General features: G+C 73.5%; 55 protein-coding genes and 1 pseudogene (1 of these 56 running past the window's edge). 30 read left to right on the top strand and 26 right to left on the bottom strand.

What is annotated here, in order from left to right:
* The 5 genes from IEZ17_RS23360 to IEZ17_RS23340 all read left to right on the top strand — a co-directional run.
* A protein-coding gene (locus IEZ17_RS23360; protein WP_189303286.1) for an SDR family NAD(P)-dependent oxidoreductase crosses the window boundary here: on the top strand, window positions 1-341 show its 3' end. The gene continues 421 nt to the left of window position 1, outside the view; the window shows 341 of its 762 coding nt (coding positions 422-762); its start codon lies off the left edge, out of view; the stop codon is at window positions 339-341.
* Window positions 320-1408 (top strand): threonine aldolase family protein, encoded by a 1089-nt coding sequence (locus IEZ17_RS23355; protein ID WP_189303223.1) that lies wholly within the window; start codon window positions 320-322, stop codon window positions 1406-1408. Before IEZ17_RS23360 ends, IEZ17_RS23355 begins: the two co-directional genes overlap by 22 nt.
* A gap of 100 nt (window positions 1409-1508) precedes the next feature.
* The gene (locus IEZ17_RS23350; protein WP_189303221.1) at window positions 1509-2402 is read left to right on the top strand and encodes a DUF2268 domain-containing putative Zn-dependent protease; all 894 of its coding nucleotides are present in this window, start codon (window positions 1509-1511) and stop codon (window positions 2400-2402) included.
* A 76-nt stretch (window positions 2403-2478) separates the two neighbouring features.
* Complete coding sequence (locus IEZ17_RS23345) at window positions 2479-3057, top strand: transglutaminase-like domain-containing protein (RefSeq protein WP_189303219.1); 579 nt, start codon at window positions 2479-2481, stop codon at window positions 3055-3057.
* A gap of 11 nt (window positions 3058-3068) precedes the next feature.
* Complete coding sequence (locus tag IEZ17_RS23340; RefSeq protein ID WP_189303217.1) at window positions 3069-3767, top strand: B3/B4 domain-containing protein; 699 nt, start codon at window positions 3069-3071, stop codon at window positions 3765-3767.
* Between the two features lie 58 nt (window positions 3768-3825).
* Here IEZ17_RS23340 and IEZ17_RS23335 read toward each other — a convergent pair whose 3' ends face one another.
* Window positions 3826-4542: a lysophospholipid acyltransferase family protein gene (locus tag IEZ17_RS23335; protein ID WP_189303215.1), complete on the bottom strand. Its 717-nt coding sequence runs from the start codon at window positions 4540-4542 to the stop codon at window positions 3826-3828.
* 159 nt (window positions 4543-4701) lie between these two features.
* Window positions 4702-5118, bottom strand: coding sequence for a DUF4395 domain-containing protein (locus tag IEZ17_RS23330; RefSeq protein WP_189303213.1), 417 nt, complete (start codon window positions 5116-5118; stop codon window positions 4702-4704).
* Window positions 5119-5254: 136 nt separating this feature from the next.
* Here IEZ17_RS23330 and IEZ17_RS23325 point away from each other — a divergent pair, with 136 nt between their 5' ends.
* The 4 genes from IEZ17_RS23325 to IEZ17_RS23310 all read left to right on the top strand — a co-directional run bounded on the left by IEZ17_RS23325 (window position 5255) and on the right by IEZ17_RS23310 (window position 8435).
* The gene (locus IEZ17_RS23325; RefSeq protein ID WP_189303211.1) at window positions 5255-5674 is read left to right on the top strand and encodes a TlpA family protein disulfide reductase; all 420 of its coding nucleotides are present in this window, start codon (window positions 5255-5257) and stop codon (window positions 5672-5674) included.
* 225 nt (window positions 5675-5899) lie between these two features.
* Complete coding sequence (locus IEZ17_RS23320) at window positions 5900-6406, top strand: flavin reductase family protein (protein ID WP_189303284.1); 507 nt, start codon at window positions 5900-5902, stop codon at window positions 6404-6406.
* 211 nt (window positions 6407-6617) lie between these two features.
* On the top strand, window positions 6618-7406 hold the full coding sequence (locus tag IEZ17_RS23315; RefSeq protein WP_189303209.1) for an electron transfer flavoprotein subunit beta/FixA family protein: 789 nt from the start codon (window positions 6618-6620) through the stop codon (window positions 7404-7406).
* A gap of 66 nt (window positions 7407-7472) precedes the next feature.
* Window positions 7473-8435 (top strand): electron transfer flavoprotein subunit alpha/FixB family protein, encoded by a 963-nt coding sequence (locus IEZ17_RS23310; protein ID WP_189303207.1) that lies wholly within the window; start codon window positions 7473-7475, stop codon window positions 8433-8435.
* Between the two features lie 86 nt (window positions 8436-8521).
* On the opposite strand, the gene IEZ17_RS23305 is transcribed toward IEZ17_RS23310, so the two are convergent.
* Entirely contained in the window at window positions 8522-8836 is a 315-nt protein-coding gene (locus IEZ17_RS23305) for a putative quinol monooxygenase (RefSeq protein ID WP_189303205.1), read from the bottom strand.
* A gap of 133 nt (window positions 8837-8969) precedes the next feature.
* A complete protein-coding gene (locus IEZ17_RS23300) occupies window positions 8970-9488 on the bottom strand; it encodes a DinB family protein (protein ID WP_189303203.1) in 519 nt (172 codons plus the stop codon).
* Between the two features lie 206 nt (window positions 9489-9694).
* Between IEZ17_RS23300 and IEZ17_RS23295 the strand changes: the two genes are divergently transcribed.
* Window positions 9695-10978, top strand: coding sequence for a DUF6986 family protein (locus IEZ17_RS23295; RefSeq protein ID WP_189303201.1), 1284 nt, complete (start codon window positions 9695-9697; stop codon window positions 10976-10978).
* Between the two features lie 144 nt (window positions 10979-11122).
* Here IEZ17_RS23295 and IEZ17_RS23290 read toward each other — a convergent pair whose 3' ends face one another.
* Window positions 11123-12163, bottom strand: coding sequence for a LacI family DNA-binding transcriptional regulator (locus tag IEZ17_RS23290; protein WP_189303199.1), 1041 nt, complete (start codon window positions 12161-12163; stop codon window positions 11123-11125).
* A gap of 176 nt (window positions 12164-12339) precedes the next feature.
* Here IEZ17_RS23290 and IEZ17_RS23285 point away from each other — a divergent pair, with 176 nt between their 5' ends.
* The 3 genes from IEZ17_RS23285 to IEZ17_RS23275 all read left to right on the top strand — a co-directional run bounded on the left by IEZ17_RS23285 (window position 12340) and on the right by IEZ17_RS23275 (window position 16866).
* On the top strand, window positions 12340-13296 hold the full coding sequence (locus tag IEZ17_RS23285) for an ROK family protein (protein WP_189303197.1): 957 nt from the start codon (window positions 12340-12342) through the stop codon (window positions 13294-13296).
* A gap of 107 nt (window positions 13297-13403) precedes the next feature.
* Entirely contained in the window at window positions 13404-15527 is a 2124-nt protein-coding gene (locus tag IEZ17_RS23280) for a serine/threonine-protein kinase (protein ID WP_373299903.1), read from the top strand.
* Window positions 15528-15831: 304 nt separating this feature from the next.
* The gene (locus IEZ17_RS23275; protein WP_189303195.1) at window positions 15832-16866 is read left to right on the top strand and encodes an NUDIX hydrolase; all 1035 of its coding nucleotides are present in this window, start codon (window positions 15832-15834) and stop codon (window positions 16864-16866) included.
* Window positions 16867-17509: 643 nt separating this feature from the next.
* Here IEZ17_RS23275 and IEZ17_RS23270 read toward each other — a convergent pair.
* On the bottom strand, window positions 17510-18871 hold the full coding sequence (locus tag IEZ17_RS23270) for a dipeptidase (protein ID WP_189303193.1): 1362 nt from the start codon (window positions 18869-18871) through the stop codon (window positions 17510-17512).
* 178 nt (window positions 18872-19049) lie between these two features.
* Here IEZ17_RS23270 and IEZ17_RS23265 point away from each other — a divergent pair, with 178 nt between their 5' ends.
* A complete protein-coding gene (locus IEZ17_RS23265) occupies window positions 19050-20333 on the top strand; it encodes a geranylgeranyl reductase family protein (RefSeq protein ID WP_189303191.1) in 1284 nt (427 codons plus the stop codon).
* A 230-nt stretch (window positions 20334-20563) separates the two neighbouring features.
* Here IEZ17_RS23265 and IEZ17_RS23260 read toward each other — a convergent pair whose 3' ends face one another.
* On the bottom strand, window positions 20564-21004 hold the full coding sequence (locus tag IEZ17_RS23260; protein WP_189303189.1) for a nitroreductase family deazaflavin-dependent oxidoreductase: 441 nt from the start codon (window positions 21002-21004) through the stop codon (window positions 20564-20566).
* A gap of 197 nt (window positions 21005-21201) precedes the next feature.
* Between IEZ17_RS23260 and IEZ17_RS23255 the strand changes: the two genes are divergently transcribed.
* Window positions 21202-21927 (top strand): TetR/AcrR family transcriptional regulator, encoded by a 726-nt coding sequence (locus tag IEZ17_RS23255; protein ID WP_189303187.1) that lies wholly within the window; start codon window positions 21202-21204, stop codon window positions 21925-21927.
* Between the two features lie 41 nt (window positions 21928-21968).
* On the opposite strand, the gene IEZ17_RS23250 is transcribed toward IEZ17_RS23255, so the two are convergent.
* Entirely contained in the window at window positions 21969-22859 is an 891-nt protein-coding gene (locus IEZ17_RS23250; RefSeq protein WP_189303185.1) for a class I SAM-dependent methyltransferase, read from the bottom strand.
* Window positions 22860-22969: 110 nt separating this feature from the next.
* Between IEZ17_RS23250 and IEZ17_RS23245 the strand changes: the two genes are divergently transcribed.
* From IEZ17_RS23245 to IEZ17_RS23235, 3 genes are all read left to right on the top strand, one after another.
* Window positions 22970-23602, top strand: a complete 633-nt coding sequence (locus IEZ17_RS23245; protein ID WP_189303183.1) for a TetR/AcrR family transcriptional regulator — start codon at window positions 22970-22972, stop codon at window positions 23600-23602.
* Between the two features lie 113 nt (window positions 23603-23715).
* A complete protein-coding gene (locus IEZ17_RS23240; protein WP_189303182.1) occupies window positions 23716-25008 on the top strand; it encodes a sensor histidine kinase in 1293 nt (430 codons plus the stop codon).
* The gene (locus IEZ17_RS23235; protein ID WP_189303180.1) at window positions 25005-25670 is read left to right on the top strand and encodes a response regulator; all 666 of its coding nucleotides are present in this window, start codon (window positions 25005-25007) and stop codon (window positions 25668-25670) included. Before IEZ17_RS23240 ends, IEZ17_RS23235 begins: the two co-directional genes overlap by 4 nt.
* Window positions 25671-25724: 54 nt before the next feature.
* Here the strand turns inward: IEZ17_RS23235 and IEZ17_RS23230 are convergent, their stop codons facing one another.
* Window positions 25725-26483, bottom strand: coding sequence for a maleylpyruvate isomerase family mycothiol-dependent enzyme (locus IEZ17_RS23230; protein WP_189303178.1), 759 nt, complete (start codon window positions 26481-26483; stop codon window positions 25725-25727).
* A gap of 269 nt (window positions 26484-26752) precedes the next feature.
* On the bottom strand, window positions 26753-28021 hold the full coding sequence (locus IEZ17_RS23225; protein ID WP_229852546.1) for an MFS transporter: 1269 nt from the start codon (window positions 28019-28021) through the stop codon (window positions 26753-26755).
* Between the two features lie 17 nt (window positions 28022-28038).
* Here IEZ17_RS23225 and IEZ17_RS23220 point away from each other — a divergent pair, with 17 nt between their 5' ends.
* Complete coding sequence (locus tag IEZ17_RS23220; RefSeq protein ID WP_189303176.1) at window positions 28039-29256, top strand: ROK family protein; 1218 nt, start codon at window positions 28039-28041, stop codon at window positions 29254-29256.
* Window positions 29257-29701: 445 nt separating this feature from the next.
* On the opposite strand, the gene IEZ17_RS23215 is transcribed toward IEZ17_RS23220, so the two are convergent.
* Genes IEZ17_RS23215 through IEZ17_RS23205 form a run of 3 tightly spaced genes read right to left on the bottom strand, consistent with a single transcriptional unit; the run spans window position 29702 to window position 32005 of the window.
* Complete coding sequence (locus tag IEZ17_RS23215; RefSeq protein WP_189303174.1) at window positions 29702-30685, bottom strand: phosphotriesterase family protein; 984 nt, start codon at window positions 30683-30685, stop codon at window positions 29702-29704.
* A complete protein-coding gene (locus tag IEZ17_RS23210) occupies window positions 30682-31305 on the bottom strand; it encodes a DUF4865 family protein (protein WP_189303173.1) in 624 nt (207 codons plus the stop codon). The genes IEZ17_RS23215 and IEZ17_RS23210 overlap by 4 nt, the downstream gene beginning before the upstream one ends.
* 40 nt (window positions 31306-31345) lie before the next feature.
* Entirely contained in the window at window positions 31346-32005 is a 660-nt protein-coding gene (locus IEZ17_RS23205) for a TetR/AcrR family transcriptional regulator (protein ID WP_189303172.1), read from the bottom strand.
* Window positions 32006-32264: 259 nt separating this feature from the next.
* Here IEZ17_RS23205 and IEZ17_RS23200 point away from each other — a divergent pair, with 259 nt between their 5' ends.
* Window positions 32265-32582, top strand: a complete 318-nt coding sequence (locus tag IEZ17_RS23200) for an SHOCT domain-containing protein (RefSeq protein ID WP_189303171.1) — start codon at window positions 32265-32267, stop codon at window positions 32580-32582.
* A gap of 69 nt (window positions 32583-32651) precedes the next feature.
* On the opposite strand, the gene IEZ17_RS23195 is transcribed toward IEZ17_RS23200, so the two are convergent.
* Both IEZ17_RS23195 and IEZ17_RS23190 read right to left on the bottom strand, forming a co-directional pair.
* Entirely contained in the window at window positions 32652-33152 is a 501-nt protein-coding gene (locus tag IEZ17_RS23195; RefSeq protein WP_189303170.1) for an ATP-binding protein, read from the bottom strand.
* 175 nt (window positions 33153-33327) lie between these two features.
* Window positions 33328-33615: a hypothetical protein gene (locus IEZ17_RS23190; RefSeq protein WP_189303169.1), complete on the bottom strand. Its 288-nt coding sequence runs from the start codon at window positions 33613-33615 to the stop codon at window positions 33328-33330.
* 246 nt (window positions 33616-33861) lie between these two features.
* Here IEZ17_RS23190 and IEZ17_RS23185 point away from each other — a divergent pair, with 246 nt between their 5' ends.
* Entirely contained in the window at window positions 33862-35031 is a 1170-nt protein-coding gene (locus IEZ17_RS23185; RefSeq protein WP_189303168.1) for a PLP-dependent cysteine synthase family protein, read from the top strand.
* Between the two features lie 45 nt (window positions 35032-35076).
* On the opposite strand, the gene IEZ17_RS23180 is transcribed toward IEZ17_RS23185, so the two are convergent.
* Both IEZ17_RS23180 and IEZ17_RS23175 read right to left on the bottom strand, forming a co-directional pair.
* A complete protein-coding gene (locus IEZ17_RS23180; RefSeq protein WP_189303167.1) occupies window positions 35077-35550 on the bottom strand; it encodes an SRPBCC family protein in 474 nt (157 codons plus the stop codon).
* Between the two features lie 62 nt (window positions 35551-35612).
* Window positions 35613-36458 (bottom strand): DeoR/GlpR family DNA-binding transcription regulator, encoded by an 846-nt coding sequence (locus IEZ17_RS23175; protein WP_189303166.1) that lies wholly within the window; start codon window positions 36456-36458, stop codon window positions 35613-35615.
* Between the two features lie 272 nt (window positions 36459-36730).
* Here IEZ17_RS23175 and IEZ17_RS23170 point away from each other — a divergent pair, with 272 nt between their 5' ends.
* Complete coding sequence (locus IEZ17_RS23170) at window positions 36731-39136, top strand: hypothetical protein (RefSeq protein ID WP_373299902.1); 2406 nt, start codon at window positions 36731-36733, stop codon at window positions 39134-39136.
* Here the strand turns inward: IEZ17_RS23170 and IEZ17_RS23165 are convergent.
* The 6 genes from IEZ17_RS23165 to IEZ17_RS23140 form a co-directional block, all read right to left on the bottom strand.
* Window positions 39106-41535 (bottom strand): right-handed parallel beta-helix repeat-containing protein, encoded by a 2430-nt coding sequence (locus IEZ17_RS23165; RefSeq protein ID WP_189303165.1) that lies wholly within the window; start codon window positions 41533-41535, stop codon window positions 39106-39108. The genes IEZ17_RS23170 and IEZ17_RS23165 overlap by 31 nt on opposite strands.
* A 167-nt stretch (window positions 41536-41702) precedes the next feature.
* Window positions 41703-42305 carry an Rv1733c family protein gene (locus tag IEZ17_RS23160; protein WP_229852545.1) on the bottom strand — a complete coding sequence of 201 codons (603 nt, stop codon included), beginning with the start codon at window positions 42303-42305 and terminating at the stop codon, window positions 41703-41705.
* Window positions 42306-42571: 266 nt separating this feature from the next.
* Window positions 42572-43024 (bottom strand): ATP-binding protein, encoded by a 453-nt coding sequence (locus tag IEZ17_RS23155; protein ID WP_189303164.1) that lies wholly within the window; start codon window positions 43022-43024, stop codon window positions 42572-42574.
* On the bottom strand, window positions 43018-43836 hold the full coding sequence (locus IEZ17_RS23150) for an MEDS domain-containing protein (RefSeq protein ID WP_229852544.1): 819 nt from the start codon (window positions 43834-43836) through the stop codon (window positions 43018-43020). Before IEZ17_RS23150 ends, IEZ17_RS23155 begins: the two co-directional genes overlap by 7 nt.
* A gap of 223 nt (window positions 43837-44059) precedes the next feature.
* Window positions 44060-44884, bottom strand: coding sequence for an MOSC domain-containing protein (locus tag IEZ17_RS23145; RefSeq protein WP_189303161.1), 825 nt, complete (start codon window positions 44882-44884; stop codon window positions 44060-44062).
* A 64-nt stretch (window positions 44885-44948) separates the two neighbouring features.
* Entirely contained in the window at window positions 44949-45398 is a 450-nt protein-coding gene (locus tag IEZ17_RS23140; RefSeq protein ID WP_189303159.1) for a DUF6643 family protein, read from the bottom strand.
* Window positions 45399-45645: 247 nt separating this feature from the next.
* Between IEZ17_RS23140 and IEZ17_RS23135 the strand changes: the two genes are divergently transcribed.
* Window positions 45646-46989, top strand: a complete 1344-nt coding sequence (locus IEZ17_RS23135; protein ID WP_189303157.1) for a TerD family protein — start codon at window positions 45646-45648, stop codon at window positions 46987-46989.
* A 24-nt stretch (window positions 46990-47013) separates the two neighbouring features.
* Here IEZ17_RS23135 and IEZ17_RS23130 read toward each other — a convergent pair whose 3' ends face one another.
* Complete coding sequence (locus IEZ17_RS23130) at window positions 47014-48162, bottom strand: glycosyltransferase (RefSeq protein ID WP_189303274.1); 1149 nt, start codon at window positions 48160-48162, stop codon at window positions 47014-47016.
* Between the two features lie 124 nt (window positions 48163-48286).
* Here IEZ17_RS23130 and IEZ17_RS23125 point away from each other — a divergent pair, with 124 nt between their 5' ends.
* From IEZ17_RS23125 to IEZ17_RS23115, 3 genes are all read left to right on the top strand, one after another.
* Window positions 48287-49105 (top strand): glutamate racemase, encoded by an 819-nt coding sequence (locus tag IEZ17_RS23125; protein WP_189303155.1) that lies wholly within the window; start codon window positions 48287-48289, stop codon window positions 49103-49105.
* Window positions 49106-49162: 57 nt separating this feature from the next.
* Window positions 49163-49774 (top strand): hypothetical protein, encoded by a 612-nt coding sequence (locus tag IEZ17_RS23120; RefSeq protein ID WP_189303153.1) that lies wholly within the window; start codon window positions 49163-49165, stop codon window positions 49772-49774.
* Between the two features lie 121 nt (window positions 49775-49895).
* Window positions 49896-50387 carry an NUDIX hydrolase gene (locus IEZ17_RS23115; RefSeq protein WP_189303151.1) on the top strand — a complete coding sequence of 164 codons (492 nt, stop codon included), beginning with the start codon at window positions 49896-49898 and terminating at the stop codon, window positions 50385-50387.
* 42 nt (window positions 50388-50429) lie between these two features.
* On the opposite strand, the gene IEZ17_RS23110 is transcribed toward IEZ17_RS23115, so the two are convergent.
* Window positions 50430-50984, bottom strand: coding sequence for a hypothetical protein (locus IEZ17_RS23110; protein ID WP_189303149.1), 555 nt, complete (start codon window positions 50982-50984; stop codon window positions 50430-50432).
* A gap of 158 nt (window positions 50985-51142) precedes the next feature.
* On the opposite strand from IEZ17_RS23110, the pseudogene IEZ17_RS44530 reads away from it, so the two are divergent.
* The 3 genes and pseudogenes from IEZ17_RS44530 to IEZ17_RS23105 form a co-directional block, all read left to right on the top strand.
* Window positions 51143-51355: pseudogene (locus tag IEZ17_RS44530) on the top strand (hypothetical protein); the annotation flags it as partial.
* Between the two features lie 173 nt (window positions 51356-51528).
* The gene (locus IEZ17_RS43905) at window positions 51529-51660 is read left to right on the top strand and encodes a hypothetical protein (RefSeq protein WP_268249839.1); all 132 of its coding nucleotides are present in this window, start codon (window positions 51529-51531) and stop codon (window positions 51658-51660) included.
* Window positions 51661-51837: 177 nt separating this feature from the next.
* On the top strand, window positions 51838-53043 hold the full coding sequence (locus IEZ17_RS23105; RefSeq protein WP_229852552.1) for a 4-hydroxybenzoate 3-monooxygenase: 1206 nt from the start codon (window positions 51838-51840) through the stop codon (window positions 53041-53043).
* A gap of 153 nt (window positions 53044-53196) precedes the next feature.
* Here the strand turns inward: IEZ17_RS23105 and IEZ17_RS23100 are convergent, their stop codons facing one another.
* Complete coding sequence (locus tag IEZ17_RS23100) at window positions 53197-53631, bottom strand: CBS domain-containing protein (RefSeq protein WP_189303144.1); 435 nt, start codon at window positions 53629-53631, stop codon at window positions 53197-53199.
* 264 nt (window positions 53632-53895) lie between these two features.
* Between IEZ17_RS23100 and IEZ17_RS23095 the strand changes: the two genes are divergently transcribed.
* Window positions 53896-55011, top strand: coding sequence for a baeRF3 domain-containing protein (locus IEZ17_RS23095; RefSeq protein ID WP_189303143.1), 1116 nt, complete (start codon window positions 53896-53898; stop codon window positions 55009-55011).
* Window positions 55012-55037 lie beyond the last annotated feature (26 nt).

Below are 55037 nucleotides of genomic sequence, written 5' to 3'. Positions count from 1 at the left end.
GCAGCGGCAACGGCCGCTTCCTGCTGACCAGTGCGGCCGGCGCCGGCAAGCCCACCGGGGGCAATGCCGCCTATGCCGCGGCCAAGGCCGCCGCCGAGGCATGGACGCTCGCCATGGCGGACGGTTTCCGCAAGTCAGGGGGTGAGCAGGGGCCACGCGCCGCGGCTGCCATCCTGATCGTGAAGGCGCTCGTCAACGACCAGATGCGCGCCGAGCGACCGAACGCCAAGTTCGCGGGCTTCACCGACGTCAAGGAGCTGGCCGAGGCCATCGCCGGAGTCTGGAGCCGGCCCGCCCAGGAAGTGAATGGACAGCGTCTGTGGCTGACCCCCAAGCCGTGACCGGAGCGAAGACCGACGCCCGGCAGCACCACGACCCCCAGATACGCGGCTTCGCCAGCGACAACTACTCCGGGGCGCATCCGGAGATCCTCGCCGCGCTCGCCCTCGCCAACGGCGGCCACCAGATCGCCTACGGCGAGGACGACTACACGGCACACCTCCAGCGCGTCGTCCGCAGCCACTTCGGGCAGCGCGCGGAGGCCTTCCCGGTCTTCAACGGCACCGGCGCCAACGTCGTCGCGCTCCAGGCGGTCACCGACCGCTGGGGCGCGGTGATCGCCGCCGACACGGCCCACATCCACGTGGACGAATGCGGCGCCCCGGAACGCGTCGGCGGCCTCAAGCTCCTCACCGTCCCCACCCCCGACGGCAAGCTCACCCCCGACCTCATCGACCGCGAGGCCCGCGGCTGGGACGACGAGCACCGCGCCATGCCGCAGGTCGTCTCGATCACCCAGAGCACCGAACTCGGCACGGTCTACACCCCCGAAGAGATCCGGGCGATCTGCGACCACGCCCATGAACGGGGCATGCTCGTCCACCTCGACGGCTCCCGCATCACCAACGCCGCCGCCTTCCTCGACGTCCCGATGCGCGCCTTCACCAACGCCGTCGGCGTCGACATCCTCTCGTACGGAGGCACCAAGAACGGCGCCGTCTTCGGCGAGGCGGTCATCGTCCTCAACCCCGACGCGGTCCGGGCGATGAAGCACCTCCGCAAGCTGTCGATGCAGCTCGCGTCCAAGATGCGCTTCGTCTCCGTCCAGCTGGAGGCGCTCCTCGCCAAGGACCTCTGGCTCCGCAACGCCCGCCACGCCAACACCATGGCCCAGCGGCTGGCCACCGGAGTCCGCGAGATCCCCGGCGTGGAGATCCTCCACCCCGTCCAGTCCAACGCGGTCTTCGCCCGCCTCCCGCACGACGTCAGCGAACGTCTCCAGAAGCGCTACCGCTTCTACTTCTGGGACGAACGGGCCGGCGACGTCCGCTGGATGTGCTCGTTCGACACCACGGAGGACGACGTCGACGGCTTCCTGGCGGCGCTGCGGGAGGAGATGGGGCGGTAGCGGCCGACGGCGGGGAGCCGGACCTGCCCGGCTTCCCGCCGCCCGCGACGGCCGGCTGCGCTTGACCCTCCGGTAACCGGAGGCCCTACGGTCCCGGGACATGAAGATTGTTGTGCACGACACCGCGACCGCCATGCTCGACCTCCTCCGCCGTCCCCTGGAGGAGCGGCCCGAGGCCCTGCGCGACATGCTCGACCCCCTGCACGGCGTGATGTCCAAGGTGATGGGTGATCTGGACCTGGTCCAGGGGCACCAGAGCCTGGGCAGCGGCTTCCGGCTCGACCGTGACGATCCCCGCTACCTGACTGCCCTGCACCAGATGCAGGAGGCGGGCGTGTGGAACCGGATCGAGGACTCTCTCGCCACGGCGTGGGAGCGGATCAGCAGCACGGCGCCCGCCGTCGAGCACGCCGAGACCGTCCACGTCGTCCTGGTGCTCGGCAACCCCGACGACGACCACCTGATGGTCCGCAGCGCCGGATACTTCGGCTGGGGCGGCATCCCGGGCGCGATCCAACTGGTGATGTGGCCCACCGACATGGCCCTGGAGAAGATCGGCCACGCCGCCGCGCACGAGCTCCACCACAACGTGCGCTACGCGAACGTGACCTGGAACCCGATGACCGTCACGCTCGGTGAATGGGTCGTCGCCGAGGGGCTGGCCGAGGCGTTCGTCCGGGAACTGGCCGGTGAGCAGGCCATGGGCCCGTGGTCGCGCGCGCTGACCGGTGCCGATCTGGACAGCGCCTACGAAAAGATCACCGGCGACATCGACCTGGCCGGGATGCACCACCTGACCGGGTACATCCTCGGCGACACCAGCGCGGAGCGCATGGGGCAACCGACCGTGGGACTACCGCACTTCGCCGGATACGGGGTGGGGCTGCGCATCGTCGACGCCCACCTGGCGGCAACCGGTCTGACCGCCGCACAGAGCGTCGCCCTGCCGCCGCGCGAGATCCTCGCCAATGCAGGCGTACCGACCACCGCGTAACCGCGAGGTATGCGTGAAGATACGCCATATCGAATGAATATTGACCTTCGGGTATGGTCTGGCTACGCTCCGCCTCATGGAGCTGATCCAGAACGCCCCTGAAATTTCTGCCTACTTGGCGGAATCCGAGGCCATCGACCACGGGCATCCGCTCGTCCGGGCGACCGCGGCGGAGCTGTCCGCCGCGGTCGCTGATGCATATGCATACGCCAAGGCGGCCTTTGAGTTCGTCCGTGATCGCATTCCGCACTCCGCCGACACCAGCGATCCGCGGGTGACCTGGCGGGCCTCCGATGTGCTGGAGAAGCGGACCGGGATCTGCTGCGCCAAGGCGCATGCGCTGGTCGCGCTGCTGCGTGCGGAGGGGATTCCGGCGGCGCTGTGCTATCAGAAGTTCGAGGTCGTCCACGGTCTCGTGGCGGTCCGGCTGCCGGGGGCGGAGCGCTGGGTGCGGCAGGATCCGCGGGGAGGTGAGCCGGGTGCCGCCGCGGAGTTCCGGACGGATCGGGAGCAGATCGCGTTTCCGGTGCGACCGGAGTGCAATGAAGTGGACTATCCGGTGCTGTTTGCTGAACCGCACCCTGCCGTGCTCCAATGCCTCCGGGAGGCCGTCGACCGGCCCCACCTCTGGAAGCTGCTCCCTACCGAACTCTGAGGTACGGCCCCATGCCCCGCCCCCTGTACGTGTCCGACGAGGTCCGCGCCCTCGCTCCCGGCTTCGCCTACCTCACGGTGGAAGCGCACGGCCTGACCAACGGGCCGAGCGACGACATCAGTTCGGGACTCCTGGAGGAGGCCGGCCGCCGGCTCGCCGAGCGGCTCGGCACTCGCGCGCCGCAGGACGATCCGCACATCGCCGCCTGGCGCGCCGCGTACAGCGCCTTCGGCTGCAAGCCCTCCCGCACCCGCAACTCCGCTGAGGCGCTGGCCAGGCGCGCCCTCGCGGACGGCGGGCTGCCGCGCATCAACCGCCTGGTCGACATCTACAACGCGATCAGCGTCGCCCATCTCATCCCGGTGGGCGGCGAGGACCTGGACCGCATCCAGGGCGGCATGCGGCTCGTACGGGCCACGGGGGAGGAGCCGTTCGCGATCGCGGCGGGCGGCGCCGAGACCGTCGAGCACCCGGATGCCGGCGAGGTGGTGTGGTGCGACGACGAGGGCGTCACCTGCCGGCGCTGGAACTGGCGGCAGGGGGTGCGGACCCGCCTCACCGAGGAGTCGGTGAATGCGCTGTTCCTGCTGGAGCGGATGGCGCCGATGACGCTCGACGAGCTGACGGCCGCGGGCGCCGAGCTCGCCGAGGCGTTGCAGAAGGCGTGCCCGGAGGCCCGTATCGAGGTCGGGGACATCCGGCCCCGGTGATCCGGGGCGGCCCCGGCCGGCCGTCGGAGGCTGCCGGGGGCGTCCCGGAGCGCTCCCGTCAGGCGAGGCTTCCGGGGGCCGCCGGCGCCGTGCCGCCCAGGTGGGCCGGGACCCACCAGGTGTCCTCGGGGCCCTTGGGGCGTACCGGGTAGGCGCGCTGGGCCGCCTCCAGCAGGTCCTGGACGCGGGACCGCAGCCGGTCGGTGATCTTCTCCGCCTGGTCGGCCGGGTCCGCCTCGACCGGCTCGCCGACCCGGATCGTTATCGGGATGTGGTTGCGCCCCAGATCGCGCTTGTGGCCCTTGGTCCACAGTCGCTGGGTGCCCCACAGTGCCATCGGAAGCAGCGGAACACCGGCTTCCTGGGCCAGCCGGGCCGCGCCCGACTTGAAGTTCTTCAGGGTGAAGGACTCGGAGATCGTCGCCTCGGGGAAGACTCCGATGATCTCGCCCGAACGCAGCGCGCTCAGCGCGTGCTTGTAGGCGTGCATGCCCTGCGCCCGGTCGACCGGGATGTGCTTCATCGCGCGCATCAGCGGTCCCGACACCTTGTGCCGGAAGACCGCCTCCTTCGCCATGAACCGCACCAGCCGCTTGGCCGGCCGCGCGGCGTAACCGCAGAAGACGAAGTCCAGATACCCGATGTGATTGCTCACCAGCACCGCCCCGCCGCGCCGCGGAATGTTCTCCGTGCCCGCGATGTCGAACTTCAGGTCGAGCGCCTTGAAGAGCGTGCGGGCGGCGCCGATGACGGGCGGATAGACGAGCTCTGCCATGTCCGGGGGACCCCTTTTCTGTGCCTGGGGAGGGTTCTCCCGGCGGAAACCTACGCAGCCGTAACTATGCGGCTCCGGGAGATCGTGCCCGATGTCTGCCCAGGCGGCCAGCGGCTGGGCCCTTGCGGGCGGGAGATTCTCGTCACGTGGGGGCGCGCCTCAGCCGGCCGCCCTCCGCAGGAGAAGGTACACCTCGCACCCCAGGCAGTACCCGAACACCGCGTTGAGGAAGGCCGCCGCGAGGGCGCAGGCGGTGGCCGCCGGTCCCAGCCACTGCGGCCCCAGGACATAGCCGGCCAGCCCGACAATGGCGAAAAACAGCCCAACGGTCTGGGCGAATCGGGGCGGAGCGGCATCCTCGAATGCGCCCGGCGGGGACAGCCGCGGCTGTACCGCCACCCTGAACAGCCAGCCGTACGGCGACCGCTGGACCCCGGCCGCCGCGCCGACGGCGAACACCACCGCCTGGAAGGCCAGCAGCCACCCGCTCCCGCTGATGAGCACCGCGGCCAACACGGCGCTCGTCAGCACCGCCCCGAACCGCGGACCCCGTACGTCGACCCTGCCGCCCGCCATGACCGTCTCCTTCCCGGAACGCGCCGCGCCGGTCCGCACTCTGTGCGGTGCGCGGCGTCCGCGGAACAGCTTCCCCCGGAACGGCGCCGGTAGGGCCCCGGGAATCTTTGCGGTCTCGTGAATGCTGCATCCTGAGATGACGGGACTCATGGTGTGCATCGCGGTGCTCGCGGCGGCGAGCGTCTTCGGCCTGCTGCACCAACGCCGCAACGGGAGGCTGACGGTGCGCAAGCGGGACGACGGGGCGCGGCTGGGTGCCGCCGAGATCGGCGCGGAGCTGGGGGAGCGGGCGACCCTGCTCCAGTTCTCCAGCGCCTTCTGCCAGCCCTGCCGCGCCACCCGGCGCACGCTCGGCGAGGTGGCCGGCATGGTCGACGGGGTGGCCCACGTCGAGATCGACGCGGAGGACCGCCTGGAACTCGTTCGGAGCCTGAACATCCTGCGGACGCCGACGGTGCTGGTGCTCGACGCGCACGGTGCGGTGGTCCGCCGCGCCTCGGGCCAGCCCCGCAAGGCGGACATCATCGCGGCGCTGGGCGCGGCCATCCGTGATTGATCTCCCAGATGCCGGGCGCCACTTGACGCTGCGGGTCACGCATCGTCAGTCTGACGTTATGCGGCCTGGAATCCTTCTTTACGGACGCGCGCATGTCGACCTTCTGCGGACCGCCAGCGCGCGCTGTCCCCGCGTGTGAGCAGCGACGACTCCACCGCTCCCGGCCGCCGTACGGCCGCCGGCGGTCCCGCCTCGGCTCGTAGCCCACAGCAGAAGGACAACTCCATGACGGCCTCGCCCGACCTCGGCACGCCCCGCACCGCCTCCCCCGAACTCCTGCGCTCCGTCTTCCGGCAGCACGCCGCGGGCGTCGCGGTGATCACCGCGCACGGCTCCCGCCCGGTCGGCTTCACCGCCACCTCCCTCACCTCCGTCGCCGCCGAACCGCCGCTGCTCTCCTTTGGCATCGGCACCGGCGCCTCCAGCTGGCCGGCCGTCGCCGAGGCCGAGCACATAGGCGTCCACATACTCGGCGAGCACCAGGAGGAGCTGGCCGCCACCTTCGCCCGCAGCGGCGCGGACCGCTTCGGCCCGGCCACGTCCTGGCGTACGGGACCGGAGGGCGTGCCCCTGCTGGACGGCGTACTGGCCTGGCTGGTGTGCCGGGTCGTGGCGCGGGTGCCGGCCGGCGACCACCGGATCGTGCTCGCCCAGCCGGTCGTCGGCGACCCCGCGGTGCCGGGCCGTCCGCTCCTCTACCACCAGGGCCGCTTCCACGCGCTGCGCGACTGACGGGTTCCCGTCCACCTGCTCCGTCGCCCGGTCGGGGCCGTTGGCAAGGTCACATTTCGACGGCCTTGATTCGGGGCGACAGACTGGATGTACTGGCGAGTAATATGACGGTCGGCGCGGGGAGTCGCATCCGACCGGGAGCCGCCCCAAGAGGCGCCTATGCTGCCAGCACAAGGCAGTTCTGAAGAGACGAGCAGGTAGGAGAGCCGGCGTGAGCTTGAGGATCGTTGTCTGTGTGAAGTACGTGCCCGACGCCACCGGCGACCGGCACTTCGCCGAGGACCTGACCGTCGACCGCGACGACGTTGACGGCCTCCTCTCGGAGCTCGACGAGTACGCCGTCGAGCAGGCCCTCCAGATCAAGGAGGCCAACGACGACGAGGCGGAGATCACGGTCCTGACCGTCGGTCCCGAGGACGCCAACGACGCCCTGCGCAAGGCGCTGTCGATGGGTGCCGACAAGGCCGTCCACGTCGAGGACGACGACCTCCACGGCACCGACGCGCTCGGCACCTCGCTCGTGCTCGCCAAGGCCATCGAGAAGACCGGCTACGACCTCGTCGTCTGCGGTATGGCCTCCACCGACGGCACGATGGGTGTGCTGCCCGCGCTGCTCGCCGAGCGCCTCGGCGTCCCGCAGGTGACCCAGCTCTCCGAGGTCTCCGTCGCCGACGGCAAGGTGACCGGCCGCCGGGACGGCGACACCGCCAGCGAGCAGCTGGAGGCCGCGCTGCCGGCCGTCGTCTCCGTCACCGACCAGTCGGGCGAGGCGCGCTACCCCTCCTTCAAGGGCATCATGGCCGCCAAGAAGAAGCCGGTGGAGTCCCTGGACCTGGAGGACCTGGACATCGAGGCGGACGAGGTCGGCCTGGAGGGCTCCTGGACCAAGGTCGAGGAGGCCGCCGAGCGTCCGGCCCGTACGGCGGGCACGATCGTCGAGGACAAGGGCGACGGCGCCAAGCAGCTCGCCGAGTTCCTGGCCGGCCAGAAGTTCATCTGAGGCCGACGGTTCGCCGGAACCTCCCTTCCTCCCTCCGCCCGCACTTTTCCCGCAGGAGCAATCGCCATGGCTGAAGTCCTTGTCTACGTCGACCACGTGGACGGCGCCGTCCGCAAGCCCACCCTCGAACTGCTCACCCTGGCCCGCCGCATCGGCGAGCCGGTAGCCGTGCACCTCGGTGCCGGCGCGGACACCGCCGCTCCCGTGCTCGCCCAGCACGGCGCGGTCAAGGTCCTGACCGCCGACGCCCCGGAGTTCGCCGAGTACCTGGTCGCCCCCAAGGTCGACGCGCTCCAGGCCGCCTACGACGCGGTCTCCCCGGCCGCCGTCCTCCTCCCGTCCTCCGCCGAGGGCAAGGAGATCGCGGCCCGCCTGGCCGTCCGCATCGGCTCCGGCATCATCACCGACGCCGTCGACCTGGAGGCCGGCGACGAGGGCCCGGTGGCCACGCAGTCCGTCTTCGCGGCGTCGTTCACCACCAAGTCCCGTGTCTCCAAGGGCACTCCGGTCATCACCGTCAAGCCCAACTCCGCCGCTCCGGAGGCCGCGCCGGCCGCCGGTACGGTCGAGCAGCTGGCGGTGACGGTCGCCGAGTCCTCCAAGGGCACCAAGATCGTCTCGCGCACCCCGCGCGAGTCGACCGGCCGCCCGGAGCTGACCGAGGCCGCGATCGTGGTCTCCGGTGGCCGCGGCGTCAACGGCGCCGAGAACTTCCCGGTCATCGAGGCGCTCGCCGACTCGCTCGGTGCGGCCGTCGGCGCCTCGCGCGCCGCGGTGGACGCCGGCTGGTACCCGCACACCAACCAGGTCGGCCAGACCGGTAAGTCGGTCTCGCCGCAGCTGTACATCGCGGCGGGCATCTCCGGCGCGATCCAGCACCGCGCCGGTATGCAGACCTCGAAGACCATCGTCGCCATCAACAAGGACGCCGAGGCGCCGATCTTCGACCTGGTCGACTACGGCGTGGTCGGCGACCTCTTCGACGTCGTCCCGGCGCTCACCGACGAGGTCAAGTCCCGCAAGGGCTGAGCCTGTTCGGCCCGTCGGAGCCCACTCCCGGCGAACGCCCGAAGGCCCCGTACGCGCGGTGCGTACGGGGCCTTCGGGCGTGCCGCTCAGGTGTGCGGCAGCTGTCCCTTGTCCGGAGCGCCGGCCGGCACCGGCTCCAGCACCGCGACATCCGCCGGTCCGGCCAGCGCGTCCGCCATCTCCGCACCCAGCTTGGCCAGCGCCGGGCCGGCCGAATGGGCGTCGAGGGCGGCCTGGTCGGCCCAGTTCTCCACCACGACGACGCGGTCGTCGCCGGCGTGCACCGCGTACAGCAGGCAGCCGGGCTCGGCGTGCACGGCGGCGGTGTGCCGGCGGAACGCCGCGAGGACGTCCTCGCGGCGGCCGGGCTTGGTCCTGAGGGTGGCAACGACGACGGGCACGGGGCCTCCTGGGGTTCGCGGCACGGGAGTGATCCCGCTGATATGTGCGAGCCTATGCACTGCGGATCATGGCCGGAAATCGGCTGCTCGCCCTCGGTCCGTCCGCCGTCCCCGCCCGGCCGGGCCCCTCCCGTCAGGCGCCGGTCGCGCCGTCGATGCCCTGGCGCAGCAGATCGGCGTGCCCGTTGTGCCGTGCGTACTCCTCGATCAGGTGGACGTACACCCAGCGCAGGTTCAGCGTGCGGCCGTTGGAGGTGGTGAAGGTCTCGTCCAGCCCGCGGCCGGCGGCCACCGTGTCGCAGGCGGCGGTCTCGGCGCGGAAGGCGGCGAAGTCGGCCTCGGCGGCGGCCGGGTCGAGGCCGTTGAAGTCGGCGTCCGGGTCGTCCTCGGTGAAGTAGAGGCTGCCGATCCGCTCACCGGCGAAGCACTGCCGGAACCACCAGCGTTCGACCTCCGTCAGATGGCGCACCAGGCCGAGCAGGGTGAGGGTGGAGGGCGGGTTGCTCGCCCGGACGAGCTGCTCGGGAGTGAGGCCGGCGCACTTGGCGAGCAGGGTGTCGCGGTGGAAGTCGAGCCAGCCTTGCAGCATGTCCCGTTCGCCCGCCGCGACCGGGGCGTCGGAGCGTTCGATCTGGGGTGCGGTCCACGTCATGACGGCGATTGTGGCGGTGCCGGCGGGGGCGCGCCACGGAGTTTCGGGCGGGGCGCGGGCCGGTGGCCTGCGTCGCCACGGGCGGGGAGGTGTTGACCTCGCCATGCGACACCGTTAGCTTCGCTATACGGATTGTTGATTCCGTTAAGCGGAAAAGGCGCGGCGCCGGTGGCGGCGTCGGGCGCAAGCACCGGGAGGGTACCGAGATGGGGCAGCAGGAGACCGTGGCGACGAGCCTCGCGGACACCGTACGCGAGGGCATCGGAGCCGCCCTCGCCGCGGTGGACGCCGACCTGGCGCGGCGCTACCCGGGAGACCCCGGCACCCGCCAGCCGGTCCACACGGTCTACGTCCCCGGCGACGTCTTCGCCGCCGACACCCTGCGCTCCTGGGGCGAGGCGGCCCTTGCCGCCCTCGACGAGCACGCCCCCGACGCCGGTGCGCTCGCCGCCGTCCTCGGCATCCCGGACGAACTCGCCGGACCGGTCCACGAGCGGGTCCGCGCGAAGCTGGAACGGGAGCCGGTCGAGGACCTGCGGATCGACTTCGAGGACGGCTACGGCCCCCGCCCGGACGCCGAGGAGGACGCCGCCGCGGCCCGCGCCGCCGCCCTCGTCGCCGCCGCCTATGAGAACGGCACCGCCGCCCCTTATATGGGCATCCGCATGAAGTGCATGGAGGCCGCCGTCCGCGACCGCGGCATCCGCACCCTGGACATCTTCCTCACCGGCCTCATGGAGGCCGGCGGCCTGCCCGACGGCCTCGTCCTCACCCTCCCCAAGGTGACCTACGCCGAGCAGGTCACCGCCATGGTCCGGCTCCTGGAGGAGTTCGAGAAGGCCCGCGGCCTGGAGAGCGGCCGGATCGGCTTCGAGATCCAGATCGAGACCACCCAGTCCATCCTCGGCGCCGACGGCCGCGCCACCGTCGCCCGCATGATCGAGGCCGCCGAGGGCCGCGCCACCTCCCTCCACTACGGCACCTTCGACTACAGCGCCTCCTGCGGCGTCAGCGCCGCCTACCAGGCCAGCGACCACCCCGCCGCCGACCACGCCAAGGCCGTCATGCAGGTCGCCGCCGCCGGCACCGGCGTACGGGTCTCCGACGGCTCCACCAACGTGCTGCCGGTCGGCCCCACCGCCCAGGTCCACGACGCCTGGAGGCTGCACTACGGCCTCACCCGCCGCGCCCTGGCCCGCGCCTACTACCAGGGCTGGGACATGCACCCCGGCCACCTGCCCACCCGCTACGCGGCCGTCTACGCCTTCTACCGCGAGGGCCTGGAGAAGGCCGCCGCCCGTCTCGCCGCGTACGTCGCCAAGGCCGGCGGCGACGTCATGGACGAGCCCGCCACCGCCAAGGCCCTCAGCGGCTACCTGCTCCGCGGCCTCGACTGCGGCGCCGTCGACACCGACGAGGTCGCCCGCCTCACCGGCCTGACCCGCGCCGACCTCGACGCCCTGGCGGGCCGCCCGGCACACACCGCCTGACACCGGACCGCCCGGTCCCCCCGCCCCGGCCCCGTGTGCGGCGCCCCAACAGGGCGCCGCACACGGGGCGTTGGCGCTGCGCGAGGTCGGGCGGACGCGGCGGGACGGACGCCCCGCCGCGTCCGCTCCTCCTGAGCGGGCCCGTCACCCCTCGTACGGTCGGATCTCGCCCGAGCCGCGGGGGATCAGTCGGGTGGGTATCTCCATGCGGCGGGGTGTCTCGTCGACGCCGTCCAGGCGGCGGAAGAGCTGGACGGCCGCCGTACGGCCCATGTGGGCGGCGTCCTGGGCGACGACCGTGATGGCGGGGCGGACGAGATCGGCGAGTTCGAAGTCGTCGAAGCCCACCAGGGCGACCGGGTGCGGGCGTTCGCGCAGCACGCGGACGGCGGTGACGGTGACGCGGTTGTTGCCCGCGAACAGGGCGGTGACCGGTTCCGGGGCGTCCAGCATCGCCGCCGCGGCGGCCCGTACCCGCTCGGGGGCGGTGGAGCCGAGCGAGACCCAGGAGTCGTCAACGGGCAGGCCGGCGGCGGCCATTGCGGTGCGGTAGCCGCGCAGCCGCTCCCTCGCGGTGTGGATGCGCGGCTGGTCGCCGATGAAGCCGATCCGGCGGTGGCCGTGCGCGATGAGGTGGGCGACCGCGTCCCGGGCGCCGCCGAAGTTGTCGGAGAGGACCACATCGGCGTCGATCCGGCCGGCCGGGCGGTCCACGAAGACGGTGGCGACCCCGGCGGCTATCTCCGGCTCCAGGTAACGGTGGTCGTCGCCGGCCGGGATGACGACCAGGCCGTCCACCCGCCGGGCGCACAGCGCGAGCACCAACTCCTGCTCGCGGGCCGGGTCCTCGGCGCTGGAGCCGTTGATCAGAAGGGCTCCGTGGCTGCGTGCGACCTCCTCGACGGCGCGGCTGAGCGGGCCGTAGAAGGGGTCGGCGAGGTCTTCGAGGACCAGGCCGATGCTGGCCGTACGGCCCTTGCGCAGGATCCGGGCGGAGTCGTTGCGCCGGAAGCCGAGGGCCGTGATCGCCTCCTGGACGCGGCGTTCGGTGTCCGGGGTGACGCCGGGTTCGCCGTTGACCACTCTCGACACCGTTTTGAGGCCAACCCCGGCGCGCGCTGCGACATCCTTCATCGTGGGGCGGGTGCCATAGCGATGCGAGGTGCCGCGGGCGGTGTCGGTCACGGTGTGCGGTCCTGTTTCTGTCGGCGCCGGCCGGCGCATCGGGTCGCGGTGGGGGCGCTTCGGCGTGTGGCGTCGAGCATAGCCTCTAGACAACGTTGTCAACTGGGGGAAGACTGGCGTTCTCACGCCGGGCCGGCACCCCCGGCCCCCCGGGCCCACCAGGAGATTCGACACCGATGCAGACGGACCTCAGCGCAGCTTTGGACATTGGCGGCACGAAGATCGCCGGCGCTCTGGTGGACGCAGACGGAAGAATGGTCGTACGGGCCGCCCGGCCGACCCCCGCGGACCAGGACGGGGCCACCGTGATGCGTGCGGTCGCCGCGGTCGTCCGCGAGCTGGCCGCCGGCCCGGACTGGGTGCGGGTGGCCGCCGTCGGCATCGGCAGCGCCGGCCCCGTGGACGCCTCCGCGGGGACCGTCAGCCCGGTCAACATCCCTGGCTGGCGCGGCTTTCCGCTGGTCGCCGGAGTGCGGGAGCTGGTCGGTGGGCGCCCGGTGGCGCTGGTCGGGGACGGGGTCGCGATGACCGCCGCCGAGCATTGGCAGGGTGCTGCGCGCGGCCACGACAACGCGCTGTGCATGGTGGTCTCCACCGGAGTCGGCGGCGGGCTCGTGCTCAACGGGCGGCTGCACCCGGGCCCCACGGGCAACGCCGGGCACATCGGGCACATCAGCGTCGACCTCGACGGCGATCCGTGCCCCTGCGGTGGCCGCGGCTGCGTGGAGCGGATCGCCAGCGGCCCCAACATCGCCCGCCGGGCGCTGGCCAACGGCTGGCGGCCGGGCCCCGACGGGGACGCCAGCGCCGCCGCGGTCGCCGCCGCGGCGCACGCCGGCGACCTCGTCGCCCTGCGCTCCTTCGAGCGGGCCGCCCAGGCGCTGGCCGCCGGGATCGCCGCCACCGCCACCCTCGTCGAGATCGATATCGCGGTGATCGGCGGCGGTGTCGCGGGCGCGGGCGAGGTCCTGTTCGCCCCGCTGCGTACGGCTCTGCGGGAGTACGCCACCCTGTCGTTCGTGTCCCAACTGACCGTCGTACCCGCCCAAATGAGGACGGACGCCGGTGTGGTGGGCGCCGCCGCGGTCGCCGCGCAACAGTCCCGTCTCGATGCGTTCGCGCCTGCCCGATGAGGGCACCACAGGCGCCCGCCCGCCCCGTAGTCTGGTGCCCACCGCGGCAGACGCCGTGACGTGCACGGCGTACGGGCGAAGACACGGCATCGAGGGGATCGGCGACGGTGACATCGGGGGAGCGTGAGCAGCACGGGCCGCAGGAGCCCCATGGGGCGGGCGGCGGAAGCGGTCCCGGGCAGGCGGGCGGTACGCCACCGCCGGCGGCCGGCGGCGGGGGCGCGGGGGCCGGCCCCGGCGTGCCCCGTGCCGCCTCCCGCAGCGGGCCGAAGCGCGGCGCCGACGACGATCTGACCGGCCGGCTGATCGGCGGTCGCTACCGCGTCACCGGCCGGATCGGCCGCGGCGGCATGGGCGTGGTCTGCCGCGCCGACGACCAGGTGCTGGGCCGCGAGGTCGCGCTCAAGGTCCTGCGGGCCTACACGGACGCCTCCGCTCCGGAACTCGCCGACCTGCGCACCCGTATGCAGCGCGAGGCGCGGGCCGCGGCCCGCATCCGGCACGCCGGCGTGGTCACCGTCCACGACGTCATCGACGAGGCGGGCCGCCCGGTCATCGTCATGGAGCTGGTGGACGGGCCGTCCCTCGACGACGCCATCGGCCGGCGCGGCCCCCTGGACCCCCGCGAGATCGCCCGCATCGGCGCCGCCGTGATGGACGCGCTGGACGCCGCCCATCAGGTCGGTGTGCTGCACCGCGACGTCAAGCCCGGCAACGTCCTGCTGGACTCCAGCGGCCGGGTCGTCCTCACCGACTTCGGCATCGCCAGCATCGAGGCCCCCGGCGACGGTGCGACCACGAACATCACCCGCAGCGGCGAACTGGTCGGCTCCCTCGACTACTTGCCGCCCGAGCGCGCCCAGGGCATGGACCCCTCCCCGGCCTCCGACATCTGGTCGCTGGGCATGACGCTGTACGCGGCGGTCGAGGGCGGCGGCGCCCCGTTCCGCCGTACGTCGGTGTACTCGACGCTGACCGCGATCGTCACCGAACCGCTGCCCGAGCCGCGCCGCGCCGGGCCGCTGGCGCCCGTCCTGTACGCCCTGATGGCCAAGAACCCGGCCGACCGCCCGTCCGCCGCCCAGGCGCGGAGCATGCTGGAGGCGGTGGCGGAGGGCCGCGACCCGGGCGTCGCCCCGCCGCCGGCACCGCAGCCCGGCAGCCCCTACGTGCCGACGGCCACCAACATCCGGGCGGCGGTGGCCCCCGATGGCGCGCCGTCCGCACCGTCCGCCGCGCCCGCCGGTGCCGGCAACGCCGGTGCGCCGCCGGCCAGTTGGCTCTCCGGCCCGGGTGGGCAAGGGGCGCCCGGACCGCAGGAGCAGTCCGCCGGCGCCGCGCAGACCCAGGCCCAGGGCCCCTTCCACGACCCTCCCGGCGTGGTGGCCGGCCCCTTCGTCGGCGCCACCGGCCCGCACCCCTATCCGGGCAGCCGCGGCGGCATCTCCCAGGGGGACACCGCAACGTTGCCCGCCCGGCGCAGCCGCCGGGTGCTGCTGGCCGTGGCGGCGGTACTGGCCGTCCTCGCCACCGGCGGGGGAGTGACGTACGCACTGGTCGGCGGCTCCGGCGACACGACCGCGGCCGGCGGACGGCAGTCCGCGGCTCCCGCCACCACGCCGGGCCGGCCCGGCGAGCCGAGCGCGACCACCGGTCAGGGCGAGGTCAACGGGAAGGGCAAAGGGCAGAGCGCCCCACCGCCCGCCCCGGGCAGGCCCGCGGGCGGCGCGTCCTCCCAGCCCTCCAAACCCGCAGGTACGGGCGGGGGTTCGGGCGGCCAGGCCACCGGCGGCGCGGCATCGGGCGGTAGTCAGGGCGATATGGGCGGCCTGCTCAGCGGCGGGACACAGGGCGGCGGAAGCGGCGGTTCCGGCGGAACCGGCGGCTCCGGTGGCGGCACCACCACCGGCGGCGGTGCGGCCACCGGCGGCGGTGGGCCCACCCAGGGGCAGTCGTGCGCGGCCGTCGCAGGAGGCAGGGCCAACTGCGCCGTGTGGCGTACCGCGGCCTCGTACACCGCCTCCTTCCAGCAGGTCGGCCACCTCAACGCGGGCACCAACTACTTCTACTGCCAGGCGAATCTCGGCCGCCGCGAGACATACGGGAAGTGGACGAACGTCTGGTGGGCCAAGACCGATGACGACAGCGGCAATTCCGGTGTCTACGTGAGCGTCGTCTATCTGACGGGCGGGGAGAACGATCAGCCCGTCCCCGGGCTGCGCACCTGCTGATCCCGGCTGTGCCGGGCGTCCCGGAACGCCTCGGCCGACGCTTCCATGGAACATCGTCCTGTATGGCGTACCGTCCTCCCGCCGGCGGGTGCGAGCCCGTGAGCGGGCGGGGGTTTCGGTGCTGGAGGGGCTGGGGAGCGCTTGTTTGCCGGGGCTTCGCGGCGGGGGAGAGCGCGACCGGCTTCCCCCGTGCGGTGTGTTCAGCAGGCGGTGCTCCCGGTCATGCGCGCGGCCCGTGGTCCCGAGCGTTTCCGTGGCAGGGTGTTGCGGGCAACTCACCTGGGTCTAGGGAAGAGGGGAAACCGTGATCGTCTGGCTGAACGGCACGTTCGGTGCGGGCAAGACCACTGCGGCTCATGAACTGCTCGACCTGCTTCCCGGAAGCACGCTCTACGACCCCGAACTCCTCGGCAGCGGACTGCGGTTGATGCTGCCGGCCAAGCGGTTCGAGGAGATCGACGACTACCAGGATCTGCCGTCCTGGCGGCGGATGGTCGTGGACACCGCCGCCGCCCTGCTCACCGAGGTGCCGGGCCCCCTGGTGACGCCGATGACGCTGCTGCGCCAGGAGTACCGCGACGAGATCTTCGGCGCCCTCGCCGCCCGCCGGATCCCCGTACGGCATGTCCTGCTGCATGCGGAGGAAACGATCCTGCGGAAGCGAATAGCGCTCCGGGAGGAGACGCCGGGTGACGCCGAGGGCAATGCGTCCGTGCGGCGCTGGTGCCTGGAGCACCTGGGACCGTACGCGCAGGCGCTGGACTGGCTCAAGACCGACGCCCATGTCGTCGACACCACGGCGCTGACACCCCGGCAGACCGCGGAGCGCGTCGCGGAGGCCGTACGCACCGGGGCCGGGGCCTGCGACATCGTGCAGACACCCGAGCCGACCGCGGAAACCCTCGCCGCCGGGGTGCTGCTCTTCGACGACCGGGACCGGGTACTCCTCGTCGACCCGACGTACAAGCCCGGCTGGGAGTTCCCCGGCGGCATAGTGGAGCCCGGTGAGGCGCCCGCCCACGCCGGTGTACGGGAGGTCGCCGAGGAACTGGGCATCCAACTCCCGCGCGCCCCACGGCTGCTGGTACTGGACTGGGAGGCCCCCAAACCGCCGGGATTCGGCGGACTGCGGCTGCTCTTCGACGGCGGCACGCTGAGCGGCGACCGGATCCGCCAACTTCTGCTGCCCGGCTCGGAACTGCGCGACTGGCGCTTCGTCACCGAGGCCGAGGCCGAGTCGATGCTGCCACCGGTGCGCTGGAACCGCCTCCGCTGGGCACTGCGCGCCCGCGAACAGGGGTGTCCGCTGCATCTGGAGGCCGGTGTTCCCGTGGGGTGACGTTCCGCTGCGCTTGGCTGGGCTTCCCACGTTGTCGGCTGGCCCGCCGTGGGGGTTCTGTCTTTGCGCCTGCGGCTTCGCTGCGCTTTGCCTCGCCCTACGTTTTCGGCTGTCCCGCCGTGGGGGTTTGCCGCCGTTGCGCCTGCGGCCCGTCCGCTGCGCTTTGCGTCGCCGTGCGTGGTTGGCTTTCTCGCCGTTGCGCCTGCGGCGGGTGGGTCCGCTGCGCGGGGCTGTCGGGGTGCGGTGACGGTCCTGCGGGGCAGGGTGTCCGGACTGCTTCGCTTTACGTCCGGACACCCTGCCCCTCCGGCCCGTCCCCTCCCGTTGTGGGTGGGAATAACCAGTAGGGGTGCGCGTGAGTGGGACGGTGCGGGTTCATGTGTGGGAAGAGACCGTTACCGGACCACTTGGCCCAGCCTCCATCCACCGTTTCTTCCCTCCCTCCACGGGAGGGGGCGGGCCGGAGGGGGCGGTGTGCAGGACGTAAAGCGCAGCAGTCCTGCACACCGGCCCCGGAGGACCGTCACCGCACCCGAAAGCCCCGCGCAGCGGACAACACCCCGCGCCGAAGGCGCAAAAGCGAGCAACCCCCACGGCGGGAAAGCCGACAACGTGGGAAGCAGGCAAAGCGCAGCGGAACCGCTCAGCGCCGACTCTCGGCGTATCCGCGCAGGAACAGGGCCTCTGCCAGCGACAGTCGCTCCAGTTCCTCGGGCGAGACGCTCTCGTTGACGGCGTGGATCTGGGCTTCCGGCTCGCTCAGGCCGATGAGCAGGATCTCGCTGTCCGGGTAGAGCCCCGCGAGGGTGTTGCACAGCGGGATGGATCCGCCCAGACCGGACGTCTGCATCTCCTTGCCGTCGTACGCCTCCCGAAGCGCCTCCGCCATGGACGCGTACGCCGGGCTGCTGGTGTCCGCGCGGAACGGCTGGCCCTGGCCGACCTGCTCGACCGCCACCCGGGCGCCCCACGGAGCGGCGCCTTCCAGATGCGCGGCCAGCAGTTCGGTCGCCTCGGCGGCGTCCGTGCCCGGCGGCACCCGCAGGCTCACCAGGGCGCGCGCCCCGGCGTGCACGGACGGGGTGGCGCCCACCACGGGCGGGCAGTCGATGCCGAGCACCGTCACCGCGGGCCGGGCCCAGAGCCGGTCCGCGATACTGCCGGTGCCGATCAGCTCCACGCCGTCCAGCACCTTGGCGTCCTTGCGGAAGTCCTCCTCCGGGTACTGGAGGCCCTCCCAGCCGGCGTCCGCCGGCAGCCCGTGCACCGTCGTCGACCCGTCCTCGGCGCGCAGCGAGTCGAGGATCCGGATCAGTGCGGCGAGCGCGTCCGGGGCCGCGCCGCCGAACTGGCCGGAGTGCAGATTGCCTTCCAGGGTGTCGACCTGGACGCGCACCATGGTCATCCCGCGCAGCGTCGCGGTCACCGTCGGCACTCCGGCCCGGAAGTTGCCGGAGTCGCCGATGATGATCGCGTCGGCGGTCAGCAGCTCCGGGTGTGCTTCCGCGTACCGCTCCAGCCCGCCGGTGCCCTGCTCCTCCGAACCCTCCGCGATCACCTTGACGTTGACCGGTATGCCGCCGTGCTCCTTGAGCGCCCGCAGCGCAGTCAGGTGCATGATCAGGCCGCCCTTGCAGTCGGCGGTGCCGCGCCCGTACCAGCGGCCGTCGCGCTCGGTCAGTTCGAACGGCGGGGAGATCCAGGCGTCCTCGTCCAGCGGCGGCTGCACGTCGTAGTGCGCGTAGAGCAGTACGGTCGGTGCGCCGGCCGGGCCGGGCAGGAAGCCGTAGACGGACTGGGTGCCGTCCGGGGTGTCCAGCACCGCCACGTCCTGGAAGTCCTCGGCCCGCAGCGCGTCCACGATCCAGCGGGCGGCGGCCTCGCTCTCGCTCTTCGGGAACTGCGCGAAGTCCGCTACCGACTTGAAGGCCACCAGCTCCGTGAGTTCGGCCCTGGCGCGGGGTTGCAGCGCGGCGACGGTCTGTGCGAGCGGGCTGTCAGGCATGGAACGCTCCTTGTGGGCGCGGCGTTGTGTACGTGGAGCACGTCCGGCGGGGTGAGCCGGACGGGCCGGACGTACGGGTATGAGTGCCCCCGATCTTCCCACAGGCGGTGCGCCGGAGTGCGGCCCGTAGGATGCGGACGGAAGGCGCAGCCGGCATCGAACGGGAGCAGAAGCACAGGTGAGCAGCGAGCAGGCAGCCGAAGGCAACCAGCAGGTGTGGGATGTCGTGGTGGTGGGCGCGGGGCCCGCGGGAGCCTCGGCCGCCCACGCCGCGGCATGTACGGGACGCCGGGTGCTGCTCCTGGAGAAGGCCGAACTACCCCGCTACAAGACCTGCGGCGGCGGCATCATCGGCCCCTCCCGGGACTCCCTGCCGCCCGGCTTCGAGCTGCCGCTGCTCGACCGCGTGCATGCCGTGACGTTTTCCCTCAACGGCAGGCTGGCCCGCACCCGCCGTTCCAAGAACATGCTCTTCGGGCTCATCAACCGCCCGGAGTTCGACGCCGGGCTGGTCGAGTCCGCCAAGCACGCGGGCGCCCGGGTCCGTACCGGCGTCACCGTCTCCCGGGTCGAGCAGCACGGCACGGACGTCCCCGACCGGCGGACCGTCGCGGTGGTGCTCGCGGACGGCGAGGTGATCCTGGCCCGGGCGGTGATCGGCGCGGACGGCAGTGCGAGCCGGATAGGCGCGCACGTCGGCGTCAAGCTCGACCAGGTCGACCTGGGCCTGGAGGCCGAGATTCCGGTGCCCGAGACGGTCGCCGAGGACTGGGCGGGCCGGGTGCTCATCGACTGGGGCCCGATGCCCGGGAGCTACGGCTGGGTCTTCCCCAAGGGCGACACCCTCACCGTCGGCGTGATCTCCGCCCGCGGCGAGGGCGCGGCCACCAAGCGCTATCTGGAGGACTTCATCGGCCGGCTCGGCCTTGCCGGTTTCGAGCCCCGGATCTCCTCCGGCCACCTGACCCGCTGCCGCGCCGAGGACTCGCCGCTCTCCCGGGGCCGGGTGCTGGTCTGCGGCGACGCGGCCGGTCTGCTGGAGCCCTGGACCCGCGAGGGCATCTCCTTCGCCCTCCGCTCCGGCCGGCTCGCCGGCGAGTGGGCGATACGGATCGCGGAGGCGCACGATGCGGTCGACGCCCGCCGCCAGGCCCTCAACTACGCCTTCGCCATCAAGTCCGGGCTCGGTGTGGAGATGGGCGTGGGGCGGCGGATGCTGAGCCTCTTCGAGCGGCGTCCGGGGATGTTCCACGCCGCGCTGACGGGCTTCCGGCCCGCGTGGCGCGCGTTCGCGAAGATCACGCGGGGTACCACGACGCTGGGCGAACTGGTCCGGACGCATCCGATGGCCGGCCGGGCACTGGATGCGTTCGACCGGAGGGAAGAGAGCAAGGAGCCCAAGGGGGCCAAGGGGGCCGAGTCGGGCCGGGGGGCCGAGGGAGCCAAGGAGCAGGTGGGCTGAGCGGGGCGCTGCCCTTACGGCATCGACGGTGGCGGTGGTGCCCGGCGGGAGCCGGGGGTGCCGCGACCGCGGTCGCGTCCGGTGGGTGAGGGGGCTCGCCCTGCGGTGGCGGCCGTCCCGCGAGGGTGCCCGCTCCGCGTCTGTCCGTGGCCGGTGCTGTGGTCGGTGCCATGGTCGGTGTCCGTCCCGATGTCCCGGGCGGTGACGGGCGGTTGGTGCGGCGCGGTCGCTCAGGCTTCGGTGATCCGGAAGACCGGGTGGAGCGGGGCGATGGTGCGGAACTCCTCGTCGGTCGAGTCGGCGGTGACGCCGCCGAAGAAGGGCTTGACCTCCCAGCCCCAGCGCGCGAGGTAGGCGCGGAGCAGGTCCGTGGTCTCCGCCGGGGGCAGTTCGACAGCGGTGAAGGTGCGGGTGCGGCGGCCGACGCGCAGCTCGCCGCCGCCCGCGGCGCGCATGTTGCGTACCCACGCGGAGTCGCCTTGTGCCGAGACGAGATAGCGGCCGTCCTCGAAGGTCATCGGGTTGACCGGGACGCGTCGCCATTCGCCGGACGTGCGGCCACGGACTGAGAGATCGGCCGCGCCGGCGAGGCTGATGCCCCGGCGGGCGAGCCAGCCGACGAAGCTGTTGAAGCCGGCGGTGAAGCGGCTGGGCTTGAGGTTCTGGGACATGGGTTCCTCCGGTGGCGTCGTGTGGCGTGGCGTTGAGTTGAGTTGAGTCGTGTGGTGTCTCGTTGGGGGTGGGCGGCGTTCTGGTTCGAGAGCGGTGCTCTCTGTTGTGAGCAGTATGGAAGTGATTGGCGCGTCAAAGCAAGAGCGGTGCTCTTGTTTTTGTGCGGCGATCCGGAAAGAGTGGGAGACTGCTGCTCATGACTGTGATTCGAGGTGCCAGAGAGCGGGCCCGTAGCGAGATCACCGAGGCCATCAAGGACGAGGCCCGCCGACAGCTCGCCGCGGAGGGTGCGGCCAAGCTCTCGCTGCGGGCCGTGGCCCGCGAACTCGGCATGGTCTCCTCGGCGCTGTACCGCTACTTCCCCAGCCGCGACGACCTGCTCACCGCGCTGATCGTCGATGCGTACAACGCGGTCGGGGTGGCTGCGGAAGGTGCCAGGGACGCCCTCCGCGGCCCCGACGCGGAGCGCCCCGCCGCCCGGTGGAGCGCGATCTGCGCCGGGGTGCGCGACTGGGCGCTGTCCCATCCGCACGAATACGCGCTGATCTACGGATCGCCCGTCCCCGGCTACCGCGCTCCCCAGGCGACCACCGGGCCCGCCGCCCGCGTGGGTCTCGCGCTGATGGGCGTCGTACGGGACGCGTACGCCGCCGGAGCGCTGAAGGAGCCGTCGGAGCCGCTGCCCGATGCGGTGGCCGGCGATGCGCTGGCGCTCGGCGCGGAGCTGGGCGTCGAACTGCCGGCAGCCGTGCTGGCGCGGCTCGTCGGGGCCTGGGCCCAGCTCTTCGGGCTGCTGAGCTTTGAACTGTTCGGCCAGTTCAACCAGGTGGTGGAGGCCCGCACGGAATTCTTCGAGCAGGCGGTGGCCGGTCTCGCGCGCGAGGTCGGGCTGGCGGTGCCCCGCCGGGGTGCGGCGGGCTGAGTCGTGCGCGCGGTGACCGGCCCTGATCCACCGGACCGGTACTACGCGGGGCGGCGGGCCGTGACCAGCCAGGCGGCGCTGCGCAGGCGGACCGCGCCGTCGGATTCGTGGGCGCGGAGCGCCTCCGTGAGCGCGGTGCGGGCGCGGTCCTGCACGTCCGGTGCGACCTGACCGGTCAGATGGCGCCCGGGGCCGGAGTCGAGGATGAGGGTCGCCGCGTCCTCGGCGTCCCGGCCCCAGATGCCGTACGCCTCCACGGGGGCCACGGTGAGGTGCGTGAACCCGGCGGCGGTGAGCACCGCTTCGCTGCGGGCGGGGTCCGCGAGGGAGAACATGCCAGGTGGGTTCGGGCTGTTCGGGTCGTCCGCCGGGAGCGGGCTGCTCGGGGTGCCGAAGTCTCCCAGGGGGAGGTGGGGGCGCAGGGCGCCCAGAAGCTGGAACCACTCGTTGCGTTCGGCCGCCGCGCCGCAGATGAACGCCAGTCGGCCGCCGGGGCGCAGCGCCCGTCCGATGTTGGCGAAGGCGGCGACGGGGTCGGCGAAGAACATCACGCCGTAGCGGCTGATCGCGACGTCGAAGGGGTCGTCGTCGAAGGCGTGGACCTGGACGTCCGTCTGCTCGAAGGCCGCGTTCGTAAGTCCCTCGCGGTGTGCGGACGCGCGGGCGCGCGCCAGCATCGGTGCCGACAGGTCCAGGCCCACGGCCCGCCCGTCGGCGGCCCGGCGGGCGGCGAGCCGGGTCGTGCAGCCGGCTCCGCAGCCGATGTCCAGGACGCGGTCGCGCGGGGTGATCGCCGCGGCGGTGAGCAGGGGTTCGTTGAAGCCCCCGTTCACCGCGTCCCAGCGGTCCTGGTTGTCGGCCCAGTGGGTTCCCTCGTAGCCGTTCCAGGCTTGTGCCTGCGCGGAGTTGGGGGTGTCGGTGGGGTGCTGCACGGGGTGCCTCCTGCTGGGTGCGCGCGGTGGTCCGGAGCTAATATGGGCGTGCGCCCAAACAGTATGGGCACACGCCCATACTGGCAATCCCCGAACCGGGAAGAGGTCTGATGTCACCGCGTGGAGTGGCCATCCCCGACGTGCGCGAGCGGCTCTTCGCCGCCGCGGAGCAGGTGCTGGCCAGGGAGGGGCCGGGCGCGCTGACCAGCAGGGCGATCACCGGAGAGGCGGGCTGCTCCAAGGGGCTGCTGCACGCGCACTTCTCGGGGCTCGACGAGTTCGTCGCGGAGCTGTGCCTGGACCGGTTCGCGCGCACGGCACGGCAGGCCGAGGAACTCCAGGGCAGGGTCGGGCAGGGCACCGTCGCCGGCAACCTCGTCACGGTGGCCGGCGCGCTGCTGGCCTCCGCGGGCCCCACCATCGCCGGTCTCGCCATGACCCGGCCCCCCGCCTTCCTCAGGATCCGCGAGGCGCTGGAGGCCGGGGCGCCCGGCTTCGACGCGATGCAGGACGCGGTCACCGCGTATCTGGATGCCGAGCGCCGGCTGGGCCGCATCGCGGACGGCACCGACACGGCGTCGGTCGCGCTCGCCCTCGTCGGGACCGTGCACCATCTGCTGATGACCGGGTGGGCCGGGGCGCCGGATCCGCGGGAACGGACCGAGCGGCTGGTGGCGTTGCTGGTGGGGCCGGCGGGGGACCGGCCTCGCGGCGAACCGGGGACCGGCAGCGCGGCGGACTGACCGGGCGGCCCGACGGCCCGTCCCGGTGGCCGCGGCCCTACTCCCCGGGGAGTACCCGTGATCACTGCGCCGGGCTGACGCCGCCGGGTCCCGCCGCGGTCTAGCGTGACGGCATGGACAACGCACGGCCGCCGTGGGCGCGGCGCTGCCTCGGCACGGCGCAACAGCGGTGGGCGTCGGCCGCGTATCCGGTCCCCTGGACCCGGGCGGGCGGGCGGCTGCCCTGGCTCTCGACGCTGGTGCTGACGGCCGTCGTCACGATCGGCACCAACGCCGCCGCGCACGGCCAGCAAGGACGCACCCCGCTCGATCCCCTCGGCCATGCACTGCTGCTCTTCGGCGCCCTGCTGCTGCTCTTCCGGCAGCGGTATCCGCGCACCGTGGCACTGGGCACCGCCGCCTGCTGCGCGGTCTACCTCGCCGCCGGCTACCCGTACGGACCGGTCTTCTTCATCCCGGCGCTGGGGGCCTTCGGGGCGATCGTCGCCGGGCACCGCGCGGTCGCCTGGTGCGCGGCGGGCGGCGTATGGGTCGGCCATCTGCTGGCCGCGCACTGGCTCTACCGCTGGCTGCCCTCGTACCGCGAGCCAGCCCCCTGGGGGCAGGAACTGGTCGTCGCCGCCTGGGTGGTGGCCGTGGTGGCGGTCGCCGAGCTCGTCCGGATCCGCCGCGAGCAACTGGCCAGACTGGGCGCCGAACGGGCCGCCGCCGCACGTCGCCGGGCCGACGAGGAGCGGCTGCGGATCGCCCGCGAGCTGCACGACGTCCTCGCGCACAGCATCTCGGTCATCAACGTCCAGGCGGGCGTCGGGCTCGCGCTGCTGGACTCCGACCCGGAGCAGGCGCGCACCGCGCTCACCACCATCAAGGCCGCGAGCAAGGAGGCGCTCGGCGAGGTCCGGCAGGTCCTGGACACGCTGCGCGCCCCGGGGGACGCCCCGCGCTCCCCGGCACCCGGCCTCGACCGGCTGCCCGAACTCGCCGAACAGGCCAGGGGCGCCGGCCTCGCCGTGGACGTCACTACTGAGGGCGCGCGCACGGCCCTGCCGCCCGGCACCGACCTCGCCGCGTTCCGCATCGTCCAGGAGGCGCTCACCAACATCGTCCGGCACTCGGGCTCGCGTACCGCCCAAGTACTGCTCCGCCGCACCGCCGGGGCGCTGGAGATCCAGGTGGACGACGGCGGCCCGGCGACGTCCGGTGCGGGGGAACCGTCCGGCGGCGGCAACGGCCTGGTCGGCATGCGGGAGCGGGCCGCCGCGCTGGGCGGCACCGTCGAGGCGGGCCCGCGGCCCGACGGCGGCTTCCGGGTCCGGGCGCGCATCCCGCTCGCCGAACCGGCCGGCCGCAGGCGGCCCGGGGCCGCGGATACGGTGAACCCCGGTCCTGCCGAGGAGGAGTCGTGATCCGGGTACTGCTCGCCGACGACCAGCTGCTGGTCCGGGCCGGCTTCAAGGCGCTGTTGGACGCCCAGCCCGACATCGAGGTGGTCGCCGAAGCCGGGGACGGGCAGCAGGCGCTGGCCGCGGTCCGGGAACACCGCCCGGACATCGTCCTGATGGACATCCGGATGCCGGTGGTGGACGGCCTGGTGGCCACCCGGCGGATCACCGGGGACCCGGCGCTCTCCGGCGTGAAGGTCGTCATGCTGACCACCTTCGAACTCGACGAGTACGTCTTCGAGGCGATCCGCTCCGGGGCGTCCGGCTTCCTGGTCAAGGACACCGAACCGGAGGAGCTGCTACGGGCGGTGCGCGCGGTCGTCGACGGTGATGCGCTGCTCTCGCCGGGCGTCACCCGCCGGCTGATCGCGGAGTTCGCCGCCCGCTCCAAGGAGCCGGCGTCGGCCGATGCGTTCTCCGGACTGACCGAACGGGAGCGGGAGGTGATGGCGCTGGTCGGCATCGGCCTCTCCAACGAGGAGATCGCCCGCCGGCTGGTGGTCAGCCCGCTGACGGCCAAGACGCATGTCAGCCGCACGATGGTGAAGCTGGGCGCGCGGGACCGGGCCCAACTGGTCGTGCTGGCCTACGAGTCGGGGCTGGTGCGGCCGGGGTGGCTGGGCTGAGCGGGCCCGGCCCCCGCTGGCCGCACGCCGGGCCGGCTTCCGGGCCGTAGGGGCTCAGGGGGCGCCGTGCTCCCGCCAGAGCTCGGCCAGGGCCGGATCGCCGGTGACCTTGAGCGCGTCCCACGGGAGGCGGTTCCACAGGGTGAGGTACAGCTGCTCGGCCGGGCCCTCGACCGTGCAGTCGGCGGGGCCGCAGGCCTGCGCCCCGACCGCGTCCGGCGTACGGACCGTCTGCGGCGGGCCGTCGGTGAGCCGCACCGTCCAGTCCGCTTCGGGGGTGTCGGTCGCGCGCAGCCGCAGTGTCCGCGGCGGGTCCGCGTGCAGCGCGCTGCGGGCGGTGGAGTGGAAGCCCGTCAGGAGCTCGTCGACGCCGTCGGCGGCGAACCGCGACGGGAGCGGGGTGAGCGGGGCGCCGGCCGCCTGCTGGGCGTCGACGCGGTGGACGGACGTCTCGTGCGCCTGGCGGCGCGCCCAGAAGGCCAGCGGGGACGGCGCGGGCAGAAACGCCCAGGTCTCCAGGTCCTGCGGCGCCGTGTGGAGCGCCAGTACGAGGCGGTGGTGGCCCTCCCGCAGCCAGGGCACCAGTTCGTCGTCGGCCGGCTCCGGTGCCTCGGCGGGACGGCTCGGCCGCATCCGGGGCTCGGTCACACATCCCGTGGCCCAGCGGTGGATTCGTCCCACGTGGACGACCAGGTCCCGCACCCGCCACTCGGGACAGGACGGCACCGGGGCGTCGGGCCCGGCCTCGTCCGCGGCGTCCGCGAGCAGCGCTCCGTCCAGGCGCAGCGTTTCGACGAACTCGGTGATCTCCATGCCCCCGAGTGTGCCAGCCGCCGCCGGAAGCGGCCCCGGCGGGGATGAGCCGGCGGCCGTGCGGCCTACGGGCGCCGATCCGGGCTCCGGCGCGCCGACCAGCCGCGAAACGGTCATGGCGGCGGTCAACTCCCCCTCGGACGGGCCGAATTCGCACACCGCGGATCGCCCGCGAGGGGGAGTAGACGGCGGTCAGCTCCGCCCGCTCCGGTGCGCCCGGCCGGTCGGTGCGGTGCGACCGCGCCGGTCGATGCCCGGCCGGGCGGGCATCAATCCCGCCCGCTCCGGTGCGCTCCGCGCGTGGCGTACGCGACCACCACCGCCACCGAGGCCAGCAGCGCGACCGTGGTCAGCGCGACGGGCAGGCCGAGCGCCTCGGCGAGGAAGCCGATCACGGGCGGGCCGAGCAGCATGCCGCCGTAGCCGACCGTGGAGGCCACCGCGACCCCGTCCGGGCCGCCGGCCTCTCCGGCGCGGGCGATGGCGATCGGGAAGATGTTGGCCAGGCCCAGTCCGGCGACGGCGAAACCGGCGCAGGCGGCCCAGGCGGTCGGCGCCAGCGCGCCGAGCAGCATGCCGGCCGTGGCCGTGGAACCGCCCGCGATCAGGGCGCGGGCCGGGCCGTAGCGCTGGACGACGGCCGTCCCGGAGAGCCGGCCGGCGGTCATCGCCAGGGCGAACACCGCGTATCCGGCGGCGGCCAGGCCCGGTCCGGCGGCCAGGTCCTGGGAGAGGTGCAGCGCGCCCCAGTCGGCCATCGCCCCCTCGCCGTACGCGGTGCAGAGCGCGATCAGGCCGAAGACCAGGACGAGCCGGCGGGCCCGCCCGGCCCCGCCGGCCGGCCGCGGACGGTCCGACCGGGCCGTATCGGGCCCCTCGGGGGGCGGCGTCCGGTCCGCCGTGCCGGCCACCGCGGGCCCGCGCAGCGCCCGCCCGGCGACGGCCGTCACCACCAGCCCGATGACCGCCAGCACCAGCAGGTGCGCGGTCGGGGACAGTCGGCCCGCGATCAACCCGCCGAGTCCCGCACCCAGCATCCCGCCCAGGCTGAAGGCGGCGTGGAAGCCGGACATCACCGGGCGGCGCAGAGCGGCGATCAGCTCGACGGCGGCGCTGTTCATGGCGACGTTGAGGGAGCCGTACGCGGCGCCGAAGACCAGCAGGACCAGGCCCAGGGCGGTGGCGGAGCGGGTGAGCGGCGGCAGCAGGATGCTCAGTGCCATGGCGGCGCCGGAGGCGGTGGTCACGGCATGGCTGCCGAAACGGCGGCAGAGCCGGCCGGTGATCATCATGAAGGCGACGGCGCCCGCGGACACGCCGAGCAGCGCGAGTCCGAGGTCGCCCGCGCCGGCGCCGGTCTGCGCCTTGATCGCGGGGATGCGGACGACCCAGCCGGCGAAGAGGAAGCCGTCCATGGCGAAGAAGGCCGTGAGGGCGATGCGGAGCCGGGCCGGTCGGGGGTCGGTCGGTACGGGAGCGGAGGGGAGTGGGCCCTGGTTGCGGGTGAGGGCCGTCCCTATTTTGTTTAGCGTCGGCACAAAGTCAGAATAGGGGTGTGACCCACACTCGGACAACCAGGCTGGAGCGAGGCCGCAGCGCCCTCGGCCCCGCGCTGGAGCTCGTACACACCGGACGCGCGCCCACCCGCGCCGTGCTGACCTCCGAACTCGGCGTGACGCGGGCGACCGCCGGGGCGGTGGCAGCCGAGCTCGAAGCGCTCGGCCTGATCACTGTCGACTCCCGGCCGCACGCCTCCGCCGGCTCCCAAGGGCGCCCCTCCCACCGGCTGTTCGTCGACGAGAGCGGCCCGGTCGTGCTCGCCGCGCAGATCCACGCCGACGGCTACCGCGCCGCGCTGGTCGGCCTCGGCGGCCGGATCGTCGCCACCGCGCCCAGCTGCGGCACCATCCCCGCCGACCCGGCACATGTCCTCGCCGAGGTCGTCGCCGCAGGCTCCGCGCTGCTGGCCGAGACCGGCCGGCGCTGCCTCGGCGCGGGCCTCGCGGTGCCCTCCGCGGTCGCCGAACCGGACGGTGAAGCGCTCAACCCGCTGCACCTGGCCTGGCCTTCGGGTGCCCCCGTACGCGAACTCTTCCTGCGCGCGCTCGCCGACGCCGGCATCCCCGGCGTCACCGCGGAGATCGGCTTCACCGGCAACGATGTCAACCTCGGCGCGCTCGCCGAACACCGGCACGGCGCCGGCCGCGGCGCCCGCCATCTGCTCTGCGTCGCCTCCGGCCACCGTGGCGTCGGCGGGGCGCTGGTGCTCGACGGCCGCCTGCACAGCGGAAGTTCGGGCCTCGCCCTGGAGGTCGGCCACCTGACCGTCAACCCCGAGGGCGCGCCCTGCCACTGCGGCAGTCGCGGCTGCCTGGACGTCGAGGCGGACCCGCTCGCCTTCCTCGTGGCGGCCGGCCGAGAACCGGGCCCCGAGGGCTCGTTCTTCCACCAGGCCGTGGAACTGCTGCGCAACGAGTACGCCGACCCGGGCGTACGCGCCGCCGCGGACCTGCTCATCGACCGCCTCGGGCTCGGCATCGCCGGACTGGTCAACATCCTCAACCCCGACCGCATCATCCTCGGCGGACTCCACCGCAGCCTCCTGGAGGCCGACCCGGAACGGCTGCGGGCCGTGGTCGCCGACCGCAGCCTGTGGGGCCGCAGCGGCGGCGTGCCGATCCTGCCGTGCAGCCTCGACCACAACAGCCTGGTGGGCGCCGCCGAACTGGCCTGGCAGCCGGTGCTGGACGATCCACTGGTGGTCCTCGACTAGCCGCTGCGCGCTTGGCTTGCTTCCCACGTTGTCGGCTTTCCCGCCGTGGGGGTTTGTCGCCGTTGCGCCTGCGGCGGGCGGGTCCGCTGCGCGGGGCTGTTGGGTGCGGTGACGGTCCTGCGGGGCAGGGTGTCCGGACTGCTTCGCTTTACGTCCGGACACCCTGCCCCTCCGGCCCGTCCCCTCCCGTTGTGGGTGGGAAAAAGCCGGTGGGGTGCGCGTAGGTGGGAGCGTGCGGGTTCGTGCGTTGATGGAGACCGTTACCGGACCACTCGGCCCAGCCCGCATCCACCGTTTCTCTCTCCCGCCCCCGGAGGACCGTCACCGCACCCGAAAGCCCCGCGCAGCGGACCCCGCCCGCCGCAGGCGCAGCGGCGGGACAGTCGACAACGTGGGAAGCAGGCAAAGCGCAGCGGAATGGCGGGAAAGCCGACAACGTGGGAAGCTACGGCCATTCGGCCGAAAACGCACGGGACGGATTCTCCGTAAGCATCCGCGTCACCAGGCCCACGCCCAGGGCCAGTTCGAGCCGTCGGCGCTGCCTGCGCAGCAGATACGGCATTCCGGGACCGCCGTTCACCGAGCGTGCCGCGGCTGTGGTGGTGTCGCCGCCGAGCAGGATCCGGTCGGCGAAGCCCGCGTCGGCGAGTGCGGTCAGCGCGTCCGGCAGCCGCCAGTCGGTCGCGTGGTTGGCGCGCGACGGCCCGTCGAAGGCGAGATACGCGCCGGCCTCGGCCGCCATCCGGTGGACGACCGGATCGGGCGAGCGGTTGAGATGTCCGAGGATCACCCGGTCCGGCGGGACGGCCAACTCGTCGCAGAGCAGGTCGAGTACGTCCAGGGCGCCGGTACCCAGCTCCAGGTGGACGCCGATGGCCGCCCCGGTCGCCAGGTGGGCCTCGGCAGCCGCGGCCATGGTGTACCGGGCATGCCGGTCCAGGCCGTGGAAGCCGCCGGCGACCTTGATCATTCCGGCCCGCGGTCGGGCGTCACGGGGACCGTCGCCACCCGCTTCCGTGCCGCCGATCCCTTCGGTCAGCTCGGCGACGAACAGCCCGGCCAGATCCTCGCGGACCCGCTTCCCAGCCAGGATCTCGGGGTCGTAGTGCGCCGCCTGGTGCAGCCCGGTCGCGGCGACGAGGGTGACCCCCGACTCCCGTGACAGCCGCGGCAGTTCGCCGGCGAAGCGCCCCATCCCGTACGGCGTCCACTGGATCACCGCGGCACCGCCGGCGGCCCGGAACGCGGCCAGTTCGGCCGCCGCCGCCCCGGTGTCGGCCAGCTCCTGGCCCGGCAACTGGGGGCTGCGCAGGAAGAGATGGTCATGCGCGTCGCAGATGCCGAGGCCGGCGGGGTCGATGTCCCCGAGGACGGTACGGACGGCGGGGCCGGCGGAGCGGTCCGGTGCCGCCTCGTGCGCCGCGCTCACGACTGCCGCTCCACGCCCGGCTGCCGGTCCGTGCCGGCCTGCGGTCCGGCAACCGGCCGGCCGGCGCCCGGGGCGGACAGGTGCAGCACCTGGAAGCGCTCGCCGGCCGCCGATTCCGGCACGGGGTCCGCCCAGAGGGTGAAGTGGACCAGTTCCCAGCGCCGCGGGTCGAGGCCGAGTGCGGTGGTGTGCACACCGTCCGCGGCGGCCAGCTGCTCGTGGCCGGTCCGTGCGCGCTCGATGGCGGTGGCCGCGTCCGCGCTCTCGGGGAGCGGCTCGATCCGGCGGGTGAAGGCGCGCGGCGGGCGGCCGGCCGCGGGTCCCGAACGGTGGTACAGCCCCTGCCAGTTCAGGACGGCGGGCCGCCCGAAGTCGCGGACCAGGGCGCGGAATCCGTCACCGGTCAGAAACCGGTTCATGGCGTCCGGATCGGCCCAGAGATAGAACGGTGCGTACTGGTTGACCGGCGAGCCGTCGACCCCGCGCTCGCGGATCCCGTACGCCTTGAGGCCGAGCCCCTCGAAGGCGTCCAGGAGGGGGCCCTTGGACTTCACGCGGTGCCGGATGGTCTCCATGTCGTAGTCGGCGGGCAGGGTGATGGCGTACTGCATGGCGTGCACGGCTGCTCCGTAGGGGAGTGGGGAGGGGCGGCGGTGGTGGTCAGGCGGTGTCGGATGACGGGGCCGTGGCGGGGATGACCGCTTGCGCGGCCAGCAGTGCCAGGACGCCGCGGACCGCGGCATCGAACGGTGCGGTGTCCTCCGCGGCCCGGGCCAGCACATAGCCGCCCTGGACGACGGCCGCGACGGCCGCGGCGGTGGCCACCGGGTCGAGGCCGGCGGCCAGTTCACCGCGCCGCTGCCCCTCGGCCAGGACCTCGGCGATCCGGTGCCGGAGCCAGCCGAACATCTCGTCCAGCGGCTGCCGCAGCTCGGGGCTGCGGACGACATCGCGGTCCTGCGTCATCCGCCCGATCGGGCAACCGCGCAGCACCTGCCGCTCCCGCAGCAGATAGGACGCGACCCGGTCGTAGGCCGTCCCCGGGGCGGTGAAGCACTCCTCCGCGGCCTGCTGCATGCCGTCCGCGGTCCGCCGGATCGCCGCCAGTGCGAGATCGGACTTGCCGGTGAAGTGGTGGTACATGCTGCCCTGGCCGACGCCCGCGCGCTCCAGGATCGCCTTGGGGCTGGTGCCGACGTAGCCGCGCTCCCACAGGAGTTCCTGGGTGCTCGTGACGAGCCGCTCCTGCGTACTGGCCGGGGCCGACGGTGAGGCCGGCGCGGTGTTCCGTGTGCTGCTGGTGTTGCCTGTGTCGCCCATGAGAGTACTGTACATACCAGTAGTTACAAAGATCAAGAGTGGGAGGGCGGGGGCCGGGCGTCGACGATGGGTGGGGTGTGGTCGTCCGGGGTGACGGCGGGCGGAGCAGGTGCGGCGGTTCCGCGTACTTCCCCGGTCGTACGGCCGGAGCCGCTGGCGGTACGACGACGTGCGGCCCCCGGGCGGCGAGGCTCGAAGGGAGCCGGCGGAACGCCTTCTGCCGGTCGGCAGCAGCCCTTCCACTGAGGAGACGATCCCCATGCACGCACTTGCGGAGCCCTGGTCGGGCGGCGGCCCCGGCCCCTGGATCCTGTTCGTTCCCGTCGTCTGGGCGGCGGTCGCCTTCACCGTCGTGACGGTGCTGCGCCGCACCGTGTGGCGGCACGGCGGGCCCGGCCGGCGGTTCGGCGGCCCCCGGTCCGGCCTCCGGTCCGTGGCCGGTGCCGACGCGCCCTCGCCGATCGCCGTCCTCGGGCGGCGCTTCGCCGCGGGCGACATCGACGAGGAGGAGTACTGGCGTCGGCTCTCCGTGCTGGAGGAGCACTTCGGTACCGGCCCCAAGAGCGGCGCGGTGTGACCGCCGGCGCCCCTGGGGGCGGTGGTGCACGCGCTGGACGGGGTGGTCGGCAGCCCTGCGGCGCGCCTGTCAGCCGACCCTCGCGCTCCGCGTACGGGGCCGGGGGTCGGCCGGCGTGTCCTCCAGCGGCGCGGTGTCCCAACCGGGGCGGACCGTGCGGGCCTCCTCGGGGGCGGTGGTCAGCGCCGGGAGGGTGAACCAGACGACCTTGCCCGGGTCGTCCGGGCGGACCCCCCAGCTCTCGCTGAGCGCCGCGATCAGCGCCAGCCCGCGCCCGCAGGTCTCCCAGCTGTCGGCGACCCGGATCCGCGGCAGCCGCGGATCGAGATCGTGCACCGAGACCGTCAACTGGTCCAGCAGGACGCACAGTTCGACGGTGCACTGCTTGCTGGGGCGGGCGTGCCGGTGGACGTTGGCGAGGAGTTCGGTGACGCCGAGGGCCGCCGGGTCGATCAAGGCGTCGAGACGCCAGTACCGCAGTTGCGCGGAGACGATCCTGCGCACATGCCCGATGCGGGCCGGGACGGCCTGGAGTTCCACCGTGCAGTGTCTGCTGGGCTGCCTGATCACGACCGCGACTCCCTGATGAGGCCGGGCGCCCCTCGTACCGGGCAGGGGCGAAGATCGGATCCAGCGATGCCGGCTGCACCACAGCGTCACCGCTGGTGAACCCTCAGTGATACGTGTCCAGGGTCATGCAGGCGGTGCGCCCCCGCAACCGCACCACCTCAGCCGCAGCGGGCGTTCACGCGCGTGGCCGACGCGCCGTCTCCACGGCCTGGAGGAAGCGGTCGGGGGCGCCCAGCCTGAGCGAGTAGCGGTTCCCGTTGAGGACGGCGAGCGCCCGGTCGCGGGCCGCGAACAGCGGCTTGTGGGCCTCGACGGCGCCCAGCGGAGCGCTGTCGATCTCCGTGCCGTAACTGGTCAGCAGCGCCAGCCGCCCGTCGCTGATCCGGATCTGGCCCGCCCTCGTCAGCGACCGCAGCCACCGCTCGATCCGCACGCCGGTCGCGTTGAACTCCGACTCCGCCATCCCCACCACTTCCTCGGCCCCACGGGCTGGTGCGGTCCACCGCCCCTCTCGGGAAGTCTGCCCCCATCACGCCGCGTATACCAGTGCCGCCCCGGCCGCGACCCACGCAACAGCCGTCCCCCAGGGCCTTCTTGGGGCCTCTCAAAGGGATGTTTATGCAGGTGAGAAGCGTGCGGAGGGTGGTTATAGTCGGAAGCGGCCCGACGTTCCGCGCGGGCTCGTAACCCCCCGTTGAGGAGTGCGCCGGTGAGCATCGCACCACAGCCGCAGAGCCGGCCCGACCGCGGCAGAGCGGACCGGGAGCCTACGCCGGCCGTCATACCGACCACGGACGTCGACCGCACGGATCCGGACTACCGAACCTGGCTCAAAGACGCGGTACGCAAGGTCCAGGCGGACGCCAACCGCACCGCCGACACCCACCTGCTGCGCTTCCCGCTGCCCGAGGGGTGGGGCATCGACCTCTACCTGAAGGACGAGTCGACGCACCCCACCGGCAGCCTCAAGCACCGGCTGGCCCGCTCGCTGTTCCTGTACGGGCTGTGCAACGGCTGGATCCGCCCGGGCAAGCCGGTCATCGAGTCCTCCAGCGGCTCCACGGCCGTCTCCGAGGCGTACTTCGCCTCGCTGATCGGGGTCCCGTTCATCGCGGTGATGCCGGCGACGACCAGCCGCGAGAAGACCCGGCTGATCGAATTCCACGGCGGCACCTGCCATCTGGTCCAGGACCCGCGCACCGTCTACGAGGTCTCGGCGCGGCTCGCCGCCGAGTCCGGCGGGCACTACATGGACCAGTTCACCTATGCCGAGCGGGCCACGGACTGGCGCGGCAACAACAACATCGCCGAGTCGATCTACCAGCAGCTGCGGCTGGAGCGCTATCCCGAGCCCGCCTGGATCGTCGCCACCGCCGGCACCGGCGGCACCTCCGCGACCATCGCCCGCTACGTCCACTACATGCAGTACGACACCCGGGTCTGCGTCCCCGACCCGGAGAACTCCTGCTTCTTCGACGGCTGGCTCACCGGCGACGCCGGGACCAACTGCGAGACCGCGTCGCGGATCGAGGGCATCGGCCGGCCCCGGATGGAGCCGAGCTTCGTACCCGGCGCGATCGACCGGATGATGAAGGTCCCGGACGCGGCCAGCGTCGCCGCCGTACGCGCGCTGGAGACGGCGATCGGCCGCAAGGCGGGCGGCTCGACCGGCACCGGTCTGTGGAGCGCCCTGAAGATCGTCGCGGAGATGGTCGCCGAGGGGCGTACGGGATCCGTGGTCACGCTGCTCTGCGACCCCGGGGACCGCTATCTCGACAAGTACTACTCGGACGACTGGCTGGCCTCGCAGGGCCTCGACATCACGCCCTATGCGCGCACCATCGACACCTTCCTGGCCACCGGCGCCTGGAGCTGCTGACCCGCGGCGGGGCGGGTCCGGCGGCCGGTGAGCCGGCGGCGCGGCTCAGGGGCGGGCGAGGCGCCGGTCCAGGGCCCGTACGGAGTCCCGGAAGGCGCGGCCCAGGCCCGGCCGGGCCGCCGTCATCAGCCAGCGGAACGGCGCCGGGCCGTCGGCCGCGAACGTCCACCGCAGCCGGGTCCCGCCGCCCGCCGGGGTCAGCCGCCAGTCCTCCAACAGGGCCCGCAGGCCAGGGGCGTTGGTGGTGTCGACCCGATAGGCGTAGTGCGCGTCGGGCTCGGCCGCCAGCACCGTCTCGGCGAACCGCGTGCCGCCCGTCAGGCGGACGTCGCGGCCCGCGCCGCCGTGTGTCGGCACCGCGCGGGACACCCCCGTGAACCACTCCGCCCAGCCCGGTACGTCATCCGCCAGCGCGCGATAGACGACCTCCGGCGGCGCGGCGGCCTCCGCGGTGAACACCAGCCGCAGCGGGGCGGAGGCGACGAAGTCGAGCTCGACGGGGCGGAGTCGGCGTGGCACGGGACGAGCACCCCCTGAGGGACGGCCGGCGGGACAGCGCGCACACCATAGCTGACGTGACGTCAGATGTCTGCGTCCGCAGCCGGTTCGCCCGCCACCACCAGCTCGGTCGGCAGCTCCGCGAACTCCGCCCGCACCTCCGCCGGCAGCCCGGCATCCGTCACCAGCACATCCACCTGATCCAGACCGGCGAACGAACTCAGGCCGACCGTCCCCCACTTGGTGTGGTCGGCGACCACCACCACCCGCCGCGCGGACCGTACGAAGTGCCGGTTGGTCTCCGCCTCCGCGAGATTCGGCGTCGACAGCCCCGCCTCCACCGATATGCCGTGCACGCCGAGGAAGAGCAGATCGAAGTGGAGTGACCGGATCGCGGCATCCGCCACCGGCCCGACCAGGGTGTCCGACGGCGTCCGCACCCCGCCGGTGAGCACCACCGTCGCCGCCTCCGCGGCCGGCATCCCCTCCCCGCTGGCGGCGGCCCGCTGGGCGTTGTAGAACACATCGGCCACCCGGACCGAATTCGTCACCACCGTCAGCTCCGGCACCTCCAGCAGCTGATGCGCCAGCGCGAACGCGGTCGTACCGCCCGCCAGCGCGATCGCGCTGCCCGGCACCGCCATCCGCGCCGCCGCCTTGGCGATCTCCGCCTTGGCGCTCAGCTCCAGCGCCGACTTCACCTCGAACCCCGGCTCATGGGAGCTCGGATCGCTCACCGGCAGCGCGCCGCCGTGCACCTTCTCGACCATGCCCTGGCGGGCCAGTGCGTCCAGATCGCGACGGACCGTCATGTCCGAGACGCTGAGCCGGCGGGTCAGCTCGTTGACGCGCACCCCGCCCCGCCGTCTGACCTCGTCGAGAATCAGGGCACGCCGCTGCTCCGCGAGGAGGTTCTGGTTGTCGCTCACCCCGGCCCGTCCCTTCCGCCCGGCACTGCGTCCCGGGTCCTGCACGCGGGCTGCCCGCCGCCCGCGATCACTGGTGCCCTCATCCTCGCACGAGGGTCCGACAACGGTCCCGACGCGGCTGTGCGCGGCATCCGTCGCGGGCAGCGCGGACCGCGGGAACCGAAACGCGGATGAAGTCGCTCCCAGAGGAAAGAGACATTCGCGGGGGACCACGGACCGCACGGCACGCACCGCATCGCACACCGCACCGCACTGACATCGGGGGAGAGCCAGTGGAGACCGCGGACACACCACCGCACGGCGGCCCAACGGGCCGCACCGGCACGACAGATGCCGCACCGGCCACCGCACCGGTACCGCAGCTCAGCCTGGAGCTGCTGGTCCATGGCGTCGGCGGCACCACGCCCGAGAAGATGCTCGGCGACCCGCGCGTCGAGCGGATCACCGGTGACGACACCGCCGCCTGCTACCGCCGCACCGACGACGCGGACGCCGAGGAGCGGCCCGGCGACCACCTCTCCGAACCGGTCCGGGAGGCGTACTGCTGGAGCAATCTGACGTCCGGCAACGGCGCCCGCGCGCTCTGGCTGATCCTGGTGCCCTTCATGGTCGCCAACCTCGCGCACTGGATGCGCCCGGCGGCCCCGCCCGAGCACCGGGCGCAGCGGATCTACGACCTCCTGGTGCGCCTCCTCGCGCTCACCCTCACCGTGCTGCTCGCCGCCGCGGCCTGCGAGGTCGCCCTCGACCTCACCGCCTGGCAGTGCGCCGGCACCCCCGTCTGCGTCGCCGGGAAATCCTGGCTGGGCTTCCTCAGCCCCGACAACGCCGGCTGGTGGAGCGTCCCCGGCCGGCGGCTGGCGCTCGCCTCCGTCGTGCCCCTGATGGTCGTCGGCTTCCTCTGGTGGCTCTCGCACCGCACCTGGAGCGCGTACGAATCCGCCTCGCCGCCGCCCCGCCGCCCCGGCGCCTCCCGCGACACCCCCGCCGAGGAGCGCACCGCGCTCAACCTGGACGGCTTCTGGTACGGCCGCCGGCTCGTCGCCCGGCTCCGCGCCGCGCACACCACGGCCGGGATCCTGACCATCGCCGCCGCCCTGCTCGTCGCCTCCCTCCGGACCGACCGGCGGGCCGGTGACGGCACCCTCGTCGTCCTCGGCCAGGGCCTGACCGCGTCGGTCGTGCTGCTCGCCGCCGGCACCGTGCTCGTGGTCTGGCGCACCGCCCGCAGCGAGGCGGCACCGGACGACGGGTCCGACCACCCGGCCGTGCGGGCGCTGCCGTACGCCGCCCTGGGCGTGCTGGCGCTGACCGCCGTCCACGCCGGCTGGGCGCGGCCCGGAGCGCGCAGCCACGGCCCGCTGCCCGGTGTCGCGGCGTTCGGGGGGATCGCCGTCCTCCAGGGCGCGCTGGTCCTCGCGCTGGCGGTGACCGCCTGGTTCCTGTGGCGTGCGGCGCGCGACGAGGCCCGTACGGCGCTGCGCGGGATGGGCGGGCCCGCCGTCGCGCTGCTGTCCTGCGCGGTCGGCGGGGTGCTGTCCGGGGGAGTGGCCGTGCGGTTCGCCGACTGGATCGGCGGGCCGGCGGCCCCCGGCCGGGACCACGCCCCGATCCCCGGGCCGCCGGTCCTGCTGTCCTGGCAGGCGTCGGTGATCCCCGCCCTGCTGGTCGTGGTCGCCGTCGTCGCGGTGCTCGCCGGGATCCGGGTGATCGTCGTCCGCAACCGCGTCGCCGAGGACGTCCCGGGCCTCTACGATCCGCGCGAGCGGCCCGACGCGCTGCGCACCCGGCGGATCGCCGGCACCATCGCGCGTGCCGGGCTGACCGACGCGGCGCCCGTCCTCGTGGCCGCCACCGCCGCCGTCACGCTCACCCTGGGAGCGGGCGCGGTGGCCGGCGCCTGGATCACCGACCAGGCGCCCGGCCGCGCCACCGCGGGCGCCCCGCCGGTCCTGCACGCCGCCGCCGAGACCGCCGAATCCCTCGGCTCCTGGCTCATGGGCGCCGGTGTCATCCTGCTGCTCGCCATGGGCCGCCGCGCCTACCGCGACCACTCCGCCCGCCGCACCATCGGCATCCTCTGGGACGTGGGCACCTTCTGGCCGCGCGCCGCGCACCCCTTCGCGCCGCCCTGCTACGCCGAGCGCGCGGTGCCCGACCTGACCTGGCGGATGGCCACGTGGACCGAGCGGTTCGACGGCCGGCTGGTGATCTCCGGGCACTCCCAGGGCAGCGTGCTGGCCGCCGCGGCCGTCTGGCAGCTTGACCTGGTCACCCGCAGCCGGGTCGCGCTGCTGACGTACGGCAGCCCCCTGGAGCGCCTCTACGGCCGCTGGTTCCCCGCCTACTTCGGTCCGCCCGCGCTCACCGGGCTGCACCGCGAGATGGACGACTGGCGCAACCTCTGGCGCTTCACCGACCCCATCGGCGGCCCGATCCGGCTCACCTGCGAGGACGGCCGCCGGATCGACGAAGGGCCGCTGCGCGACCCGCTCGCCTTCGGCCGTACGCTCCAGAACCCGCTGCCCGCCCAGATCCTCGGCCACGGCGACTACCAGGCCGACCCGGTCTTCGACAAGGTGCGCGCCGAACTGATCGCCCGGCTCGGCCCGCGGATACCGCCCCCGCGCACGGAACAGGAGCCCGCTCACGGCAGTTCGGGCAGGTCCTCCGCGTAGAGGAGGGTCAGATCGTCGGTGCTCGGGTCGGGCAGCTTCGCCACCCGGCCCGCGTGCCGCTCGACCATCGCCTCGAACGTCTGCCGCGCGGTGCGCCCGTTGCCGAACGACGGCCCCTTGGGCAGCGCCGTGAAGTACTTCAGCAGCGCCTCGCCGGCCCCGTCGGCGAGCCGGTACTCATGCTCCTCGCCCTGCTGCTCGACGATCCGCAGCAGCTCCTCGGGCGCGTAGTCACCGAACCTGATGGTCCGTGAGAAACGGGACGAGACACCGGGGTTGACCGCCAGGAAGCGCTCCATCTCGGCGGTGTAGCCGGCCACGATCACCACCACCGCGTCCCGGTGGTCCTCCATCAGCTTCACCAGGGTGTCGATGGCCTCCTTGCCGAAGTCCCGCCCGGAGTCCTCCGGCGAGAGGGCGTACGCCTCGTCGATGAACAGCACCCCGCCGCGCGCCCGGTCGAACGCCTCCTGGGTGCGGATCGCCGTCGACCCGATGTGCTCGCCCACCAGGTCCACCCGGGACACCTCGACCAGATGCCCGCGCTCCAGTACGCCCAGCGCGTGCAGGATTTCGCCGTACAGCCGGGCCACCGTCGTCTTGCCCGTGCCGGGGGAGCCGGTGAAGACCAGATGGCGGCGGACCGACGCGGCCTTGAGCCCCGCCTCCTGCCGCCGGCGCCCCACCTCGATCATGTTGATCAGGCTGCGCACCTCGCGCTTGACGCTCTCCAGCCCTACGAGGGTGTCCAGTTCGCCCAGCACCTCCTCGGAGGGGCGGACGGCCACCGCCTCTTCCGGGGGCGCGGCGGCGGCCGACGACGCGCGCTGCGCCGGGATGTTGCCCAGCAGCCCGGCCGTCTGCGTCGCCTGCTGCACCGTGGGCGATGTCGTCCCCGCGGCCGGCGCCTCGGTGGTCCGGCTCTCGTCGCTGGTGCAGTCCTCGACGGTGGGCCCGCCGCCGGTGCCGTGCGCGTCGGCGAACTCGTAACCGCCGCGCGCGCAGCGCTCCGTACGACACCGGGTCAGCGTCGTGCGGCAGCCGTCGATCACATGGAAGCCGAAGCCCGAGCTGCCGGTGACCCGGCAGCCGTGGAAGGTGCCGCGGCCCTCCGCCGAGACGTAGAACCCGGCCTCGGCGGGCGAACTGACCGTGCAGCCCTCGATGGTGGGGTCCGCGCCCTTGGTGACGATCACGCCGGTCTGCGCCCCGTCGATCGTGCAGTTGGCGAGCGTGCCGCCGCTGCCGTGGTCGCGGAACCAGGCGCCGGTCGAGGTCTCCCGGATCCGGCAGTCGTCCAGTTGCACGGTCGCGCCGTCGCTCACCGACACCGCGGTGTTGCGGACCTGCGCGATATCGCAGTCCACGACGTCGGCGCGGGAGCCCCGGTCGAGGACGAACAGTGCGTCCGGCACGTCGTGCACCCGCGTGGCGTCCAGCACCGCGGTCGCGCCGTCGCTGACCCACACCGCGGGATAGTCGCCCGTACTGTCGTGGATCTCGCACTGGTTGGCGTCCACCCGGGTGCCCGGGTCCCAGACGGACAGGCCGTTGCGCCCGAAGTGCCGCACCGTGCTGCGGGTCAGCGTCAGCACCGACCGCGAGCGGAGGTCGACGGCGTTCTCCGGGATGTCGTGGATGTCGCAGTCGGCGAGGGTGAGCACCGCGTCGGTGTCCAGGGTGACGCCGTCCGCGGACGTCCGGTGCACCGTGCAGTCGGTGAGATGGCCGGTGGCCCGCGCCGCCACCTGGATTCCCGCGCCCTTGATCTCGTACAGCTCGCAGCCGACCGCCTCGACCGCGCTGCCCTCGCCGGTCAGCGACAGGCCCGCCCCCGAGGCGTGGTGGATCCGGCAGTTCTCCAGCCGCGGATGGGCGCCGCCGCGCACCGTCACCCCCGCCTGCCCGGCGGCCATCACCTCGCACTCCTCGAAGACCCCGCCGGCGCCGTCCAGGACGCTGATGCCGACGCCGCCCGCGTTGTCGACCGTGCAGCGGCGCACCGTCGGACGGGCCCCGCCCCGGACCTCGATCCCGGCCGCGGAGCGGGTCACCACCCGGATATCGGCCAGTTCGGGGGCGCCGTCCTCCACCAGCAGCGCGGGCGAGGCGGAATCCGTCGCCTCCAGGTGCAGATCGTGGACGGTGGCCGAGGCTCGTATCGTCAGCGCCACACCGTCGGCCGGCGCGATCCGCACCGACCCGCGGGCCCCCTCGGGACCGCGCAGCGTCACCGCCCGCAGCAGCACCAGGTTCTCGCGGTACGTACCGGCCGGCACGGTCAGCACGTCACCGTCCCCGGCGGCCTCCAGGGCGGCGGCGAGCGAACTGTACTCCCCGGTGCGGCGTCGCCAACGCGACGTTCCGGAGTGCGTCACCTGGACCGAGCCCTGTGCCATGGCGGTGTCGTGTCCCCACTTCGTGCGGCAGATGTCGGCCCGGCAGCCATCCGTCCGCGGATGTCCGCATCGGGGGCTGCGAGGCCCCAGCCCAGAGGCTGGCTGCACCACCGTAGCGCGCCCGGCGAGTGGCGGCGGACACAGTCCGCCGCCTGGTCAGCCGCACCTCAACTCCCGGCGTCCGCCCGGCCCCAGTCCTGCCCCGCGCGCTCCCATGCCGCGTCCCAGCGGCGGAACCGACGCACCATCAGCAGCCGGACGGCCCACCGCCGGACGGCCTCGACGAGCCCACCGACGGCCCCGGCGGTCACCAGCCCGGCCGGCACCGCACGGGTCGCCGCCGCGTCCTCGTCCATCGGGCGCGGGGCCATCCGCCCGCGGCCGTCGGTCCGGATACGGAACCGCTCACCGGGCTCCACGGGCCGCGGCGCCGCGATCTCGGCGGCCTGCGCGCGGCCGTCCCGCCCGGTCCGGCGGGCCGCCGTCCGCAGGTGCGCGGCATGCTGGGAAGAGGTCTCCGGATCGGGGCCGGCGGGCGTGCGGGAGCCGGTCCGGGCGGTGGCTGCCCGCACCGGATACCGTTCCTGGTGCTGCTGCCGTACGGCCTCCAGCAGGGCGCCGTGCGCGGCCCGTCCGGCGAACCAGCCGGCCGAGGGGGCACCGAAGACGATCAGCAGGGCGGCGGTCAGCGCGATCCAGGCTTCGGTCCGGTCCGTCCGGCGCCGCACCGGATTGTGCCGCCAGTGCCATACGCCCCTCATCGCCCGCATCGCCGCCCCTTTTCCGGCACCCAGGGTCTGTGCATACCGCGTGCCACGGCGCCCGTGCGAAGGTTCGGTGAAGAGTGGAGCCGCATCCCGCCGCCGGCCGGCGGCCGGCCCGGTCGCACCCGCCCCACCGGACCCGCCCGCACCATGAACCCGCCTTGTTCCGGGGGGAGTTGCGGGCATTTCGAGGGAGTTGCGGCGACCGCCGCGAATCGGCCGGATTCACGCCCGGTACGCCCCGGCGTCGGCGCGGGCGTACGGCCCCGGTGTCAGCGCAGGCGTACGGCCACGGTCACCACCGCGCCCGCGGCCCCCGACGCGCCCGTCCCTTCGGACACCGCGAACCGGTCGGCCACCAGCCGCGCCAGCCACAGCCCGCGCCCCTTCGGAGCGCCGTCCAGGCCCGGCAGCAGCTCGGGGATCACCGCCTCGCTGAACCCCGGGCCCGCGTCGGTGATCCGGCACTCCAGCTCATCGCCCACCCGTCGCAGCACCAGCCGTCCCGAGCCGCCCGCGTGCTCCACGGCGTTCCCGGCGATCTCGTCCACCGCCAGCACGAACTCGCCGCGCCGCGGCTCGCACAGCCCCTCGCGGGCCGCGCACTCCTCCACCAGCAGCCGCAGCTGCGGCAGCAGCCGCGCGGTGAAGCGCCGTTGCAGCAGCCGGCGGCCGGGCTCCTGCGCCGGCACCTCCGCCTGACCGGCCGGTTCCGGGTTCAGCACGGCCGTACCACCTCCGTCGGCGTCAGCCGCGGCACCGCATCGGCGCCCAGCCGCCGCAGCATCCGGCGCTGCCCGCCGTCGCAGCGCACCTCGACCAGATCATGGCCCGCGGCGCCCCGGGCCAGGGTGAGCAGCGCCACCGCGCAGCCCACCGAGAGAAAGTGCAGCCGCGTCAGATCGACGGTGAGCCGACGGGCCGCCGCCGTGCGGGCCAGCTCGATCTCCAGCGACCGGACGAACGCGGCCTGATTCGCCGCGTCCGCCTCGCCGATGAAGCACAGCGCCGCGCCGGGGCCGCGCGCCGACCGCAGACTGCCCAGCCGCTCCAGTACGGCGCGCGGATGCGCCCGCTCCATCGCGGCCACCACCGACCGGTCGAACCGGCGGCGGTCGTACGCGCAGATCTCCGTGTACGGCCGCCCGGCGAACAACTCGTCCGCACCGGTCTCCCGGCGCTCCATCACCCCGACGTCGGCGCCGAGCGCGGACACCCAGCCCATGTCGATGAACGCCCGCAGCCCGGCGAAGCCTTCGGCCGTCGCCCGGTCGGTGGCCGCGCGCAGCCGGCCCAGCTGCCGGGCCGCGGTGAACTCGGTGTCCGGCAGGATCAGTTCCCGCATGCTGGTCAGCACCAGCTGGCCCCGCTCGCGGGCCGGAACCGTACTGCGGCTCGGGAAGTCGATCCGGGCCAGCACCTCTTCCTCCGGCACGCCGGGGCAGGGCAGCACCAGGACCTTCTCGCCGCGCGCCAGCCCGAGGCGCACGAAGGCCGTGACGACCTCCCAGCGCACCTCGTCATTGCCGTAACTCACAAAGGCGTGGTCCCCGGGCCGCAGATGCTGGACAGGGATGAGAAGACCGCCTCCGGCGTCCCTTGCAGGCATCGACACAACAGCTCTCTGTCTCCCCCCGCGGCCGGTCCCGTCGGCGGCGCTGTGCGCTCACTGTAGGCAGCCGCCGACCGGCCCGCAATGCGTACGACGGCGGCCGGTGAACACCGGCGGCACGACCACGCCGGAGGGCCGTGCCGACCCGTCAGCCGAGTATCTCGAACGGGTCGCCGATCCGGATCGTGCCCTCCCCGCGCGGGATCAGATTCTGGCCGAAGACCAGCCCGTCGCCGAAGCGCCGGTGCCGGGCCAGCGTCCGCAGCGGCTCCTTGCCGCGCTCGGCGGTGGACTGGTCGGTGGTGGTGACCACGCAGCGTGCGCTGGGCTTGGCCACGTCGAAGACCACCTCGCCGATACGCACCCGCCGCCAGTCGTCCTCCGTCCAGGGCTCGGTGCCGTCCACCACCACATTGGGCCGGAAACGGTTCATCGGCAGCGGGCCCTCGTCGGGCAGGTCGCCCTGCGCGACGAGGGAGTTGAGGGCGTCCAGCGACGAGGTGGTGGTGAGCAGCAGCGGATAGCCGTCGGCGAAGCTGACGGTGTCGCCGGGCAGGCTGAACTCCGGGTCGATGGGGCGGCGCTTCTCCGGGGCGTCGAGATGCACCAACCGGCACGCGATCCCCAGATAGGCGCGGAACCACTCGGCCGCCCCGGCGCCCGCGGGCACCGCCTCGACCTCGTCCTTCCACACTCCGACCGGAATCGTCTCCAGCGGGGGCGGCACCTCGACCGTCAGCGGCGGCATCCCGGGCGCGGTCAGCCGCAGGGCACCCTCGGGCAGCTCCTCGGCACGGGCCAACGCCAGCGCCGGGTACTGGCGTTGGGTGATCATCCGCCGCTCGGCGTCCACCGCCAGCCAGCGTCGGTCCCCGGCGAGCCCCCACGGTTCTACGACCGCCTCGCCGGGACCGGACCCCGCCATGGATTTGACCGGATAGAGATGCAGCGACCGGAGCACGGACTTCGACATGGCCCCATCCTCTCAGCCAGCTCGGACGATGGACCGAACGGCCGGGTCGGAGCCGTCCGTTCCGTCAGTATCCGCGGGGGTACTGGCGGCCGTACGGATCGTCGAAGGGCGAAGCGGGCCGCGGTGCGACCGGGGCGGCCGGGCGCATCGCCTCGTAGCCGGTGCCGCCGGCCGGGCGCTGGTACTGCTGCTGCGGGGCCTGGTAGCCGCGGGTCCCCGCCTGCTGCGGGATGTACGGGGCGGGGGTGTGCTGCAACGGGGCGACCGGCTGTGCGGCGGCGCCCGGATACCCATTGCCCGGGGAGGGGTGGGAGGGTCCCGCGGGAAGCGCGGGCAACGCCGAAGGCAGTGCGGGCAAATGGGAGGAACCGGTGTCGTAAGGGGACGGATTCACGCGGATCGGGGCGATCTGCGGGGTACCCCGCTCTGCGACGAGGCTGTCGTAGATCGGGGTGTCCGGGAAGGAGGGCGAAGCGTAGTAGCCGCCGCCGTAGGTGGAGCGGGGGGAGGTCATGCTTCATAAGTTAAGCCCACGATGTGTCGATTGGGGAGCCTGAAAAGAGGGTTGTTTTATGGGTTGCGAGCGACCATGGGTCCACAATGCGAGCGAACTTGTGAAAATCGGTCGTGATCGCCCGTAGGAATCATGTAAAGAGCGCCCTTCTCGCGGATGAACAGTCGGCGATTCCGGGTGTTCACGGCCAAGTAGGTTGGGGTGAGCCACCGCTGACGGGGTGCGAGGACGAGAGGAAGGTGCGGCGATGCCGATGCTCAGGGGCGGCAATGTGCCGGTTCCGGTCCCGGCGGTCCGGGTGGAACTGGGCTGGCAGTCGGCCCCCGGGGTACCGGACGTGGACGCGTCGGCGCTGCTCCTGGTGTCCGGGAAGGTCCGAAACGACGCCGACTTCGTCTTCTACAACCAGCCGGCGCACGCCTCCGGCGCCGTACGCCACGAGGGCAAGCGGTCGGCCGGCGGGGCGATGACCGATGCCATCGCGGTGGATCTGGCCGCCGTGGAGCCCGCCGTCGAGAAGGTGGTGCTCGCGGCCTCCGCCGACGGCGGCAGCTTCGGCGCCGTGCCCGGCCTGCACATACGGGTGCTGGAGGCAGCCACGGGGGCCGAGCTGGCCCGCTTCGACAGCGCCGACGCCACCACCGAGACCGCCTTCGTCCTCGGTGAGCTCTACCGCCGCCAAGGGGCCTGGAAGTTCCGCGCGGTGGGGCAGGGGTACGCCACCGGGCTCGCCGGGCTGGCCACGGACTTCGGCATCGGCGTCGAGGAGGAGCCGGCCGCGCCGCCGCCCGCTCCGGCGCCCCCGGCTCCCGTCCAGGCCCCTCCGGCGCCCGCGCCGCTGCCGTTGCCGGCCGGTCAACCGGTGGCGTCAATTCCGCCACCGCCCGGGCAGGCCGTGCCGACCCCCGCGCCCCCTCCCGTGCGTCTGACGAAAATCACCCTCACGAAGGATGCTCCGGCGGTTTCGTTGACGAAGCAGGGCGGTGCCTCGGGCGCGATGCGGGTGAACCTCAACTGGAGCGCGGGCAGCGCCGGCAAGCGGTTCGCCAAGAAGCTCGGCCGCAAGGCCATGGAGGCGATGGGCGCCCGCGGCGCGCTGCTGCCGCCCTCGGGCGACATCGACCTGGATCTGTGCGCGCTCTACGAACTCACCGACGGCTCGGCCGGTGTGGTGCACCCGATCGCCAACGCCTTCGGCGATCTGCACGCCCCGCCGTACATCCTGCTCGACCGCGACGACCGCACCGGCGCGGTGGCGACGGGCGAGAACCTCACCGTCAACCTCGACCACCAGGCGCGCTTCCGGCGCATCCTGGTCTTCGTGACGGTCTACGCCGGCGCCCGCAGCTTCGAGGGCCTGAACGCCACGGTCACCCTCCAGCCGCAGCACGGCGCCCCCGTCGAGTTCTCGCTCGACGCCTGCACGGTCCCGTCCACGGTCTGTGCGCTGGCCCTGATCACCAACACCGGGGACGGACTCGTCGTGCGGCGCGAGGCGCGCTACCTCGTCCCCGAGCCCGGCATCAGCCCGCAGCGCACCGTCGACCACGCCTACGGCTGGGGCCTTAGGTGGTCCCCGGCCGGCAAGTGACCGCGGCGCCCACGGGAGCGCGGCTCACCCCGCCCCGTACGTACGGCCCTTCCAGGCCGCGCCGCGCCCCCGGTAGTGCTGCACCGCGGAGTCGACGGTCATCAGGAGGTAGAGCAACGCGGTGAAGGGGAGCAGCGGGGCTGACCACAGCGGCTGCCGGTAGTAGCGCAGCATCGGCAGATAGGTGCCGCACATCAGCGCCCAGGCCGCGCCGCCCGGCACGGCGAGCGCGGGACGGCCGGCAGCCAGCCCGGCCAGCAGCGCGACCGGCGGCGCCAGATAGACCAGCGCCAGGCCGAGGACCGTACCCAGCAGGAGCAGCGGCTGGTGCCGCAGCTGGGCGTAGGCGCTGCGGGAGACCATCCGCCACAGTTCGGCCAGCCGCGGATACGGGCGCACGCTGGTCACCCGGTCCGCCAGCCCGAGCCAGATCGCACCGCCGGACCGCTGGACGGCGCGCGCCAGCGTCACATCGTCGATCACCGCATGCCGGATCGCCTCGGGGATGCCCGCCCGTTCCGCCGCCTCCCGCCGCAGCAGCACGCAGCCGCCGGCCGCCGCCGCGGTCCGGGCACCGCGGCGGTTGACCCGGCGGAACGGATAGAGCTGCCCGAAGAAGTACACGAAGGCCGGCACGACCAGCCGCTCCCAGAAGGTCACCACCCTCAGCCGCGCCATCTGCGACACCAGATCCAGCTCCGCGGACCGGGCCGCGGCCACCAATTCCCGCAGGCTGTCCGGGGCGTGCGCGATATCCGCGTCGGTCAGCAGCAGGTACTCCGGCGCCGACCGCTCCCGGGCCAGCGCGATACCGTGCCGCACGGCCCACAGCTTCCCGGTCCAGCCCGGCTCCGGCTCACCGGGGGAGGCGACGGTCAGCGGCAGCCCGCCGCGCCCGTCCGCCAGTTCGCGGGCCAGTGCGCCGGTCCCGTCCGTGCTCCCGTCGTCGACGAGGAAGACCTCCGCGCGGCCGGGGTACTTCTGCGCGAGCAGCGTCGGCAGGCTCACGGGCAGCACCTCGGCCTCGTCGCGCGCCGGGACGATGACCGCGACCGACGGCCAGCGGTCCGGATTCCGCCGGTCCGGCAGCCGGACGTCGGTCCGCCAGAAGAAGCCCTGCCCGAGTGCCAGCCACACCCAGGCCAGCAGCGATCCGGCACCGATCCACTCCATCGCTTCCACGGGCGCAGTCTGCCCACCACGGCCGCCGCCCACCGGTGATCGACACGGTCTCCCGGTGCGGCCCGTTCTCCGGCCGGTATGACAAGTCGGGCGGGCGGCTGAGTAAAGTGTCCGGGTGAAGATCGCGCTGATGGACTCCGGGACCGGGCTGCTCGCGGCAGCCGCCGCCGTTCGCCGTCTGCGGCCGGACGCGGATCTGGTCCTCTCCGCCAACCCCGACAGCGTGCCGTGGGGCCCGCGCAGCCAGGAGGAGGTCACCGCCCTCGCGCTGGACGTGGCCCGCGCCGCCGCGGCCCACCGGCCCGACGCGCTGATCGTGGCCTGCAACACCGCGTCGGTGCACGCCCTGCCCGCGCTCCGCGCGGCACTGGAGCCGGCCGTGCCGGTGATCGGCACCGTCCCGGCGATCAAGCCCGCCGCGGCCGGCGGCGGCCCGGTCGCCATCTGGGCCACCCCGGCCACCACCGGCAGCCCCTACCAGCGGGATCTGATCGAGCGGTTCGCGAGCGGGGTGGCGGTCACCGGAGTGCCCTGCCCGGGGCTCGCCGACGCCGTCGAGGCGGCGGACGACGCCGCGATCGATGCCGCCATCGCCGCCGCGGCACATATCACTCCGCGGGACGTACGCACCGTCGTCCTGGGCTGCACCCACTACGAGCTGGTCGCCGAGCGGATCCGCGCGGCCCTCCAGCAGCCCGGTGCCCCGCGCCTCGTCCTGCATGGTTCCGCCGAGGCCGTCGCCGCTCAGGCACTGCGCCGGATCGGCGCGGAACCGGCGCCGTCGGCCGCCCCGACCGGCACCGTCAGCGTGATCCTCGGCGGCCGTCCGGCCGCGCTGCCGGCCATGGCGCTGGCGTACGAGGAGGGTCGGCTGCTCGACGGCAACGTCATCCATGACGTCGGCGCCGCCGCGTCGGCTTCCGGGATCGCGTGACGAACAACGCGTCGCAGCGCGCTGCCGTAGCGTGCGAAGGCGCGTACGCTGCGTCTCATGAGGGACCACCCCCACGAGGGGGCAGCCGCCCCCGACAATGACGGATCCACGGACGGCGCGGCCGGCGCGCCCCGGTCCGGCGGCTCCCATGCGGAGATCCCCGAGGTCTGGATCGGCAGCGCCACCAACCGCATCCAGTGGCTGCTGGCCGTCGTGGGCGCGGCCTGTCTGGCGCTGGGCATCGTCCTCGCCGTCAACAGCACCTGGACCTCGGGCCTGGCCCCCCTGGTGATGTCCGTGGTCGGCTGCGTCGCGGCCGGCCTGCTGGTGCTCTTCGGCACCCTGGCCTTCGTCCGTGTCGCGGTCCGGGTCGACGAGGACTGCCTGGAGATCCGGTGCGGCCACATGGGAGTGCCGCGGCGCCGGATCCCGCTGGACACGGTCGTCGGCGCCGACGTCGATCCCCGGGTCACCCCCCGCCACTGGGGCGGCTGGGGCTACCGCTGGCGTCCCGAGCAGGGCACCGCGGTGGTCGTACGCCGCGGGGAGGGGCTGGTGCTCCGGCTCGGTGACGGGCGGACGTTCACCGTCACCGTCGATGACGCGGAGGGCGCGGTGCGCTGCGTCCGCGAGCGGCTGCGGCTGCGCCGGCCGGCGTCCACGGCGTGACCCGGCCGACCGCGCGCCCCTGACGCGCGCCCGGGGCCTCGGCGGGGGTCCGGCCGCGGTGGGCGTCCAAGATCCCGGTTCACGGCAGGGGTCCGCCCGGGACGTCCCTTAGGGTCGACGCATGGCAACCCCCGAATTCATCCGTGAACTCCGGAGCTCCATCGGCAGGCAGCTGCTGTGGCTGCCCGGGGTGAGCGCGGTCGTCTTCGACGACGACGGCCGGGTGCTGCTCGGCAAGCGGGCCGACACCGGCGGCTGGTCGGTGATCGGCGGCATCCCCGAGCCCGGCGAGCAGCCCGCCGAGACGGCGGTGCGCGAGGTGTACGAGGAGACCGCGGTACGTGTGGTCCCCGAGGGCGTCGTGCTCGTCGAGACCATGCCGCCGACCCGGTACCCGAACGGCGATATGTGCCAGTTCATGGATGTCACGCTGCGCTGCCGGGCGGTCGGCGGCGAGGCGAAGGTCAACGACGACGAGTCGCTGGCGGTCGGCTGGTTCGCCCTGGACGCCCTCCCGGAGCTGGAGCACTTCTCGCTGACCCGGATCGGGAAGGCGATGGAGGCCGGGCCGACGTGGTTCCAGGGCATGGGGGAGGAGCTCGCGGTGCCCTGAGGGGCCTGAGGGGAGGGGGACGGCGGCCGGTCTCCCGGCGCCCTACAGCTCCGTCGTCGACGGCTGTTCCCTCGGGATCGACGACCCGTCGGGCAGGCTGGGCAGCTGGGACGCGCCCGGGGGGCCGTCGGGGCCGCCGTCCCCTCCGTCCTGCTCTTCGGTGTGCATCTCCCGCTTGTCCTTGCGGCAGCTCGTGATCCAGGTGCCGGTCGGCCCGCTCTCGTACTGGCACAGCCAGCCCCGGACGGCCAGCGCGCCGCGGTTCGCACGCGACGGGGGCGCCCGAAGGAAGAACTCCGCCATCACGTCGCGCGCCTCCGCGCAGCCGACCGTCCCGCCCGCACCGGGGTCGGCGAACAGCGCGACGCTGTGCGCCCGGCCCAGCGCATCGGCGAGTTCGCCGCAGTTCACCGGCTGACCGGGGACGGGGGGCGACGCCGGATCCGGTGTGCCGCCGCCGGAACTCTGCGGGCCCGGACTGCCGCCCGGTCCGCCGGTGGACGAGGCGGCGGTGGACCCCTCGCCGTCCTCTCCCGTCCCGCATCCCGCCGCCGTGAGAGCGAGCAGCACAGTCGGCACGGTGATGAGCCTCCGCATGGTCGGCCTCCTTGTGGCGGCGGTGCGCAGACGGCGTGTTGCGTCGTTCGACGCTAGGAGCCGCAAGGGGGGCGGGGCGAGACGGGGCGGCCGTTCGGGTGAGCCCGCGGATCGCCGCCCGCGGTGCGGACGCGCCCTGAAGTGCGGGCAGGACTGCGATCAGGAAGCCCGGAGCGCCGGACGCCCCGGGCACGTCTTCCGGTTCCCCGGAGTTCCGCGGTGCTCCCGGTTCGCTCGCTCTGCGCGGCCGGACCGCGCTGGTCACCGGCGCCGCCGGCGGGATCCGGCGGACCTGCGCGCTGCGGCTCGCGGCGGCCGGTGCCACGGTCCGGGCGATGGACGGGGACGCCGCCGGACTTGCCGGGCTGGCGATGGAAGGGGGCCGGACGGTGCATTGAGGGAGCGCGCGCGGCCGGCCGCTCCGGATGGCCCGTGGAGAGCTGCGGCAGCGTGGTGCCGATGGTCCTCATCTTCCCTGCGGAACAAAGGAGTTCGCTAGGGGGGACAGCGGTCCGGTGACAGAGGTTCCGGTGACGAGGGGGCCATGGGCAAGATGGAGGGGAAGACCAAGGAGGCCGTGCAGGACGCCGGGGAGAGCATCCGGGGCATGCGTGACTCCCTGAAGGGCAAGGGCAAGGGCAAGGGCACGGGCAAGATCAAGGGCAAGGGCCGCTGACCTCCGTGGGCCGAGGGTGCGGCGGGCGCGCGGTTTTCCGGGGTGCTCGGCGAACGGATTCGGCCAACCGCCATACTGCGAGCGATCTTCCTCCCCGCGCGAAGGGAACCGCCTGCTGTGACCTCACCCTCGTCGTCCCACCCACCCGCCGCGACCTCTGCGTCCGCCGATCCGTCCGTGCCGTCCGCGCCGTTCACGCGTTCCGGTACCTCCGTCGTCATCGTCGGGGCCGGGCCGGCGGGGCTCACCGTGGCGAACGTCCTGCGGGCCGCCGGTGTCGACTGCGTGCTTCTGGAGGCGGAGAGCCGGGAGTTCATCGAGCGGCGCCCGCGGGCCGGGTTCATCGAGGAGTGGGCGGTGCGCGCGCTGGCCCGGCAGGGGCTGGCCGGGGGGCTGCTGGAACGGGCCGAGACCCAGGCGGAGTTCGAGTTCCGGTTCGGCGGGGAGCGGCACGCGATCCGGACCGCGCGGCTGTCGGGCCGGCGCCATTTCGTCTATCCGCAGCCGCTGTTGGTGAGCGATCTGCTGGCGTCGTACGTGGAGGGGGCGGGGGGTGAGGCCCGCTTCGGGGTGCGGGACGTGCGGTTGCACGATGTCGAGGGGAGCGCGCCCGCCGTCTCGTACCGGGACCCGGTGACCGGGGAGCGGTACCGCCTGGACTGCGACATCATCGTGGGGGCCGACGGGGCGCGGGGGGTGTGCCGGGCGGCAATACCCGCCGAGCGGGCGGTGATCACGCGGTACGACCACGGGGTGGCCTGGCTCGCGGTCCTCGCCCAGGCGCCGCCGTCGGCGGACGGGGTGGTCTTCGGGATCCACGAGCGGGGGCTCGGCGCGCACATGGCGCGGAGCCGCGAGATCACCCGCTACTACCTGGAGGTGCCGTCCGGCGACGATGCCGGGGACTGGCCGGACGAACGGGTGTGGGAGGAACTGCACATCCGGCTCGCGGCCCGCGGTGCCCGGCCGCTGACCGAGGGGCCGTTGTCCGAGAAGACGGTCCTGGACATGCACAACTACGTTGTGGAGCCCATGGCGTACGGCCGGCTGTACCTGGCGGGGGACGCGGCGCACCTGGTCGCGCCGATCGCGGCGAAGGGGATGAACCTCGCGATCAACGACGCCCTGCTCCTCGGAGAGGCGCTGATCGCCCGCTCCAAGGGCGACGACCGCGGCCTGGCCGGCTATTCGGAGGCGTGCCTGAGGCGCGTATGGCAGTACCTGGAGTTCTCGCAGTGGCTGTCCGAGGTGCTGCACGGCGCCTCGTCCGGCGATCGGTTCCGGGCGGGGACCGCCTCGGCGCGGCTGCGGCGGCTGCTGGGGTCGGAGTCCGCGGCGAAGGCGTTCGCCGGGCTGTACATCGGTGAGGAGTCGGATCTGTAGCGGTCGGATCCGTGAGACGTGGGTCCCGTGGTGAAGCGGATCGGGAGCGCGTCGGATCCGGTGCGCCGGCAACGGCGTTGCGGCGCGGCGTCCCGCGACCGGGTGCGGGGTGCGGATGCGGATGGGGTGCGCTCGGCCGCGGTACGGCGGGCGCTAGACGGTCGCGTAGACGCGGGTGGCGAACTCCGCGACCTGGGCGTCGGTGAGGTTCTTCGCGAGGTCGGCCTCGGTGATCATTCCGACCAGCTGGTGGCCGCCCTTGACGTCGATCACCGGCAGGCGCTTGATCTGGTGCTGCTCCATGGTGCGCAGCACGTCGCCGGCGTCCGCCTCGGCGTCGATCCAGTGGAGCTTCTGCTCCAGGGTTCCGGCCTGCACCGTCGCCGGATCGATGCCCTCGGCAATGCACTTGATGACGATGTCACGGTCGGTGACCATGCCCGCCAGCTTGTTGTTGTCACCGCAGATGGGCAGAGCGCCGACGTTCAGATCACGCATCATCTTCGCTGCGTCGAGCAGTGTCTGATGCGCGCCCACACATTGCACCCCGCTGGTCATGATGTCCCGGGCTCGCTGCTTCGTGGCCATGATTCCTCCCGCCTTCCGAGCGTGGTCGGAGTTGGGTCTTTGCTTCGATGACACCACGAACGGAGCAAGGTCGCTTCCGGGGCCGGGGGCCCTCCCGGACCCGTTCCGGGAGGGCCCCGTTCTGCTGCTGCCGGGCCGGGGAATCGGGCATATCGTTCGTAGTGTGGCCGGGTGCGGGGACAGCGGATGGGGCCGGCGGGGGCGGCGCGCGTCCGGCCGACGGTGCATCCCCGTGCGAATCCCCTCACGGAAAGAAGGGTTCCGATGCATGCTGCGCTCAGCTCTGCCGACCTCGCCAAGCTCCGGCGGCAGCGGCCCTATCCGGCCGTGACCGTCCTCATGCCCACGCATCGCCGGGAGCCGGACAACGCACAGGACCCGGTCCTGTTGCGCAACATGATGGCCGAGGCCAAGGAGCAGCTCCAAGCCGATCCGGACGTCAGCAGGGACCGACGGATCGAGGTCATCGAGCAGTTGGACCAGGCCCTCTCGGAGATCGACCTGGCGCACGCCGAGGACGGGATGGCCGTCTTCGCCGCGCCGGGCGAGCACCAGGTGTGGTCGCTGGGCCGTACGGTGCCCGCCCGAGTGGTGCTCTCGGACACCTTCCTGACCCGCAACCTGGTCGCCGCACAGGCCGCCGAGCGGCCGTTCTGGGTGCTGGCGCTCTCCGCCGGCCGGATCTCCCTGTGGAGCGGTGCGGCGGATCGCGTCACCGAGGTGCACCGGGGCGCCTTCCCGCTGACCCGCAGCCTGGTCGACCCGGACGCGGAGAACCAGGAGCAGGTCGGCGAGATCCCCAGCACCTTCAGCGACGAGCACACCCGGCAGTTCCTGCGGGAGGCGGACACGGCGATGGGCGCCGTCCTCAAGTCCGACCCCCGGCCCCTGTACGTGGCGGGTGAATCGGTGGCGCTCGCCCTGCTCGACGACGCCGGTACCGTCCTGCGCGGCGCCAAGGGGACCAAGGGCGAGGTCACGCAGGTGCCGCAGGCGGGGCTGGCGGCCGGGCCGCCGGACGCCGTGTGGCAGGCGGTACGCCCCTACGCCGAGAAGCGCGCGGCCGGTGAGGTCGAAGAGGTGCTGGCCGAACTGGACCGGGCGCGCGGGCGCCGGGCGTTCGCGGCCGGGGTCGACGAGATCCGGCAGAACGTCACGACCGGCCGGGTCGCCCTGCTGGCCGTGGAGGAGAACTACCGCGAGACGGTGCGGGAGTCCGGCGGCCATCTGACGCCGGCGGAGCCCGGCGACCGGGGCGCGGTGGACGACATCGTCGACGAGATCGTCGAACGGTCCCTGGACACGGGCGCGGAGGTGCGGTTCGTACCGGACGGCACGCTGGCCGAGGTGGGCGGCATCGCCAGCGCACTGCGGTACTAGCCGGCCACCGGTCAGCCGCAGATCGG

This window comes from Streptomyces albospinus (genome assembly GCF_014648695.1).
Lineage (GTDB): Bacteria > Actinomycetota > Actinomycetes > Streptomycetales > Streptomycetaceae > Streptomyces > Streptomyces albospinus.
Note: the sequence above shows the minus strand (reverse complement) of the source record. Positions and strands in the feature narration are given on the sequence as shown.

What these genes read in the sequence shown, in the direction of transcription:
- IEZ17_RS23190 (WP_189303169.1), bottom strand. Translation starts at nt 33,615, where the DNA reads ATGGCGGAGTCGGAGTTCAACGCGACCGGCGTGCGGATCGAGCGGTGG.
- IEZ17_RS23095 (WP_189303143.1), top strand. Translation starts at nt 53,896, where the DNA reads ATGCATGCTGCGCTCAGCTCTGCCGACCTCGCCAAGCTCCGGCGGCAG.
- IEZ17_RS23320 (WP_189303284.1), top strand. Translation starts at nt 5,900, where the DNA reads ATGACGGCCTCGCCCGACCTCGGCACGCCCCGCACCGCCTCCCCCGAA.
- IEZ17_RS23270 (WP_189303193.1), bottom strand. Translation starts at nt 18,871, where the DNA reads ATGCCTGACAGCCCGCTCGCACAGACCGTCGCCGCGCTGCAACCCCGC.
- IEZ17_RS23115 (WP_189303151.1), top strand. Translation starts at nt 49,896, where the DNA reads ATGGCAACCCCCGAATTCATCCGTGAACTCCGGAGCTCCATCGGCAGG.
- IEZ17_RS23340 (WP_189303217.1), top strand. Translation starts at nt 3,069, where the DNA reads ATGCCCCGCCCCCTGTACGTGTCCGACGAGGTCCGCGCCCTCGCTCCC.
- IEZ17_RS23300 (WP_189303203.1), bottom strand. Translation starts at nt 9,488, where the DNA reads ATGACGTGGACCGCACCCCAGATCGAACGCTCCGACGCCCCGGTCGCG.
- IEZ17_RS23325 (WP_189303211.1), top strand. Translation starts at nt 5,255, where the DNA reads ATGACGGGACTCATGGTGTGCATCGCGGTGCTCGCGGCGGCGAGCGTC.
- IEZ17_RS23230 (WP_189303178.1), bottom strand. Translation starts at nt 26,483, where the DNA reads ATGGAGATCACCGAGTTCGTCGAAACGCTGCGCCTGGACGGAGCGCTG.
- IEZ17_RS23330 (WP_189303213.1), bottom strand. Translation starts at nt 5,118, where the DNA reads ATGGCGGGCGGCAGGGTCGACGTACGGGGTCCGCGGTTCGGGGCGGTG.
- IEZ17_RS23110 (WP_189303149.1), bottom strand. Translation starts at nt 50,984, where the DNA reads ATGCGGAGGCTCATCACCGTGCCGACTGTGCTGCTCGCTCTCACGGCG.
- IEZ17_RS23255 (WP_189303187.1), top strand. Translation starts at nt 21,202, where the DNA reads ATGACTGTGATTCGAGGTGCCAGAGAGCGGGCCCGTAGCGAGATCACC.
- IEZ17_RS23130 (WP_189303274.1), bottom strand. Translation starts at nt 48,162, where the DNA reads ATGGAGTGGATCGGTGCCGGATCGCTGCTGGCCTGGGTGTGGCTGGCA.
- IEZ17_RS23145 (WP_189303161.1), bottom strand. Translation starts at nt 44,884, where the DNA reads ATGTCGAAGTCCGTGCTCCGGTCGCTGCATCTCTATCCGGTCAAATCC.
- IEZ17_RS23260 (WP_189303189.1), bottom strand. Translation starts at nt 21,004, where the DNA reads ATGTCCCAGAACCTCAAGCCCAGCCGCTTCACCGCCGGCTTCAACAGC.
- IEZ17_RS23240 (WP_189303182.1), top strand. Translation starts at nt 23,716, where the DNA reads ATGGACAACGCACGGCCGCCGTGGGCGCGGCGCTGCCTCGGCACGGCG.
- IEZ17_RS23160 (WP_229852545.1), bottom strand. Translation starts at nt 42,305, where the DNA reads ATGCGGGCGATGAGGGGCGTATGGCACTGGCGGCACAATCCGGTGCGG.
- IEZ17_RS23200 (WP_189303171.1), top strand. Translation starts at nt 32,265, where the DNA reads ATGCACGCACTTGCGGAGCCCTGGTCGGGCGGCGGCCCCGGCCCCTGG.
- IEZ17_RS23345 (WP_189303219.1), top strand. Translation starts at nt 2,479, where the DNA reads ATGGAGCTGATCCAGAACGCCCCTGAAATTTCTGCCTACTTGGCGGAA.
- IEZ17_RS43905 (WP_268249839.1), top strand. Translation starts at nt 51,529, where the DNA reads ATGGGCAAGATGGAGGGGAAGACCAAGGAGGCCGTGCAGGACGCCGGG.
- IEZ17_RS23245 (WP_189303183.1), top strand. Translation starts at nt 22,970, where the DNA reads ATGTCACCGCGTGGAGTGGCCATCCCCGACGTGCGCGAGCGGCTCTTC.
- IEZ17_RS23350 (WP_189303221.1), top strand. Translation starts at nt 1,509, where the DNA reads ATGAAGATTGTTGTGCACGACACCGCGACCGCCATGCTCGACCTCCTC.
- IEZ17_RS23120 (WP_189303153.1), top strand. Translation starts at nt 49,163, where the DNA reads ATGAGGGACCACCCCCACGAGGGGGCAGCCGCCCCCGACAATGACGGA.
- IEZ17_RS23140 (WP_189303159.1), bottom strand. Translation starts at nt 45,398, where the DNA reads ATGACCTCCCCCCGCTCCACCTACGGCGGCGGCTACTACGCTTCGCCC.
- IEZ17_RS23335 (WP_189303215.1), bottom strand. Translation starts at nt 4,542, where the DNA reads ATGGCAGAGCTCGTCTATCCGCCCGTCATCGGCGCCGCCCGCACGCTC.
- IEZ17_RS23285 (WP_189303197.1), top strand. Translation starts at nt 12,340, where the DNA reads ATGCAGACGGACCTCAGCGCAGCTTTGGACATTGGCGGCACGAAGATC.
- IEZ17_RS23165 (WP_189303165.1), bottom strand. Translation starts at nt 41,535, where the DNA reads ATGGCACAGGGCTCGGTCCAGGTGACGCACTCCGGAACGTCGCGTTGG.
- IEZ17_RS23100 (WP_189303144.1), bottom strand. Translation starts at nt 53,631, where the DNA reads ATGGCCACGAAGCAGCGAGCCCGGGACATCATGACCAGCGGGGTGCAA.
- IEZ17_RS23135 (WP_189303157.1), top strand. Translation starts at nt 45,646, where the DNA reads ATGCCGATGCTCAGGGGCGGCAATGTGCCGGTTCCGGTCCCGGCGGTC.
- IEZ17_RS23205 (WP_189303172.1), bottom strand. Translation starts at nt 32,005, where the DNA reads ATGGGCGACACAGGCAACACCAGCAGCACACGGAACACCGCGCCGGCC.
- IEZ17_RS23310 (WP_189303207.1), top strand. Translation starts at nt 7,473, where the DNA reads ATGGCTGAAGTCCTTGTCTACGTCGACCACGTGGACGGCGCCGTCCGC.
- IEZ17_RS23295 (WP_189303201.1), top strand. Translation starts at nt 9,695, where the DNA reads ATGGGGCAGCAGGAGACCGTGGCGACGAGCCTCGCGGACACCGTACGC.